At 42.8% G+C, this 56,849-nt stretch carries 59 protein-coding genes (1 of these 59 running past the window's edge); 28 read left to right on the forward strand and 31 right to left on the reverse strand.

The features are described 5' to 3' along the window. Positions 1-245: 245 nt before the first annotated feature. Complete coding sequence (locus V7K45_RS18275; RefSeq protein WP_335005798.1) at positions 246-2,393, reverse strand: tetratricopeptide repeat protein; 2,148 nt, start codon at positions 2,391-2,393, stop codon at positions 246-248. A 170-nt stretch (positions 2,394-2,563) separates the two neighbouring features. On the opposite strand from V7K45_RS18275, the gene V7K45_RS18280 reads away from it, so the two are divergent. The 3 genes from V7K45_RS18280 (at position 2,564) to V7K45_RS18290 (ending at position 6,495) form a co-directional block, all read left to right on the forward strand. After that, positions 2,564-3,262: a rhomboid family intramembrane serine protease gene (locus V7K45_RS18280; RefSeq protein WP_335005800.1), complete on the forward strand. Its 699-nt coding sequence runs from the start codon at positions 2,564-2,566 to the stop codon at positions 3,260-3,262. 284 nt (positions 3,263-3,546) lie between these two features. Next, a complete protein-coding gene (locus V7K45_RS18285; RefSeq protein WP_335005802.1) occupies positions 3,547-6,168 on the forward strand; it encodes a hybrid sensor histidine kinase/response regulator in 2,622 nt (873 codons plus the stop codon). 99 nt (positions 6,169-6,267) lie between these two features. Then, a complete protein-coding gene (locus V7K45_RS18290) occupies positions 6,268-6,495 on the forward strand; it encodes an addiction module protein (protein WP_335005996.1) in 228 nt (75 codons plus the stop codon). A gap of 136 nt (positions 6,496-6,631) precedes the next feature. Here the strand turns inward: V7K45_RS18290 and V7K45_RS18295 are convergent, their stop codons facing one another. Together V7K45_RS18295 and V7K45_RS18300 are read right to left on the reverse strand one after the other, a co-directional pair. Beyond that, positions 6,632-7,411: an SDR family oxidoreductase gene (locus V7K45_RS18295; protein ID WP_335005804.1), complete on the reverse strand. Its 780-nt coding sequence runs from the start codon at positions 7,409-7,411 to the stop codon at positions 6,632-6,634. Continuing rightward, complete coding sequence (locus V7K45_RS18300; RefSeq protein WP_335005806.1) at positions 7,411-7,737, reverse strand: nuclear transport factor 2 family protein; 327 nt, start codon at positions 7,735-7,737, stop codon at positions 7,411-7,413. The genes V7K45_RS18295 and V7K45_RS18300 overlap by 1 nt, the downstream gene beginning before the upstream one ends. A gap of 93 nt (positions 7,738-7,830) precedes the next feature. Between V7K45_RS18300 and V7K45_RS18305 the strand changes: the two genes are divergently transcribed. Continuing rightward, positions 7,831-8,172 carry a winged helix-turn-helix transcriptional regulator gene (locus V7K45_RS18305; RefSeq protein ID WP_335005808.1) on the forward strand — a complete coding sequence of 114 codons (342 nt, stop codon included), beginning with the start codon at positions 7,831-7,833 and terminating at the stop codon, positions 8,170-8,172. A gap of 359 nt (positions 8,173-8,531) precedes the next feature. Further along, positions 8,532-9,866, forward strand: a complete 1,335-nt coding sequence (locus V7K45_RS18310) for a GTPase family protein (protein ID WP_335005810.1) — start codon at positions 8,532-8,534, stop codon at positions 9,864-9,866. On the opposite strand, the gene V7K45_RS18315 is transcribed toward V7K45_RS18310, so the two are convergent. Both V7K45_RS18315 and V7K45_RS18320 read right to left on the reverse strand, forming a co-directional pair. Continuing rightward, positions 9,856-9,993: a hypothetical protein gene (locus V7K45_RS18315; protein WP_335005812.1), complete on the reverse strand. Its 138-nt coding sequence runs from the start codon at positions 9,991-9,993 to the stop codon at positions 9,856-9,858. The genes V7K45_RS18310 and V7K45_RS18315 overlap by 11 nt on opposite strands. Positions 9,994-9,997: 4 nt before the next feature. Then, positions 9,998-11,227 carry a DUF4336 domain-containing protein gene (locus V7K45_RS18320; protein ID WP_335005813.1) on the reverse strand — a complete coding sequence of 410 codons (1,230 nt, stop codon included), beginning with the start codon at positions 11,225-11,227 and terminating at the stop codon, positions 9,998-10,000. Positions 11,228-11,515: 288 nt separating this feature from the next. Here V7K45_RS18320 and V7K45_RS18325 point away from each other — a divergent pair, with 288 nt between their 5' ends. Further along, the gene (locus V7K45_RS18325; protein ID WP_335005815.1) at positions 11,516-11,905 is read left to right on the forward strand and encodes a hypothetical protein; all 390 of its coding nucleotides are present in this window, start codon (positions 11,516-11,518) and stop codon (positions 11,903-11,905) included. A 76-nt stretch (positions 11,906-11,981) separates the two neighbouring features. On the opposite strand, the gene ptsP is transcribed toward V7K45_RS18325, so the two are convergent. The 3 genes from ptsP to V7K45_RS18340 form a co-directional block, all read right to left on the reverse strand. Then, positions 11,982-14,492 carry a phosphoenolpyruvate--protein phosphotransferase gene (ptsP, locus tag V7K45_RS18330; RefSeq protein ID WP_335005998.1) on the reverse strand — a complete coding sequence of 837 codons (2,511 nt, stop codon included), beginning with the start codon at positions 14,490-14,492 and terminating at the stop codon, positions 11,982-11,984. A gap of 67 nt (positions 14,493-14,559) precedes the next feature. Next, positions 14,560-14,889, reverse strand: a complete 330-nt coding sequence (locus V7K45_RS18335) for a hypothetical protein (RefSeq protein WP_335005817.1) — start codon at positions 14,887-14,889, stop codon at positions 14,560-14,562. 200 nt (positions 14,890-15,089) lie between these two features. Next, a complete protein-coding gene (locus V7K45_RS18340; RefSeq protein ID WP_335005819.1) occupies positions 15,090-19,181 on the reverse strand; it encodes a beta strand repeat-containing protein in 4,092 nt (1,363 codons plus the stop codon). Between the two features lie 661 nt (positions 19,182-19,842). On the opposite strand from V7K45_RS18340, the gene V7K45_RS18345 reads away from it, so the two are divergent. Then, a complete protein-coding gene (locus V7K45_RS18345; protein WP_335005821.1) occupies positions 19,843-20,019 on the forward strand; it encodes a hypothetical protein in 177 nt (58 codons plus the stop codon). A 152-nt stretch (positions 20,020-20,171) separates the two neighbouring features. On the opposite strand, the gene V7K45_RS18350 is transcribed toward V7K45_RS18345, so the two are convergent. Continuing rightward, entirely contained in the window at positions 20,172-23,519 is a 3,348-nt protein-coding gene (locus tag V7K45_RS18350; RefSeq protein ID WP_335005823.1) for a beta strand repeat-containing protein, read from the reverse strand. Positions 23,520-24,250: 731 nt separating this feature from the next. On the opposite strand from V7K45_RS18350, the gene V7K45_RS18355 reads away from it, so the two are divergent. The 3 genes from V7K45_RS18355 to V7K45_RS18365 all read left to right on the forward strand — a co-directional run bounded on the left by V7K45_RS18355 (position 24,251) and on the right by V7K45_RS18365 (position 27,365). Further along, positions 24,251-24,709 carry a M67 family metallopeptidase gene (locus V7K45_RS18355; RefSeq protein WP_335006000.1) on the forward strand — a complete coding sequence of 153 codons (459 nt, stop codon included), beginning with the start codon at positions 24,251-24,253 and terminating at the stop codon, positions 24,707-24,709. Positions 24,710-24,841: 132 nt separating this feature from the next. After that, positions 24,842-26,014, forward strand: a complete 1,173-nt coding sequence (gene moeB, locus V7K45_RS18360) for a molybdopterin-synthase adenylyltransferase MoeB (RefSeq protein WP_335005824.1) — start codon at positions 24,842-24,844, stop codon at positions 26,012-26,014. 151 nt (positions 26,015-26,165) lie between these two features. Continuing rightward, a complete protein-coding gene (locus V7K45_RS18365) occupies positions 26,166-27,365 on the forward strand; it encodes an MFS transporter (protein WP_335005826.1) in 1,200 nt (399 codons plus the stop codon). A 74-nt stretch (positions 27,366-27,439) separates the two neighbouring features. Here V7K45_RS18365 and ftsH4 read toward each other — a convergent pair whose 3' ends face one another. Then, positions 27,440-29,305 (reverse strand): ATP-dependent zinc metalloprotease FtsH4, encoded by a 1,866-nt coding sequence (gene ftsH4, locus V7K45_RS18370; protein ID WP_335005828.1) that lies wholly within the window; start codon positions 29,303-29,305, stop codon positions 27,440-27,442. 621 nt (positions 29,306-29,926) lie between these two features. After that, a complete protein-coding gene (locus V7K45_RS18375) occupies positions 29,927-31,009 on the reverse strand; it encodes a peptidoglycan-binding domain-containing protein (RefSeq protein WP_335005830.1) in 1,083 nt (360 codons plus the stop codon). Between the two features lie 774 nt (positions 31,010-31,783). Here V7K45_RS18375 and V7K45_RS18380 point away from each other — a divergent pair. Next, positions 31,784-32,440: a class I SAM-dependent methyltransferase gene (locus V7K45_RS18380; RefSeq protein ID WP_335005832.1), complete on the forward strand. Its 657-nt coding sequence runs from the start codon at positions 31,784-31,786 to the stop codon at positions 32,438-32,440. A gap of 59 nt (positions 32,441-32,499) precedes the next feature. Here the strand turns inward: V7K45_RS18380 and V7K45_RS18385 are convergent, their stop codons facing one another. Further along, positions 32,500-33,456, reverse strand: coding sequence for an aldo/keto reductase (locus V7K45_RS18385; protein ID WP_335005834.1), 957 nt, complete (start codon positions 33,454-33,456; stop codon positions 32,500-32,502). Positions 33,457-33,715: 259 nt separating this feature from the next. Here V7K45_RS18385 and V7K45_RS18390 point away from each other — a divergent pair, with 259 nt between their 5' ends. Beyond that, positions 33,716-33,940: a hypothetical protein gene (locus V7K45_RS18390; protein ID WP_335005836.1), complete on the forward strand. Its 225-nt coding sequence runs from the start codon at positions 33,716-33,718 to the stop codon at positions 33,938-33,940. Between the two features lie 319 nt (positions 33,941-34,259). Beyond that, positions 34,260-34,988, forward strand: coding sequence for a hypothetical protein (locus V7K45_RS18395; RefSeq protein ID WP_335005838.1), 729 nt, complete (start codon positions 34,260-34,262; stop codon positions 34,986-34,988). A gap of 96 nt (positions 34,989-35,084) precedes the next feature. Here the strand turns inward: V7K45_RS18395 and V7K45_RS18400 are convergent, their stop codons facing one another. From V7K45_RS18400 to V7K45_RS18410, 3 genes are all read right to left on the reverse strand, one after another. Further along, the gene (locus V7K45_RS18400; RefSeq protein WP_335005840.1) at positions 35,085-36,836 is read right to left on the reverse strand and encodes a protein kinase domain-containing protein; all 1,752 of its coding nucleotides are present in this window, start codon (positions 36,834-36,836) and stop codon (positions 35,085-35,087) included. 551 nt (positions 36,837-37,387) lie between these two features. Further along, positions 37,388-39,064 (reverse strand): alpha/beta hydrolase, encoded by a 1,677-nt coding sequence (locus V7K45_RS18405; protein ID WP_335005842.1) that lies wholly within the window; start codon positions 39,062-39,064, stop codon positions 37,388-37,390. Positions 39,065-39,423: 359 nt separating this feature from the next. Continuing rightward, positions 39,424-39,918 (reverse strand): quercetin 2,3-dioxygenase, encoded by a 495-nt coding sequence (locus V7K45_RS18410; RefSeq protein ID WP_335005844.1) that lies wholly within the window; start codon positions 39,916-39,918, stop codon positions 39,424-39,426. Between the two features lie 378 nt (positions 39,919-40,296). Between V7K45_RS18410 and V7K45_RS18415 the strand changes: the two genes are divergently transcribed. After that, positions 40,297-40,791, forward strand: coding sequence for a GFA family protein (locus V7K45_RS18415; RefSeq protein ID WP_442942010.1), 495 nt, complete (start codon positions 40,297-40,299; stop codon positions 40,789-40,791). Between the two features lie 392 nt (positions 40,792-41,183). On the opposite strand, the gene V7K45_RS18420 is transcribed toward V7K45_RS18415, so the two are convergent. The 13 genes from V7K45_RS18420 to V7K45_RS18480 all read right to left on the reverse strand — a co-directional run bounded on the left by V7K45_RS18420 (position 41,184) and on the right by V7K45_RS18480 (position 47,105). Next, positions 41,184-41,501 carry a hypothetical protein gene (locus tag V7K45_RS18420; RefSeq protein ID WP_335005846.1) on the reverse strand — a complete coding sequence of 106 codons (318 nt, stop codon included), beginning with the start codon at positions 41,499-41,501 and terminating at the stop codon, positions 41,184-41,186. Between the two features lie 26 nt (positions 41,502-41,527). Continuing rightward, complete coding sequence (locus V7K45_RS18425) at positions 41,528-41,761, reverse strand: hypothetical protein (protein WP_335005848.1); 234 nt, start codon at positions 41,759-41,761, stop codon at positions 41,528-41,530. Positions 41,762-41,779: 18 nt separating this feature from the next. Then, entirely contained in the window at positions 41,780-42,964 is a 1,185-nt protein-coding gene (locus tag V7K45_RS18430) for an IS110 family transposase (RefSeq protein ID WP_335005850.1), read from the reverse strand. Between the two features lie 153 nt (positions 42,965-43,117). After that, entirely contained in the window at positions 43,118-43,261 is a 144-nt protein-coding gene (locus V7K45_RS18435) for a hypothetical protein (protein WP_335005852.1), read from the reverse strand. A 241-nt stretch (positions 43,262-43,502) separates the two neighbouring features. Further along, on the reverse strand, positions 43,503-43,730 hold the full coding sequence (locus V7K45_RS18440) for a hypothetical protein (protein WP_335005854.1): 228 nt from the start codon (positions 43,728-43,730) through the stop codon (positions 43,503-43,505). Beyond that, positions 43,723-44,217, reverse strand: coding sequence for a hypothetical protein (locus V7K45_RS18445; RefSeq protein ID WP_335005856.1), 495 nt, complete (start codon positions 44,215-44,217; stop codon positions 43,723-43,725). Before V7K45_RS18445 ends, V7K45_RS18440 begins: the two co-directional genes overlap by 8 nt. A gap of 2 nt (positions 44,218-44,219) precedes the next feature. Next, positions 44,220-44,672 (reverse strand): hypothetical protein, encoded by a 453-nt coding sequence (locus V7K45_RS18450; RefSeq protein WP_335005858.1) that lies wholly within the window; start codon positions 44,670-44,672, stop codon positions 44,220-44,222. Positions 44,673-44,795: 123 nt separating this feature from the next. Then, a complete protein-coding gene (locus V7K45_RS18455) occupies positions 44,796-45,338 on the reverse strand; it encodes a hypothetical protein (protein ID WP_335005860.1) in 543 nt (180 codons plus the stop codon). After that, positions 45,320-45,592 carry a hypothetical protein gene (locus V7K45_RS18460; protein WP_335005862.1) on the reverse strand — a complete coding sequence of 91 codons (273 nt, stop codon included), beginning with the start codon at positions 45,590-45,592 and terminating at the stop codon, positions 45,320-45,322. Before V7K45_RS18460 ends, V7K45_RS18455 begins: the two co-directional genes overlap by 19 nt. Beyond that, complete coding sequence (locus V7K45_RS18465) at positions 45,592-46,104, reverse strand: hypothetical protein (protein ID WP_335005864.1); 513 nt, start codon at positions 46,102-46,104, stop codon at positions 45,592-45,594. Before V7K45_RS18465 ends, V7K45_RS18460 begins: the two co-directional genes overlap by 1 nt. 9 nt (positions 46,105-46,113) lie before the next feature. Beyond that, positions 46,114-46,371: a hypothetical protein gene (locus V7K45_RS18470; protein WP_335005866.1), complete on the reverse strand. Its 258-nt coding sequence runs from the start codon at positions 46,369-46,371 to the stop codon at positions 46,114-46,116. Next, on the reverse strand, positions 46,358-46,828 hold the full coding sequence (locus V7K45_RS18475) for a hypothetical protein (protein WP_335005868.1): 471 nt from the start codon (positions 46,826-46,828) through the stop codon (positions 46,358-46,360). Before V7K45_RS18475 ends, V7K45_RS18470 begins: the two co-directional genes overlap by 14 nt. Then, positions 46,803-47,105, reverse strand: coding sequence for a hypothetical protein (locus V7K45_RS18480; RefSeq protein ID WP_335005870.1), 303 nt, complete (start codon positions 47,103-47,105; stop codon positions 46,803-46,805). Before V7K45_RS18480 ends, V7K45_RS18475 begins: the two co-directional genes overlap by 26 nt. A gap of 340 nt (positions 47,106-47,445) precedes the next feature. Between V7K45_RS18480 and V7K45_RS18485 the strand changes: the two genes are divergently transcribed. The 3 genes from V7K45_RS18485 (at position 47,446) to V7K45_RS18495 (ending at position 49,028) form a co-directional block, all read left to right on the forward strand. Beyond that, a complete protein-coding gene (locus V7K45_RS18485) occupies positions 47,446-47,718 on the forward strand; it encodes a helix-turn-helix transcriptional regulator (protein WP_335005872.1) in 273 nt (90 codons plus the stop codon). Between the two features lie 80 nt (positions 47,719-47,798). Beyond that, complete coding sequence (locus V7K45_RS18490) at positions 47,799-48,494, forward strand: hypothetical protein (protein ID WP_335005874.1); 696 nt, start codon at positions 47,799-47,801, stop codon at positions 48,492-48,494. Positions 48,495-48,554: 60 nt separating this feature from the next. Next, positions 48,555-49,028, forward strand: a complete 474-nt coding sequence (locus tag V7K45_RS18495) for a DUF4102 domain-containing protein (RefSeq protein WP_335005876.1) — start codon at positions 48,555-48,557, stop codon at positions 49,026-49,028. A gap of 71 nt (positions 49,029-49,099) precedes the next feature. Here the strand turns inward: V7K45_RS18495 and V7K45_RS18500 are convergent, their stop codons facing one another. The 3 genes from V7K45_RS18500 to V7K45_RS18510 all read right to left on the reverse strand — a co-directional run bounded on the left by V7K45_RS18500 (position 49,100) and on the right by V7K45_RS18510 (position 50,363). Continuing rightward, positions 49,100-49,426: a hypothetical protein gene (locus tag V7K45_RS18500; protein ID WP_335005879.1), complete on the reverse strand. Its 327-nt coding sequence runs from the start codon at positions 49,424-49,426 to the stop codon at positions 49,100-49,102. Between the two features lie 206 nt (positions 49,427-49,632). After that, a complete protein-coding gene (locus V7K45_RS18505) occupies positions 49,633-49,785 on the reverse strand; it encodes a hypothetical protein (RefSeq protein ID WP_335005881.1) in 153 nt (50 codons plus the stop codon). Next, positions 49,782-50,363: a tyrosine-type recombinase/integrase gene (locus tag V7K45_RS18510; RefSeq protein WP_335005883.1), complete on the reverse strand. Its 582-nt coding sequence runs from the start codon at positions 50,361-50,363 to the stop codon at positions 49,782-49,784. Before V7K45_RS18510 ends, V7K45_RS18505 begins: the two co-directional genes overlap by 4 nt. Before the next feature lie 219 nt (positions 50,364-50,582). Here V7K45_RS18510 and V7K45_RS18515 point away from each other — a divergent pair, with 219 nt between their 5' ends. The 11 genes from V7K45_RS18515 to V7K45_RS18565 all read left to right on the forward strand — a co-directional run. Next, entirely contained in the window at positions 50,583-50,888 is a 306-nt protein-coding gene (locus tag V7K45_RS18515) for a glucose-6-phosphate dehydrogenase (protein ID WP_335005886.1), read from the forward strand. A gap of 166 nt (positions 50,889-51,054) precedes the next feature. Further along, positions 51,055-51,342, forward strand: a complete 288-nt coding sequence (locus V7K45_RS18520) for a hypothetical protein (RefSeq protein WP_335005888.1) — start codon at positions 51,055-51,057, stop codon at positions 51,340-51,342. Further along, positions 51,309-53,645 carry a hypothetical protein gene (locus V7K45_RS18525; RefSeq protein ID WP_335005890.1) on the forward strand — a complete coding sequence of 779 codons (2,337 nt, stop codon included), beginning with the start codon at positions 51,309-51,311 and terminating at the stop codon, positions 53,643-53,645. The genes V7K45_RS18520 and V7K45_RS18525 overlap by 34 nt, the downstream gene beginning before the upstream one ends. Then, positions 53,645-54,466: a hypothetical protein gene (locus V7K45_RS18530; RefSeq protein ID WP_335005892.1), complete on the forward strand. Its 822-nt coding sequence runs from the start codon at positions 53,645-53,647 to the stop codon at positions 54,464-54,466. The genes V7K45_RS18525 and V7K45_RS18530 overlap by 1 nt, the downstream gene beginning before the upstream one ends. A gap of 115 nt (positions 54,467-54,581) precedes the next feature. Further along, a complete protein-coding gene (locus V7K45_RS18535) occupies positions 54,582-55,124 on the forward strand; it encodes a hypothetical protein (RefSeq protein ID WP_335005894.1) in 543 nt (180 codons plus the stop codon). Continuing rightward, a complete protein-coding gene (locus tag V7K45_RS18540; RefSeq protein ID WP_335005896.1) occupies positions 55,117-55,326 on the forward strand; it encodes a hypothetical protein in 210 nt (69 codons plus the stop codon). Before V7K45_RS18535 ends, V7K45_RS18540 begins: the two co-directional genes overlap by 8 nt. Next, the gene (locus tag V7K45_RS18545) at positions 55,323-55,826 is read left to right on the forward strand and encodes a hypothetical protein (RefSeq protein ID WP_335005898.1); all 504 of its coding nucleotides are present in this window, start codon (positions 55,323-55,325) and stop codon (positions 55,824-55,826) included. Before V7K45_RS18540 ends, V7K45_RS18545 begins: the two co-directional genes overlap by 4 nt. Continuing rightward, positions 55,823-56,161, forward strand: coding sequence for a hypothetical protein (locus V7K45_RS18550; RefSeq protein ID WP_335005900.1), 339 nt, complete (start codon positions 55,823-55,825; stop codon positions 56,159-56,161). The genes V7K45_RS18545 and V7K45_RS18550 overlap by 4 nt, the downstream gene beginning before the upstream one ends. Positions 56,162-56,163: 2 nt before the next feature. Next, positions 56,164-56,481 (forward strand): hypothetical protein, encoded by a 318-nt coding sequence (locus tag V7K45_RS18555; protein WP_335005902.1) that lies wholly within the window; start codon positions 56,164-56,166, stop codon positions 56,479-56,481. Further along, positions 56,481-56,792 (forward strand): hypothetical protein, encoded by a 312-nt coding sequence (locus V7K45_RS18560; RefSeq protein ID WP_335005904.1) that lies wholly within the window; start codon positions 56,481-56,483, stop codon positions 56,790-56,792. Before V7K45_RS18555 ends, V7K45_RS18560 begins: the two co-directional genes overlap by 1 nt. 1 nt (position 56,793) lies before the next feature. Then, positions 56,794-56,849 carry the beginning of a hypothetical protein gene (locus tag V7K45_RS18565; protein WP_335005906.1) on the forward strand. Its footprint extends 397 nt past the window's final position, so the window shows 56 of its 453 coding nt (coding positions 1-56); it begins with the start codon at positions 56,794-56,796; the stop codon falls past the right edge of the window.

Raw genomic sequence — 56,849 nt, forward strand, 5'->3', positions numbered from 1 at the left:
TCAGAGGTAAGTGAAGCCATGATTTATGGTTCTTTGCTTCGTCTCATGGTTAGGCGATTGGCTATTTAATATTTACTTTACGAATCAGCTCTAAGCCGTCAATTTGATAGGTTGCTTAGGGCAGCCCTCTAAATATTGACAAAGAATACATTTTATGGATTTAGGTCATGGGATACAATCTTGAGCAGCTTGGTATTGCTTGAGCTTTCGAGCAGTGGAACAGTGGGGATGTTTGCCATCAACCATCAATCGTTTTCGCTTGGTGTCGTCTGCGGTGGATTGGTGGAATTAGGAAATGGAAGAGTTGGTACGATTACAGGTACAGGTTTTGCTTTTTCGCCTTGCAGTTGAATTTGGGCTTGATTGCGGCCCTCTATTGCTTGTTGGTAGTTAGGCTTGTATTTTATTGCTCGATCGTAAGAAACGATCGCATCTTGATATCGTTTTATATTTAATAGAGCATTGCCTCTACTATACCAGCTTTCGGAATGGTCTACTTTATAACGAACTGCCTTATTATAAGACGCGATCGCATCTTCGTATTTCTGCAATATATATTGTGAATTCCCTAGATTATACCAGAGTTGATAGTCATTTTGCTTAATCGTTGCCGCTTTATTATAAGATTTTATTGCTTCTTCATAGCGTTGGTTTTGATGCAGCGACCAACCCAAATTATACCAAGCTTCATAGTTTCTGGGACTGTATTTAATTACTTGATTAAAAGATTCAATCGCTTCTGGATAACGCTGTAAATTCAGCAGTATATTACCTCTAGATAACCAAGCTTGGTAATAATCTGGCTGATATTGCACCGATTTATCATAAGCTGCAAATGCATCTTGATAGCGTTTTAAATTGACTAGTGCATTCCCTAAATTATACCAGGCTTGTTCGTAGTCTGGTTTTAAATCAACGACTTTTTGATAGGCTGCGATCGCTTCTTCATATTGCCTAGAATTCTGCAAAGCTAATCCTTTTTTATACCAAGCTTCGTAATTATCTGGTTTGAGTTCAATTGCCTTTTCATAAGACTTAATTGCCTGGTCGTATTGGTTTAGATTACTGAAAGCTTCACCCCTAGCATTCCAGACTTCTGAGTTGTCATTCTTTAATTCTAAGGCTTTATCAAAAGAGGCGATCGCTTCTTGATATCGCTGTAAATTTCCCAATACAGTACCACGTCCAATCCAAGCATCTAAATAATCTGGCTTAATTTGAATTGCTTTGTCATACGCCACTAATGCGTCTTTGTATTTTCTTAATTTATTTAGTGTTTTACCTTGACCATTCCAAGCTTGAGGATAATCTGGTCTAAGATTAACGGCTTTTTCATATACTTCTAGCGCGTCTTGATAGCGTTGTAAATCAAAAAACGTATTTCCTTGTTTAGATAATTCTATAGCATTATTTGAATTAATGTAATTCCAAATAAATATTGATGCTATTCCACCAACAGCAAAGAAAAATATTGTTAGTAAAATTTTACCTAAAACACCTTTTTTTGGTTCAGGTTTGTTGATATTTTTTGGTAGAGAAGGAGGAGTTAATGCTATTGTTTGAGTAGGTGGTTGTCTGAACTCTTTCAGCGCTTGTAATGCCACCGTTGCTGAAGGATAGCGTTGCCGAAAGTCGTAGCACACCATTCTATCTAAGAATTGAGCAAATTCTGGTGTTACCGTGGCTTTATCGTGCCAGATAATTTCGTTAGTATCAGCATCTTTTACTATTTCCTCTGGTGATAATCCAGTGAGAGCTTGAATAGCAATTATTCCCACAGCATAGATATCACTGCTTAATTTTGGCGTACCATGAGCTTGTTCGCCAGGAATATATCCAGGCGTACCGATAGCTACTGTTGCTAAAGTTTGACCTTGAGGAGTAATAACTTGAGTTGCAATTTGTTTAACTGCACCAAAATCAATTAAAATTAATTTGCCATCTGGTTGGCGTCTAAGAATATTGTGGGGATTGACATCACGATGAATTACATTCTGTTGATGGACAAATTCTAAGATTGTCAAAAGTTCTTGTAAAAGTGAAATGACTTCTTCTTGACTGAGGATTTTACCTGATGTTAATTCTTGACTCAGGTTATGGCCTTCGATCAATTCCTGTACAAGATAGAATTCGGCATTTTCCTCAAAGTAAGCTAAAAGTTGGGGAATGCGATCGTGAGTTCCTAATTTATACAGAACTTGTGCTTCCGTATCAAATAAACGTCTAGCTGTTTCCAAAGTTACCGGATCGCTTGCCTGGGGTTTGAGTTTCTTAACAACACATAGAGGTGAACCAGGTAATTGGGTATCGCAAGCCACAAAAGTTTCACCAAAACCCCCACCTCCCAAGTTACTAATAATTTGGTATCTTCCTACAAGTGTGTTTCCTAGCATCTTGTTTGCCTAGTGAAGTGCAATGCGATCTGATTTCAATATTGCCACAGGTTAAGGAGGACTGACGGAGTGAGGGAGCAGAGGACCAGAGGGGCAGAGGAGTAGATAAAAAATTACGAATTACGAACTTGTACTGAGCGTAGCCGAAGTATTACGAATTACGAATTAATATGATTCCTGTTAGTGATAACATTCGTTGTCGAAACAAACCAATTATTAATTACTGGTTGATTGCCATTAACCTGGCTGTATTTTTATGGGAACTTCAACTAGAGTTTAGCGGTCAATTAGGTTATTTTGTCAATACTTGGGGTATGATTCCAGCGCAGATTAGTGGAGCAGTTACCAATGCTCTCTTTTTCAACTCTGCTGCTTGGATAGTTGTGATTTGGCGGGTATTTACCCTATTTTTTGGCATATTTCTACACGGCAGTTTTAGTCAAATATTAGGAAATCTGCTATTTTTGTGGGTTTTTGGGAAAACTGTAGAAAATCTTCTAGGACACAGACGCTATCTAGGATTTTATCTGGGTGCTGGGGTAGTGACAGGTGTAATACAAATTCTGCTTGAACCGAGTTTGACAGTTCCATTGATTGGGTCAAATGGTGCGATCGCAGCTATTTTAGGAGTATACTTTATGAAGTTTCCTAAAGCTAAAATTGACACTGTTTTGCCGCTAATAATCTTGTATATCCCTATCCAACTACCAGCCTTTTTCTATATATTTTGGTGGTTTATACAACAATTTTTTTATGGTATTGGCAGTTTAAATATTCCTCCTGTTGGCGTAAATCAATCGGGTGTTGTCTTCTTAGGGCAGGTTGTGGCATTATTAATTGGTGCAGCTTTCATCCGATTTAAAAAATAAATTTTAATTTAGCTAGATGGCTATTATTTCTAGGGTGGGTACTGTTAACTGACTGATGTCGCAAAGCCCAATTTTGATATTTTTGGCAGTGCTTACCCTACAGTTATCGAAACTCATATATACCTTTTGGCTGAAATATAGAAATTGTTTTTGCTTAATAAAACATAATTAATCAAACGCTTACGCTGTATTAAATTTTAATTTTTACTTTTTAATTCCGCCTTGCGGTACTAGGAAATACCTACTCTTCAAGTCAATATTGTTAAATATTAGCGGTGTACAATATGCAAAATGTTGAGAAAATTAACTTTCAACTTACTGATGAATTAGTAGTTTTGCGGCAGCGGGTAGCTGAGTTAGAGCAATCAGAGATATTTTATCAACAAAGGCAAGCAGCACTTGAAGAAGAATTAACAGAACTCAAAAAAAAGCTGGCAGTAGAAGCAGAAAATCCTTATATTAAAGTTAAAGAAACATCTGTGCATCTCATGCCGACAGAGGTAGCAGTAATTCTAGAGCAACTCCAACAAGAAATTGCGACGCGACAGCAGCTAGAAGTATTTCTTAGAGAGAGTGAAGAACGGCTGAGGCTAACTCTAGAGGTATCGCAAATGGGCTTGTGGGATTGGAATATTGTTACCAATCAAGTCATTTGGTCGGAAAATTATGAACTGCTTTTTGGTTTAGTTCCAAGTAGTTTTGATAGCCCTTATGAGACGTTTAAAAAATGCGTTCATCCTGAAGATAGCCAATCTGTGATGCAAGCGATCGCTCACGCTTTCACACAGAATACTGACTATAATGATGAATTTCGTATAGTTCGCTCAGACCAAAGTACACATTGGATTTCTGCCAACGGAAAATTTATCTATAACACTCAAGGGCAAGCGGTGCGAATGATCGGCGTTTGTATGGAAACTACTGTGTGTAAGCAGGCAAAAGAAAGTACTCGCGAACTTACGACACAAGTCCACGAACAGGCAAATATTTTAAATGCCATCCTCACCGCTTCAGTCGATCATATTTATATTTTTAATCGCCAAGGTTGTTATCAGTATGTCAGTCGTGATGGAGCAACTTTATTAGGTTTCAAGCCCCAAGATATTGTCGGGAAAAGTCTGTCTGAAATGGATTTACCCGCAGACCTAATAACCCAGGTAGAGAATCAACGACTTGCTGTGATGAAAACTGGGCAACCGATTAAAGATGAGTGTAAATATGTTACTCGTGATAGCGTACATTATTACGAATATATTCTCACACCATTACGGAATGTTGACCAAACTATTGAAGGCGTAATTACTGTTTCTCGCGATATTACCGAACACAAACGGGCAGAAAAAATTTTACGTGAAAGTGAAGCGCGATTTCGGCGTTTGTTTGAATCTAACTTGATTGGGGTCGCTTTTTGGAATGTGCATGGCTTTGTGATTGATGCCAATGATGCCTTTCTGCAACTAGCTGGCTACACTCGTGATGAGTTTGCTACTTTAGGCAGAATTAATTGGAGAGAACTTACTCCTGTTGAGTATCAAGATTCAGACGATCGCGCCCTTTTTGAAGTGCAAACCACTGGAGTTTCCAAAATTTATGAAAAAGAGTACATCCACCGCAACGGCAAGCGAGTACCGATTGTTTTGGGGATAGCTTTGCTGAATGACTCCCAAGAACATGGTGTTGCTTTTGTACTGGACATCACCAAGCGCAAATTGGCTGAACAAGAATGCCATCGCCTACTCGACTGCGAAAAGGCAGCACGGCAACAAGCAGAAATCGCCAACAAAATTAAAGATGAATTTCTGGCGGTTCTCTCCCATGAATTGCGAACCCCACTCAACTCTATTCTGGGATGGTCGAAAATGCTGCGGACTCGCAAGTTTGATGAAAAAACTACTGATCGCGCCTTAGAAACCGTTGAACGCAACGCGAAATTACAAACCCAGCTAATTGAAGATTTGTTGGATGTGTCGCGCATTCTCCAAGGAAAATTAAACTTGAATATCTGTCCAGTCAGCTTGGTAATGGTAGTTGAAGCAGCATTAGAAACGGTAAAACTAGCAGCACAAGCCAAGTCAATTCAAATTCAGACCTTATTTGATACCAATTTGGGACAAGTAATGGGCGACCCAAATCGGCTGCAACAAGTTGTGTGGAACTTGCTTTCTAATGCGGTAAAATTTACACCAACAGGCGGACGGGTAGAAATTCGACTCATGGAAGCTGGTAATCAGGCTCAAATTCAGGTGATCGATACAGGTAAGGGAATTAGCTTAGACTTTTTGCCTTATGTATTTGATTACTTTCGCCAAGCTGATGGCACAACTACCCGGACATTTGGTGGACTAGGTTTAGGACTAGCGATCGTGCGTAAGGTTGTAGAAATGCATGGGGGAAATGTTCAAGCCGAAAGTCTTGGAGAAGGATTGGGTGCAAGCTTCACTGTCGAGTTACCGCTTTTGCTTAGAAGCGAACAAGTTCGGGGTGAAGAGAATCAGTCTTCATATTCGGAGTCTGAATCCTCGCTGCTTGCGGACACTCAAGTTTTGGTAGTGGACGATGAACCAGATATCCGCGATTTAGTTACCTTTATATTGCAAGACTACGGCGTGCAAGTAACCGCCGTATCATCAGCACAAGAAGCATTACAAGCACTATCTGAGTCGATACCAGATGTTTTAATTAGCGATATTGGAATGCCAAAAACAGACGGTTATATGCTGATGCGTGAAGTGCGATCGCGATCCCCCGAACAAGGAGGAAACGTCCCAGCGATCGCTCTGACAGCTTATGCAGGGGAAATGAATCAGCAGCAAGCATTAGCCGCAGGATTTCAAATGCATATCTCTAAACCAGTAGATCCAGATGTATTAGTGAAAGCGATCGCTGATTTGATTGAGCCAAGTTAATACTAGATTGGCGTCCGTCGGCTGTCTATCACTTTAGTGTTGTACGATGTCTACTGCTTTCCTGCTAGACTCTGAATAGCTCTTATGCTTTTAGAAATTATGGCATCTGTTGAGCCGATTATGAAAGAAGCCTTAACTTTGCCCAGTGTAGCGAGAGCATTGTTGGCAGAAAAGCTGGTTGAAAGTCTTGAATTTGATCTAGACGAAACACTTCAAACACTGTGGACAGACGAAGCCAAAAAGCGTAGAGATGAAGTTCGTAGCGGTGTAGTTTCACCCATTCCTGGAGAGGAAGGGACTTTGAAAGGGAGCAACGCGATTTTCTGAAGTCGGGCAAAAACGAGTGATGATGCTCCACTCCACCTGAGGCGTAGCCTGCGGCGGGCTACGCCTACGCTAAACCGAAAGTTCAGTAAATTAGTCAAATCGATACTAGTTTATCTGCCGCCGCACAACTTCACCGTTAAGCTGTTGGGACAGTTCCTCCGTCAATCACATATTCTGTACCGGTAATAGACGCTGCGCGCGGTGATGCCAAAAACGCGATCAGATTTGCCACTTCAGCAGGTGTTGATGGTCGTCCGAGTGGAATGCCACCCAGCGATTCCATAACGATCCGCTTGCCTCCTTCGTAATCGGTGCCTGCTTGTTGGGCAAGGCGTTCGGCAAAGGCCACCGATGCCTCGGTTTCTACCCATCCCGGAGATACACGCAAGACTCGTACACCTTTTGGCGTGACTTCTTTAGACAAGCTTTTGCTGTAGGTTGAAAGCGCGGCTTTAGCCGCAGCATAAGCAGTGGTTGAGTCCGGCAGGGGAAGCTGGTGTTGAATTGATGTGACATGGATAATTACCCCCTCCCCTTGCGTCACCATTCCGGGCAGTAAGGCGCGGTCTAGGCGTACTGCGGGAAAAAGGTTGAGATTCAATTCCTGTTGCCATTCTTTATCGTCGAGTGCCGCAAAACCGCCAGCCGGTGCTGATGAACCACCCAACACATGAACGATGATATCTACGCCACCAAGACGTTCGTTAACGGCGTCCACCACCGCGTTACATCCCTCTAGTGTCGTCAGGTCAGCGGAGATAAACAGTTTTTCTGGAAAGGAGCTAGGGCGGGTTCGTGCCGCAGTAAGCACACTGGCTCCACAATCTTGAAAGAGCGTGACAACGGCTCCACCAATTCCTTTGGTGCCAGCAGTAACCAATACTCGTTTCCCGTTCAGTTCCAAGTTCATAGACATCAGTTAATCTCCAGAGATTGGATTTTGCCACTTCTAAGTTGAAAAGAGTGACGGAGTTGTATCGGGCTGCTGGGAAAATTCCCGGTGACTTTTGCAACGACTGTCAGATACTCTCCCTCTTGAAAGGTGCTGATTGGCTCTATATAATATTCAAACTTTTTCCGCGCCTCCTGAAGCCACGACTGGATAACTCCATGCCCCCAATGAGTATTGCCTTCGTCAAATACTAGGGCATCTTGCGTGAAACAATCCGTTATACGGGTAGTGTCCGTGCCGTTACAGGCGACGAAATAGGTGCCGATCGATTCAGCCAGTTGAAGATTCATTTTTGTTTCTCCTGCTGGAAAGTTGCTGCATAAGAATTCTCTGCTTAGACTGACAAATAATCAAGAACGCACGAAAAAGTAAGTTGCACACCTATGAGAAAGGTTTATACCCCCTCGACCGCAGCGGCAGATGTAGCAAAAGTGATAGGATTGCTGGAAGGGCGCTGGAAGCTGGTCATCCTTTTTCATTTGTTCGACGGCAAAGTGCAGCGCTATTCTGATTTTGAGAAACTTATTCCGGGCATCTCCCAAAAGATGCTGTCCCAGCAATTAAGGACGCTGGAAGCTGATGGGATTGTGATCCGAAAGATATATCCGCAGGTACCGCCTAAGGTTGAATATAGGCTGACCGCGTGGGGACAGGCTTTGTGCCCTGCTCTGGATGCACTTCTGAATTGGGCGGAGCAGAAAGGCAGTTTCGATGACTCAGCTTAACAAAACGTTGCTACCGGACAAACAGGTGAACGTGGCGTTAGCAGGCTCCGCAAACAGGTCTTACACTCCTTTGAAATTCGCTCCCCCCAATATTGGGAGAAGGGGTTGGGGGATGAGGGCGAATTTTGCGAGAATACAGTTGAGAATGAGCAACAAAACCCAGATTGTAGAGACGCGATTCATCGCGTCTTGAAAGCTCAATCGCATTGTTAGTCAATGCAATCGCATTGTTAGTCGATGCAATCGCATTGTCAGTCGAAACGCGATCGCTCATACTCAGGAACACTACTAAAGGTACTAGTTATCCTTTTGAGAATCGCTATAAGATGACAAAAAGGGTCTTCTATGTTTGGATGAAAATGACTGAGCAACGTGATGCTGACTTACCATCAACTGATTCTCAGCAATTGAATGAACCAACCGATGGAGCGACTATCAAATCGGTTGATAATTCCTGGAAAAATCGGATTGCTGGTGTCTGGAACAAAGCAACAACACGTCTAACGCAACTTTTGCCCGGAGAACAAGTGGCACAGACAGTTGTGGACTGGTTTAGTGTGAGCGATACTCAGGTTGCAGAGATTTTAGAGAAAATCCGAGCCGAACTGCCAACCACAGAAGCCCTCTTAATTGGTAAACCCCAAGCCGGAAAAAGTTCTATTGTGCGCGGATTGACGGGAGTTTCTGCTGAAATTGTCGGTCAGGGATTTCGCCCACACACACAACACACCCAGCGCTATGCCTATCCTTCCAATGACCTGCCGTTACTGATTTTTACGGATACGGTGGGACTGGGTGATGTCAAACAAGATACTCAAACAATTATTCAAGAGTTAGTTGGCGATTTACAACAGGAAACTCGTTCCGCCAGAATCCTACTTTTGACAGTCAAAATTAATGATTTTGCAACTGATACCCTACGACAAATAGCCCAACAACTGCGCCAGAAGTATCCAGATATTCCCTGTCTGCTGGTAGTCACCTGCTTGCACGAAGTTTATCCTGGCGATATCGTCGATCATCCCACTTATCCGCCAGATTATGAGGAAATCAACCGCGCATTTGCGGCAATGCAACAAGCCTTCGCAGGAATAACAGATCGCTCTGTCCTGATTGACTTTACCTTAGAAGAAGATGGCTATACTCCGGTATTTTATGGGTTAGAAGCACTGCGAGATTCCTTAGCAGAACTACTCCCACAAGCAGAAGCCCAGGCAATTTATCAGTTATTAGATCGAGAAGAAGTTGGCAAGCAAATTGGCAACCTTTACCGAGATGCTGCACGCCGTTATATTTTGCCATTTGCGATTATGTCTGCAACTCTGGCTGCTGTACCTTTGCCATTTACCACAATGCCCGTACTCACTGCCTTGCAAGTATCAATGGTGGGTCTGTTGGGTAAATTATATGGGCAGATACTTACCCCATCTCAAGCAGGAGGCGTTGTGAGTGCGATCGCAGGTGGTTTTTTAGCACAGGCAATTGCACGAGAGTTAATTAAATTTATACCAGGTATTGGGAGTGCGATCGCCGCTTCTTGGGCAGCCGCCTATACCTGGGCACTAGGAGAAGCAGCCTGTGTTTACTTTGGCGATCTAATGGGAGGTAAGAAACCCGATCCCCAAAAAATTCAATTGGTGATGCAAGAAGCATTTCAAGCCGCGCAAGAACGGTTTAAGGGAATCAAACATTAGGGGTAGTTGTTGCTGCGATCGCATTAGTAGCAATGATACTTCCACTGACAGCGACAATTTCAACACTAGTCATAGCAGCAATCAGGACATGATTTTTTAGTCGTGCGTCAAATAAACTGCATACCATTCTCCTACACCTTCTCTTTGGCTGCTGGCACAATGCCAAACTTATTTAAACCTGCATCGATTTCCCTCAGTGTTTTAAAATCCTCTTCTGGTAAAGGATAGCTGCTACTACCGAACAAACCCACGCTAACAGCAGGCTGCTTTTCCAAAAAAGAGAAAGCTTGGCGAAACTGATGCGGTTTAGCTTTAATTGGCGAATCAAAGTGGCAAGAAATAATTCGCTCGAAGTCCCAACTTGCAACTTTATCAGCCCAGTCAATGGTTTCCTTGGGTGCGCGGTTGAGAATCAGCGTCTGTAAAATTGGTGCGACAAATAAACGCCCATCACCTCGTAGGGCATCAAACGATCGCTGCCAATCTGACTGCCATTTAAAGGGATACAATCCAAAATAAGCTTTCCTTGAGCGTTCTGGAGCTTTCAAGGCATCTTGCAATACCTGACTCCATTGGCGTATATCTAATGCCTGTGGTTGAAAATACAAAGCAAACAGACAGATGCGCTGCCAACCCTTACGGCGATTTACCTGATTATCTGTAACAATATCAGAAGCACGATCCTTGGCATGGAATAGTAAAGGATATGAATCTAAGAGAACGATCGCAGGTGGATCTTCTGGGATTGAAAGCACAGAATCCGTGACTAAAAGAGTATGCGATCGCTTGTGGAAAAAAGCAACTTCCGCAAACCTACCAGGCCCAAGACCTATAGGGCCTAGCATTGCATAATCAAACTCGTCAGCAAAGGGGGTTTTGCTACTATCTTCTGGAAGTACTTGAGTTCGTTTTGGGGGTAAGCCAAGCCAGCTAAGGGGAAGATTTAGCGGGAAACTCCACTGATGCGGAGCCACAAACACCTGTGCAGTCGGAAAGTATCTGGCGAAGGGGCCAACGAAAACTTTGTGTTCTATACCAGAGATAGTTGGCAGAATAATGTACTTAATGCCGCCATATTTCGCCACCAACTCATTCACAAGTCTGAGACACTCTGGGGTTGGTGCAACAGGCGCATAGACGAGAAGACCCCCGGTTTCCAACTTCACAACAGTCATGCGAATCGGGACGACAACGTAGAAAATGCCCTGAATCTGGTCAAAATTCCAGATTGTGTCCTTAAGCACTTCTTGACGAATTGTCTGCCGCCTACCGTAGGGGTAGAGTGGCACAACAGGCCATAATCCCCAGGAAAAATCCTTTGGATAAATCTGTTGTGTATTGACTATGCGTTCATCAGCCACTCTGCAACCCCCTCCAAATTCCCAATACTCAAATTGTTTTTAGCAAATTGTTGAGATAATAATACCAATTTGTAATTCGCAATACTTGCCAAAGGCAAGAAGTAAGCTACGTAAGTAGTAATTCGTAATTAAAAGGAGTTAGATTTAATCTGAATTTCCAGCTTTAAGTCTATAGGTTTTTTTTGCAAATTGTATTACCAAAAGGAGATATTACGGCACTGGGGTTCTTTTTATGCGTCTTCATCAAGAATTGGTATCAGTCCTAAAAACAATTAATCGGAGAACACTGTGAAAATAGCGATTATTGCTAAAACATTAATTACATCTATAGGTTTGTTAACTTTGTTTGCCCCAAGTCAAGCATCGGCTCAACTAATCCCGCAACCTTGGGTTTCAATCGGTGGAAAAGATGGTGATATAACTTATGCTGTCGGAGCTAGGGCTTTGAATTTCGGGGTTGAAGTGGGAACTGGCGCTGATGGTGCTACGGGAGTAGATGTTTTAAAATTTATCAATTTGCCTGTAATTTCACCTTATGTAGGAATTGGACTTTATTCAGAGGATAAAGGCGTTGCAGTTTCAGGTGGCGTTCAGGTAGGTGCTACTAATAACGTTTTTGTAGGTGCTGGTTACAATACTATTCGTGGCTTTAACGGGCAATTGGGAATAAGATTTTAATTAATTCGTAATTCGTAATTCGTAATTCGTAATTCGTAATGACGTTCTTACAGTTTCATTATCAATTACGAATTCATTATGCAGGGGGAGTAATTGAAGTTGAGATTAGTTCTCTGACATGCTCTGCGGAATCTTGTTGTAATGCTGATGCCACGATCGCTTCACTTTCAACTATACTGAACCGAGCGATCGCCTGCTTCACTCCAGGTATACTTTGGGGATTCACGCTCAACTCATCCAGCCCTAAACCTAATAAAATTGGTGTTGCTAAAGTATCTGCTGCCAATTCTCCACATAATCCTACCGAAATCCCCGCCGCATGGGCAGCTTGCACAGTTTGCTGCACCATTCGCAATATGGCTGGATGTAGTGCATCAACCAAATTTGCCACGCTGGGATTAGTGCGATCGCTAGCCATGACGTACTGACTCAGATCGTTAGTCCCTATACTAAAGAAGTCTACTTCCGCAGCTAACCGATCGGCGATCGCTACTGCTGACGGAACCTCCACCATAATTCCTACTTTCATCGCTGCATCAAATGCGATACCAGCTTGATTTAGTTCAGCTTGCACTTCACCCAAAATTACCTTAGCTGCACGGACTTCAGTTACAGTTGCAATCATCGGCAACATGATTTTAATTTGGTGTCCTACACTAGCTCTCAAAATTGCCCGTAACTGAGTTTTGAAGAGTTCTGGACGAGCTAAACAGAAACGAATTCCCCGCGAACCTAAGAAAGGGTTAGCTTCTGGCAACCCTACTCTAAGATAGGGAAGCGGCTTATCACCACCGACATCTAAGGTACGAATAATTAGCGGACGATTATCTAAAACTTGGGCGATCGCCTGATAAACTAATAATTGTTCTTCTTCAGTCGGGGCGCTGGTTCGGTCTAAATACAGAAACTCAGTGCGGAGTAGTCCCACACCTTCTGCACCGCTAGCCACAGCAACTTGCACATCATTTATACTACCAATATTGGCGAAGACGCTAACTTGCCGACCATCACGAGTAATCGCTGGCTGATGTGCCGTAGCTCGTGCTTCCTGTTGGGCAGTTTGCCAAGCTTCTTGCTTTGCTGCCAGTAAATCCAAGATATCTGATTCTGGCTCTACCCAAGCTCTGCCACTTTCACCATCAAGTGCCATCAGTGTACCATCAGCCAAGTGCAACACCTGGGCATCCACTCCCAAAACTGCCGGAATACCCAACGTCCGGGCGATAATTGCACTGTGGGAAGTGGCACTACCTAAAGTTGTACAAATTCCCAACACCTTTGTCGGATCTAGTCCAGCCGTATCTGAGGGGGTTAAATCAGTCGCCACCAAAATCGCTGGTGACTCAAGATGTAAGTTCACAGGGGCATTCCCAGCCAGTAATCGCAGCACTCTTTGCCCAACATCTACAACATCGTCAACTCGCTCTTGCAGATAAGAATCCTCAAGTGCGCGGTAGGAAGTCGCTATTTCATCGACTACAGCTTGCCAAGCGGCTTCAGCATTTATATGATTGTCTAAAATACGCTGATGAGCCGCTGACAACAGTACTGGATCTTCTAAAAATAGTAATTGGGCATCAAAGATGGCGGCTTCAGCATCACCAATTTGCAGAGATGCTTGTGAGAAAACAGCTTGAATTTCTTGTCGGGCAGTATTAATAGCTGTTTGTAATCGTTGCCACTCTACATTAGGATCGTCTACGTGGTATTCCGTAATTGTGATGTGAGTGGATTGATAATGAACAACAGGTGCGATCGCTACTCCTGGAGAAGCTGCAATCCCCGAAAGTTCGCCGTAAGTTGTTGGTGTAGCTTCATGGTGAAATACTGGTGGAGAATTCAAGGCAACGTTATCTTCACCAAAGTTATTGGTGAATAATCCCTGTAATGCTTCCAGCGCCTCATCTGCATCAGAACCAGTGGCAGTAATCAGCAGTTCGTGTCCTTGACGCACTCCTAAAGTTGTGACTTGGTTAATACTGTCACCTCTGACTAGCTCAGTATTTCTCGTTAAATTCCGTACCAGAATTTGAGATTCAAATCGGGCTGCCGTTGCCACAAACTGGGCGGCGGGGCGGGCGTGTAATCCTAAGCGATTGCTCACAATCAGCCGGATTTCTCGCGTTGGCGATTCTACATTAGTTGTTATTGGGCTGACAACAGACAACGGCCTACTAACTACACCCAATTGAGTTGCTTTTGCTAAGAGTGCGCCGCGTGCTTCCGCCATAACTTGGTGAATATCTCTACCAGCCGCCGCCGCCACTACAGCAGCGATCGCGCCTTCTACTAGAGGTGCTTCACACAAATACACTTTCTCCTGCTGTGCTTCTGGCAGAAACTCGATTGCCATTTCTGCACTCAGCAAAGCACTACCCAAATCCATCAACACCAAGACACCATCATCAGAAAAAACAGAAGCGATCGCCTCATAAACCTGAATCGGATCTGTACCCAATGGATTTTCAGGATCTTCAATACCTGCTGCAACAGCAATGGGAACTTGGTTCTGAACCATCTGCGCGGCGAGTTCCCGCACACCCAAAGCTAGTTGTTTACTGTGAGAAACGATAACAATTGCGATCAATGCCACACCGTCAACCTTGTTGAGAGGTTTGCGTTTAGCTAGTTATCCATTTCATTTTCCCATTCTGCTACAATTGCAACTGCCCGAAAATATTCCGGTCTTTCCAGCTAGAAATACGAATAAAATAGCCTTCTTTTACGGAAATACGTGGTTTCCACTCATAAACTCCATCGCTAGCAGTACGGGAAGAAATGTTTTGGATAAGTTTGTTCCCATCGTACAACTTAATCGAGACATCGCCATCAAAATTATCCCGCCACAATATTAAATAAGGTTGATCTTTCTTTGGAAGTACTTTACCAGTTTGTTGAGCGATCGAGATTTTTGGCGCAGAATCGGCAGCAAAAAAAGCAGTAAATTGATTAGAGCATTCATCGTCTCGCGATCGCAATTCCACAAAAAGTTGTTGTTACTACTTTAAGCCAATGAGTTGCGATACCTGCGCTTTTTGCTAGCCCACGCATGACGGTATTCACTATAGGCTATTAAAATTACGAACGCAGACATAATCAAGGCATTGAGCACTATCGTTTACGAGGTGCTTTTGTAAGCACCTCGCAACCCGTGTCGCTTAACGATTAGAGAATCTAATTACGATTAAACAAGTACAAAATTCTTTTCAGTTAATGACAGTCCAGCAGATAGTTGTGCAAATTTTACCTGAGTAAACCCAGATGCACTGCCGTCCTGGTCAAAGAACAATGCACCTGTATCAAAATCGTAGATAAATCGTTGATTGGTTGTTGTTGCAGATGTTCCAATGGTAAACTTACTTGTCTCAAGTGTACCTTTTGATAACCCGCCACCAAAACCAGTACCATATACCTGAATTAATTCATTAGTGGCGTTAAAGTCATCGATAGTGTCAACACCCCCATTGTAATTATAGAAACCAAAGGTATCAGTCCCATCCCCTCCAATTAGGCTGTCATTACCGTCTACACCAAAAAGGGTATCATTGCCATTGCTGCCAACAATATTGTCATCATAGGTCGTACCTGAGATATTTAATTGTTCGATATTGTTGTAGTTAACTCTATACAAGCCCACCGTAATTGAGCCAGTGTTAGTAGTAGCATTGAATGTCGAAGTAATTCCCCCAGCAGCATAGTTGTAAATGGTGAACAACGAATCGTCACCATTACCCCCATCTACTGTTTGAGTCACTAAATCAGATAGGTCAGTATCTATAGAATTAGTGATTAGATTGAAAGAATCATTGCCATCGCCCCCAGACAGAAGATTATCACCTGTTGAATTGCCAAAGCTCAAGCGATCGTCACCAGCGCCTCCTTCTAGGGTATTATTACCAGACGGGCGAGAGTCGGAGTAGTCGTTAGAGTTGGAGCTGTAGTAGTCACCAGAGATATCAAGCTCATCATTGCCATCGCCTCCAGAGAGCAGGTTATCGCCTTTTGAACCACCAGCGCTCAAGCGATCGTCACCCGCACCTCCTTCTAGGGTGTTATTCCCAAACGAGCGAGAGTCGTTGAACTCGCCGTAACTGTAGTTGTACAAGCCAAACACGTCAAGAGAATCATTGCCATCACCTCCAGACAGAAGGTTATCACCTTTTGAAGCACCAGCACTCAAGCGATCGTCACCCGCACCTCCGTTGAGAGTGTTATTGCCTAATGAGCGAGAGTCGGAGATGTAGCCGTAATTATTCCTGTAGCTGCCAGAAATGTCAAGAGAATCATTGCCATCTCCCCCAGAGAGCAGGTTATCACCTTTTGAACCGCTAGCACTCAAGGTATCGTTACCTGCACCTCCGTTGAGAGTGTTATTGCCTAATGAGCGAGAGTCGAAATTGTTGAATGTGCCACTGAATGTGTCGTTGATTATGCTGCCAGAGATATCAAGAGAATCATTGCCATCGTCCCCAAAAAACAGGTTATCGCCTGTTGAACCGCTAGCACTCAAGGTATCGTCACCAGTACCTCCCTTGAGCGTGTTATTTCCCGCACCACCTCTAAGCAGGTCATTACCGCTCAAGCCGTCAATGATGTCGTCACCCCCCTGACCATTGATGACATCATTAGAGTTGTCAAAACCCGTAATGTTGTTATCGAGGTCATTGAGGAAGGTAACAGTGTTCCTGTTGAACAGGGTAGTTTGAGTAGAATCAGCATCAAACACATCAAAACTGTCAACGATGCTGGTTTCTTCATTAAACAGAATATTGCCAATAGCCGGTCGTGAAGAAGTTGCTGGCAGATTATCTAAGTCTTCTAATTTGAAGTTTTGTAGAATAACTTTTCTGTCATTACCGAAACCTTCAAAGGTAATTTCTAAGTTGTTACCATTTTGAGTTAGTTGCAGATTTTCAGCAGTGAAACCTATCAATTGCAAAGTGTCTAAGGAGGCGATCGCGGTTGCTGAGGGATTTGAGCCTTTACCTACGCCACCGAAATCGGTGATAATATCAATGTTAGTGCCGTAAAAATCGCTATCTCTCAAGCTATAAACAAATTTGTCATTGCCCGCGCCACCAGTTAGGGTGTCGTCCCCACTCCCACCTGTCAAGATATCATTACCTGCACCGCCACTAATTGTATCTTTGCCATAGCCCCCAGAGAGCGTATCGTTCCCACTATTCCCCAGAATGTTGTCGTCGGAAGTTGTGCCTGAGATATTAAATCGTTCGATGTTCTTGTAGTTAACCCGATTTTTTGTCCCCGCCGTAATTTCTCCATTGTTTGTAATGGCATTAAATGTGGTTCTAATTCCCCCAATATTATTGCTGTAGCTGTAATCGGCGAACAATATATCATCACCCTCAGCCCCGTCAATTGTATCATTGCCACCAGTGCCTCCAGAAAGCGTATCGTCCTCACTCCTCCCCACAATTAAGTCATCGGCATCTGTACCTGAGATATTTAATCTTTCGATATTCTTGTAACTAACCCGCTTTGTGCCTACCGTAATTTCTCCATTGTTTGTAGTGGCATCAAATGTAGTTCTAATTCCCCCAGCCATATTATTGACAGACAATATATCGTCACCCTCACCCCCGTCGATCGTGTCATTGCCACTAGTGCCTGTAGAAAGCGTATCATTGCCATCGCTCCCCACAATTAAGTCATCGTAGGCTGTACCTAAGATATTTAATTGTTCGATATCCTTATAGCTAACCCGATACGTGCCCCCTGTAATTTCTCCCTTGTTTGTAGTGGCATTGAATGCGGTTGTTATACCCCTTGTAGTATTGCTATAATCGGCAGATAACAAATCGTCACCCTGACCCCCATCTAGCGTTTGAGTCACTAAATCAGAGGGGGTAGTATCTGAGGATAAGGGGGTTAGATAGAAGGAATCATTGCCATCGCCCCCAGAAAATAAGTTATTGCCTGTTGCATACTGAGCACGGAATATATCATCACCAGCACCACCGTTGAGGGTGTTATTGCCTGAGGAGGGTTTAAAATCTCCCGCACTGCCAAACAAGACGAAATCGCCAGAGATATCAAGAGAATCATTGCCATCGCCTCCAGAGAGCAAGTTATTGCCTGTTGAAAACTTAGCACTCAAGGTATCATCACCAGCGCCACCATTGAGAGTGTTATTACCTGAAGAGTTAAAATTAGGCTCCCCTCTATAAGTATAAATACCAGAAGTGGACAGAGAATCATTGCCAGCGCCCCCAGCAAGTAAGTTATTGCCTGATGGAGACTGAGCATTCAAGGTATCGTCACCAGCGCCACCATTGAGGGTATTATTGCTTGAGGAGGGGTAATAGATGTATGGGCTGACGCTGCTATAAACATTAGAGGCGTAAAGAGAATCATTGCCATCGCCCCCAGAGAGTAAGTTATTGCCAGATGTTGCCCCAGCATCCAAAACATCGTCACCAACCCCACCGTTGAGGGTGTTATCGCCTGTTGAAAATTCGACATTCAAGATATCATTGCCCGCACCACCAACGAGAGTATCATTGCCTGTGAGGGAGTCATTACCCGTACCGCCAACGAGAATATCATCCCCCACACCACCAATGAGGGAGTCATTGCCTGCGCCACCTCTGAGTATGTCGTTGCCACTTAAGCCGTCAATTAGGTCATCCCCGCCCTGACCATTGATGACATCATTTGAATTGTTAAAGCCGCTAACGTTATTGTCGAGATCGTTAAGAAAAGTGACTGTATTCTTATTGAAGATAGTGCTTTGGGTTGAGTTGGCATTGAAGACATCAAAGCTATTTGTGGTGCTAGTTTGTCCATCAAATAGGATATTGCCCAAGTCTATAGTGGCACCTGTAGATTTGCTCAAGTTTTTCAGGTTTTCCAGGGCAAAGTTTTGCAGGATAATTGGGACATCAAAAAACCTCGTTATATAAGCATCCCCGGCAAAGCTGATTTCCAAATTGTTACCTTTTTGGGTCAATAACAAATTTTGGGCACTGGTGCCATCGCCCTGGAATTCTAGGGTGTCCACTTCGGCAATGACTGCTGCTGTCGGGTTTGTCCCTTTACCTACACCACCAAAATCGGTGATTATCGCAGTATTGTTGTTGTTGGGGTAGTTGTAGTAGTAGTAGACGAATTTATCATTGCCGCCTCCACCAGTTAAGGTATCTTTGCCACCGTTAGGATATATGGTATCGTTGCCTGCAAGACCGTTAATCGTATCCGCGTCACTATAAGTACCCTGTAGGGTATCATCACCGTTAGTTCCAATAATATCTGCCATAACTTTTACCTTTCTAAATCGATTTTTTCAGTAACTTCAGTTGTCAATTTGCAGATTGTGCTGTTAAGGGCGCAAAAATTCACCGAAATCTACACACTTTATACGTCACCCTTGAGGAACAGTAAATTTCTCGAAAATTTCCCCGATTCCAAGGTTTTTACGTATACTTTTTTGATAGTCTCAAACTATTTAAGTCTTAAGCACTGTACAAATTAATTAGCGTGTGAATTTGCGAAAACTAGTCATTTCAGGTTTTTTTCATCCTTTTTGAGTAAAAATTACTCTTTTAAGTACCAAAAAATTCAGCTTCAATGCCTAAAATTCATCCTTCATATTTATTTTTTTGCCAGCGCCTAAGCCCTACTAGAAGATAAAAATAATCAACAATTGACTCTAAATCGGGAAAAAGATTTTGATCCCTTCCTTGGAGGCTATTATCCGTGGGTGTCTAGCTTAAAAATAGAGAACATCTCAAGAGCCTCAAAAGAACTACACAGTCAATATCATACTTAGATGTTTATACTTAAATACTCATCTTTGCATACTCTTCACATTACTTGCTGAAAAATCTATACCTAAGTATTGAGCTTTGTATATTCTTCATATTCTTCTGTGTCTAGGCAATAAGAAAGTAGAACCTAGTAGGTAAATATTTTGAAAAGTGATAAAAAATACATATATTTATGAAGGCTGCGATCGCCAGCGGTTTTTGCTAGCTACGCCTTGGTTAACTTATACTACAATGAGAGCGATCGCCTGCCAATATATATCCGTGCAAGAATCGCTACAGGTTATCAAAATTATCAATGCAGACATAAACCAACTTAACCAAGAATAGTGCAAATCATCTGCACCTATGCCGAAAGTTAAGGAACCAAACCCAACCTCTACTCTCTGTTTGTACTAATTGCATTGAAAAAATGAATGGGAGATGTTGTTTTAAGTACCTCCCATTTAATGCCGAGAGCGATCGTAGAGTGCTCATTAAGATTAAACAACCACAAAGTTCTTTTCAGTTAGTGTCACACCACCCAAAAATTGTGCAAATTTTTCCTGAGTAAATCTATCTGCACTACCATCTGGGTCAAAATACAGTGCATCTGTAATATTGTCATAGATAAATCGTTGATCGCTTGTGGTTGCAGATGTTCCAAGAGTAAACTGACTTGGCTTAAGTGAACCTATTGATAAGCCGACACCAGAACCAAAACCAAAATCACCAGCCGGTACCTGAATAAGTTCATTGGTCGCGTTAAAGTCATAAATAGTATCAAAAACACCGTCAAGATGTTTGAAAGCAAAGGTATCATTACCATTACCTCCATAAAGGCTATCATTGCCAGACTCCCCATAGAGCGTATCATTGCCATTGCTCCCCACAATAAAGTCATCGTAATGGGTACCTAAGATATTTAATCGTTCGATATTCTTGTAGCTAACGCCATACGTGTGCCCCGAAATCGATCCCGTAATTGATCCAATATTAGTGGTGGCATCAAAAGTTGAAGTGATCCCGTTTGAAGGATAATATCCGTAACCATAATTGACGAACAACACATCATCACCCTTACCCCCATCTATCGTATCATTGCCACTATATCCCGTAGAGAGCGTATCGTTGCCATCATTCCCCACAATAAAGTCATCGTAATCTGTACCTGAGATATTTAGTCGTTCGATATTCTTGTAACTAACTCCACTCGTGCCTTCCGTAATTTCTCCCTTGTTTGTAGTGGCATTAAAAGTCGTTGTGATTCCCTTGCTACCATATCTGTAATCGACGGACAACACATCGTCACCTGTCCCCCCATCTATCGTATCTTTACCATTAGTGCCTGTGGAGAGCGTATCGTTCCCACTGCTCCCCACAATGTTATCGTCATGATATGTACCAAAGATATTTAATCGTTCGATATTCTTGTAGCTAACTCGACTCGTGCCCGCTGTAATTTCTCCCTTGTTTGTAGTGGTATCGAATGTTGAAGCGATCCCCCTTTCAGCATTCCTGTAATTAACGAACAAGAAATCGTCATCCTTACCCCCATCTACCGTTTGAGTCACAAAGCCAGAGACAGCAGGAGGATATGAGGATGGGAGTTGGCTGCTGCTTACATAGAAGGAATCATTGCCATCGCCCCCAGAGAGTAGGTTATTGCCTAAGGTGAGAGAGTCACTACTTGTATCAGTAACTGCGTCAAAAAACCCAGAGACGTCAAGAGAATCATTGCCATCGCCCCCAGAAAGCAGATTATCGCCTGATGAACCACTAGCACTCAAGTAATCATCACCAGCGCCACCGTTGAGGGTGTTATTGCCCTCTGAGCGAGAATCAGAGAAATAGGAGTAGAAGGGGCCCCCTGCTGATTCAGAACCAGAGATGTTTAGAGAATCATTACCATCGTCCCCAGAGAGCAGGTTATCACCTTTTGAACCGCTAGCATTTAAAGTATCATTACCTGCACCACCATTCAGGGTATTATTACCAGATGAGCGAAGGTCGTCGTCTTGTTTGCTGTAGCTGTTGTAGTACTGGTAGCCAGAGGCGCTAACAGAATCATTGCCATCGCCCCCAGAAAGCAGATTATTGCCTGGTGAAGAGTTAGCATCCAAGGTATCGTTACCAGTATCACCGTTAAGGGTATTATTACCCACACCACCACGCAACAAGTCATTGCCACTTAAGCCGTTGATTTTGTCATCACCTCCCTGACCATTGATAACATCATCTGAGTTATCAAAGCCGCTAACATTGTTGTCGAGGTCATTAAGAAAGGTGACTGTGTTCTTATTGAAGATAGTGCTTTGGGTGGAGTCGGCATTGAAGACATCAAAGCTGTCGGTGATGCTAGTTTGCCCATCAAATAGAATATTGCCCAAGTCTACAGTGGCTCCTGTAGATAAGCTTAGATTATCCAGGTTTTCCAGGGCAAAGTTTTGCAGAATGACTGGGCGGAAATTAAACACCCCTACAAAGCTGATTTCCAGATTGTTGCTATTCTGGGTCAACAGCAGATTTTTGGCAGTTAAGCCTGTACCTTGGAATATTAGGGTGTCCACTTCGGCAATGACTGCTGATGTAGGATTTGTTCCTTTAGCTACTCCTCCAAAATCAGTGATAGTACTAGGGCTGTAGCTTAAGTTGTAAACAAATTTATCCTTGCCACCGCCACCTGTGAGATAGTCATTGCTATTACCAATGCCATTACCACCATTAAGGGTATCATCGCCATTACCACCGTTGAGGGTATTATTACCCTCGGCGGCTCTGGAATTCTCGCCGCCAAAGGTGCTGAGGGAATCATTGCCATCGCCCCCAAAGAACAGGTTATCGCCTGATAAACCACTAGTACCCAAGGTATCATCACCTGCACCACCGCTGAGGGTGTTTTTGTCATACGAGCGATCCCCTGGGGAATAGATCCCGTTAGCAGAGATGAGGAGAGAATCATTACCATCGCCCCCAGAGAACAGGTTATCGCCTAATGAGCTATAATCACGGTAGTCAGCACGCAATGTATCATCACCAGCACCACCGTCTAGGGTGTTATTGCTTGAGAAGGATGAAAAGATTTCGGAGCTATTATAAAGAGAGAGATAATCATTATCATCCTCACCAGAGAGTAAGTTATTGCCTGTAAAACCCCTAAAACTCAAGGTATCGTTACCTGCGCCACCGTTGAGGGTATTATTGCCCGCACCATCACGCAACAAGTCGTTGCCACTTAAGCCGTTGATTTTGTCATCACCCCCCTGACCATTGATCGTGTCATCTGAGTTGTTAAAACCGTTAACATTGTTGTCAAGGTCGTTAAGGAAAGTGACTGTGTTCTTGTTGAAGATAGTGCTTTGGGTAGAGTTGGCATTGAAGACATCAAAGCTGTCTGTGATGCTAGTTTGCTTATCAAATAGGATATTGCCCAAGTCTACAGTGGCTCCTGTAGATTTGCTTAGGTTATCTAGGTTTTCTAGGGCAAAGTTTTCCAGGATGACTGCGCCATAATCAAGCACCCCTTCAAAGCTGATTTCCAGATTTTTGCCATTCTGAGTCAGCAACAGATTTTGGGCTGTTAAACTATCGCCTTGGAATTTGATGGTATCGACTTTGGTAATGACTGCTGCTGTTGGGTTTGTTCCTTTACCTATGCCATCGAAATCAGTGATGATATCATTGTCGTCACCAAAGTTGTAAACAAATTTATCCTTGCCGTCTCCACCAGTCAGGGTGTCGTTGTACTTGTTGCCTATGATGGTATCGTTGCCTGCAAGACCCTTAATTGTGTCCGCATCATTACTACCCACTAACGTATCATTACCATTGGTTCCAATGATATTTGCCATAACTTTTACCTACTTCAATCGATTTTTTTAGTAACTTTAAGTTCTCAACTCTGAGTTAATGCTGTTTTAGAGGACAAAACTCACTGAAATTTGACGTTTTCGACATACTTTATATGTCATCTTTGAAAAAAAGTAATATTTGTCGAATATTCACTTTATTCCAAGGATTTTAAGTCGCACTTAGCTAACTATCTCAAACTATCTAAGTCTTAAGGACTGTACAAATTCATCAGCGTGTGCGTTCAGGGAAATCCGTCATTTTAGGCTTTTTTAATCATCTTTATTCTGTATAAATCACTGAACAAGTATCAAAAAATCTGACAAGTGAATGCTTAAAATTCACTATTTATATTTGTTTTTTTTGCCAGCGCTTAAGTCCTACTAGCTTAAAAATATAGAACATTTGAATAACCTCACAATAACTACATAGTTAATATCGTACTTAGATGTATATATTTAGATAGGCATCTTTACATACTCTTCACATTATTTGTCGATAAATGTATATACGATTACTGAGCTTTGTATATTCTTTATATTCTTCTCGTTTCTAGGCAATAAGAAAGCAGTAAGCAAATGTTTAAAGGAGTGATATAAAATACATATTTTTCTTTTTGAAGGCTGCGATACCTTCTCTACGAGTCGCTGCGCGAACGCAAACGCCTGCGGTTTTTGCTAGCATACGCATTAAGCAAGAATTGTTAGAAGTTGCTAAAATTACAAACGCAGACATGATTCAACTTACCCAAGAACACTTGCAAACCATCCGCACCCATGCCGAAAGCACCTATCCAGATGAGTGCTGTGGTATAATTTTGGGCTATCTGGCTAATGAGGGCAAAACTGTGGTAGAAGTCATGCCAACAGAGAATGCTTGGAATACAGAAGCGGCTGCTGAGTTTCCGGGGGAAGGCACAACAGAAAGTAAAAGACGGCAATATACGATCGCACCCGAAGTTATGCTAAAAATGCAAAAAGAAGCACGCGATCGCTCATTGAACATTATTGGTATTTTTCACTCTCACCCAGATCATCCTGCTATACCCTCAGAATGCGATCGCCTATACGCTTGGCAGGGATACTCGTATATAATAGTTTCCGTCCAAAACGGCAAAGCTGGAGAACTCAAAAGTTGGAGCCTTGATGATACTCATCAGTTTCAAATAGAGGAAATTGAAAATATAATTTAACGCTTTAGTTTAAAGACACTCACTCATAGCGGTTTTTACCGCTATCACAGATGAAAATTCGTCTTTCCTACTCTTAATAAGATCCAGTTTTTCGATAGGATTAATATTCCGCTTTCCCACATCATAACTGTTATGCTCAATCCCAATCTGGACGAAATCCAGTTGACTAAAGACGATTACGAACGCTACTCCCGACACTTGATTTTACCGGAAGTAGGGCTAGAAGGACAGAAGCGCCTGAAAGCCGCTAGTGTAATGTGTATCGGTACAGGTGGACTCGGTTCGCCACTACTTTTATATTTGGCGGCGGCGGGTGTTGGACGCATCGGAATTGTGGATTTTGATGTTGTCGATACTTCTAATCTGCAACGTCAAGTAATTCACGGGACATCCTGGGTGGGTAAACCCAAGATTGAATCGGCAAAAAACCGCATTCACGAGATTAACCCCTATTGTCAGGTTGATTTATACGAAACTCGTCTGACTTCCGAAAACGCCCTAGAGCTGATTCAACCTTACGATATCGTCGTGGATGGTACTGATAACTTTCCCACCAGATATCTAGTTAACGACGCCTGTGTATTGCTGAATAAGCCAAACGTCTACGGTTCAATTTTACGCTTTGAAGGGCAAGCTACTGTATTTAATTACGAAGGTGGCCCGAATTATCGTGACCTTTTCCCAGAACCACCACCACCAGGAATGGTTCCTTCTTGTGCAGAAGGTGGCGTATTGGGAATTTTGCCAGGAATTATTGGTTTAATCCAAGCAACCGAAGCTGTTAAAATCATTCTGGGACAAGGCAACACTCTTAGCGGGCGATTGCTGCTATACAACGCCTTGGATATGAAATTTCGGGAGTTAAAACTGCGTCCGAACCCGATTCGCCCAGTGATTGAAAAGCTGATAGACTACGAAGAATTCTGCGGGATTCCACAAGCTAAGGCAGAGGAGGCAAAACAGCAGATGGAAAGTCAAGAAATGACCGTTAAGGATTTGAAGGAATTATTGGATAGCGGTGCAAAGGATTTTGTACTGCTGGATGTCCGTAACCCCCATGAGTACGACATAGCCCAGATTCCGGGTTCAGTGTTGGTGCCTTTACCAGACATTGAAAATGGGAATGGCGTTGCTAAGGTGAAGGAAATATTGAACGGCCACCGTTTAATTGCTCATTGTAAGATGGGCGGGCGATCGGCAAAAGCCCTAGCTATTCTCAAGGAAGCCGGAATTGTCGGGACGAATGTTAAAGGCGGAATTACCGCTTGGAGTCGAGAAATCGATCCTTCAGTCCCAGAGTATTAACAAGAAAGGCAGGAGGAAGGGTGAAAGGGGAAGGGGGAAAGGGGAAAGGAGAATATCTGTCCTTTTCCCTTTAACCTTTTCCCTTTTCCCCTCTTTTTCTGCCGTGAGCAGAGCGAGTTTGCGGTTTAATTCCCCATTCCCCCATCTCCTTATGACTACCTCGAAATCTCATCTGAATATTTTATGGGTACAAGTTTGGGTGTTGGCAGCGGTGCAGGGAGCAATTACCCTCTCTTGGTTAATTTATAATATATATTTGCCGCAACTCTTGACTCAGTTTGGTTTTCCTGCTTCATTGGCAGTTGGCTTGGTGCTAGTCGAAAATGCCTTGGGTGCAGTGCTGGAACCAGTGATGGGCGGACTTTCAGACCAAGCTAGGCGCTGGGTAGGAACTCGGTTTCCTTTCATCTCAGTAGGTATGATTCTTGCATCGGCTTTGTTTATTGCCATACCATGCGTTGTAAGTTTGATCCCACTTACTACCGTGATGCGATCGCTCTTACCTATATTATTGGTAGCCTGGGCATTGGCAATGACAATATTTCGCTCTCCAGTTATGTGCCTATTGGGGATGTATTCGACACCAGCACAGCTACCTTTAGCAGTAAGTTTTGTCACTTTAACAGGTGGTTTAATTGGGGCTTTTAGACCAATAAGCTACAAGTTTATTCTGAGTTTAGGCCCAGTTTATACCTTTGCGATTGGTTCTTTTGTGATCTTGGGGGCGGCAGCTGTGTTGCGGTTAGTCAATCCTCCAGAAGCACCAATAGATAGACACCAAGCAGAAACAGTAAAGTTGCCCTTAGAGAAATTGGCTTTGATTTTAGGAACTGGTTTTGGTGTCGCCTGGGGTATCCGTTTTCTCATGGATGTCTTGGGTAAAGTACTCAAGACCCAACTGAATACTGATAATATTGATATGCAAATGGTTTGGATTGGAATAGCGATCGCAATTGCCAGCATACCAGCGGGAATCTTCGCCGTCAAAATTGGTAATAGTCAAGCAATGCTTTGTGGGATCTGTGCAATCATCCCCTCGTTATTAATAATGATATCTCTAGGCGCACAAATTCCGATCGTTGTGGTAATTGTTGCGAGCTTTAGTTTAATTGTCAACGGGGCAATTCCTTTTGCTTTAGGGTTAGTACCCCAGCGGTGGGCGGGATTAGGAATTGGGATGTATTTTGGTGGGTTCGCTTTAGCTATGAGTTTGTTTGGCGTTATATTTCCCCAACTGCAACAGATAACACCTTTTATTGGTGCTGTTGGAGGTGCATTGGCATTTTTCCTGGCTGGTGTTTGCATTGCGGTGAGTGGCATTTCTGAAACGCAGAGGAACGCAGAGGTTTAACGCAAAGGTACGCAAAGTTATTCTCTGCGTACCTCTGGGTTTAAAACCTGACTGTCTTAATTACGAATTACGAATTACGAATGAGTTACAGGTTTAACTTGACTCAATAAATCGTGCAGTTTTTCGCCTTCAATGACCTCTGTTTCTAAGAGTTGAGTAGCGATCGTTTCTAGTAAGTCTCGATTCTGCCTAAGAATCTCTAGGGCTTGTTCGTGGGCTGTTTCCACGATTTCCTTGACTTCGCTATCAATGGCTTTGGATGTGTCTTCACTTACCGCCCGCCGGGGATTAGCACCACCATTACCCAGGAATGCTGCTTGTTGTCCTTGTTGGTAAGCTAATGGCCCTAAAACTTTGCTCATTCCATAAGCTGTTACCATCCGTTCTGCCAAGTCAGTTGCTCGTTGCAAATCGTTGGAAGCACCTGTAGTGATACTGTTAAACACAATCTCTTCAGCGGAACGTCCACCTAACAAGGTTGCAATCTGACCCCGCAATTCTCCTTCATTCATCAAAAAGCGGTCTTCAGTTGGTAATTGCAGAGTGTAGCCCAAAGCTGCCATCCCACGAGGAATAATCGAAATCTTTTCTACACGACCGTTTCCGGTTGTGAGCGCTCCGACCATTGCGTGACCAACCTCATGGTATGCAACAATCTTTTTCTCAGTCTCGTTCATCACGCGACTCTTCTTCTCTAAACCAGCAACTACCCGCTCAATTGCTTCGGCAAAGTCTTCTTGAGCAACCTTTTCGCGCAGATTACGCGCTGCCAATAATGCGGCTTCGTTCACCAAGTTTGCCAAATCTGCGCCAGCAAAACCTGGGGTACGAGTAGCGATCGCTCTTAAATCTACATCATCTCCTAATTTTACCTTTTGAGCATGAATCTTGAGAATTGCTTCACGACCAGATAAATCGGGACGGTCTACCAACACTTGGCGGTCAAAGCGACCTGGACGCAGCAATGCAGGGTCTAGGGTTTCGGGACGGTTGGTCGCTGCTAGTACAATCACTGTTGCATCCCCAGCTGCAAACCCATCCATCTCAGTTAATAATTGGTTGAGGGTTTGTTCGCGCTCATCGTTACCACCGTAGAAGCCGTTACTGCTACGAGACTTACCAATCGCATCTAATTCATCAATGAATACAATACAGGGAGCTTGTTTTTTGGCCTGTTCAAACAAATCCCGGACTCTGGAAGAACCTACACCGACAAACAATTCGACAAACTCGGAACCAGAGATGCTGAAGAATGGAACTCCTGCTTCTCCTGCTACGGCTTTCGCTAGCAGTGTCTTACCAGTACCAGGAGGGCCAACTAACAACACACCTTTGGGAATCCTAGCGCCAATTTGCGTAAAGCGTGCCGGAGTTTTGAGGAAATCTACAATTTCTACTAACTCAGTTTTTGCTTCTTCTACCCCAGCCACATCTGCAAAGGTGATTTTCGCAGATTCGCCTTCAACATAAACCTTAGCTTTGCTCTTACCAATGGAAAGCGCACCTTGGGGACCACCGCCACCACCACGAGCGAGAAAGAACTGCCAAATACCAATGAAAATCAGTGGTGGAATCACCCAACTTAAGAGGGTTGTAAACCAAGTATTTTTGGGTGGTGGTGTAGCAGCAAACTCAACTCCCTTTTCTTCTAGCAGTTTGGGTAACTCTAAATCAAAGATTGGTGTCGTTGCAAACACTTGAGCCGGCTCGGCATTTTCTGCTTTTAATTGGTAAATAATCTGATTTTGACCAACAGAAACGCGGCTGACTTCCCCTTCCTGTACTTGATGAATAAATAGGCTATAGGGAACACCAGCAGGGCCAGAAGCAAATAAACCAGGCAAAAATAAATTTAAGAGCAGGAATAGTCCTGATACTGCCAGTAATATATTAGCGACGATCCGAAACCGAGGTGACTTAGGCTGTTCTTTAATTGCCATAGATTTTACCAATCCTTAGAATGAAAACTAACTTGAAAATTGGGCATAGGGACAAGAGGCAGCGGTGCGGAGGGGATTTCGGCACAGGGGAAAGACTTAGTACAACTTCCCCTCTGCTCCCCTGCTCCTCTGCTTCCTCCTGTTCCTTATTTCCCTTAACGCTTTGAGAAACTTGATTAAAGACTGGTCAAAAATGCTGGTATATTCGCATCTGAGCAATGTCTACGATGGGCTTTAAGGCTCATGATGCTCGTTAGCCCTTACATCTCTCTTTGGGAGAAGACTTGCTAAGGGTAAGGTAAAGTTGTTGAGCTTGTCTCGATCTTCAAGTATACTACTGTTTCTCATAATTTCTCCCATTTAGGAATGTTTGCAGCATTTTTTTACTTATTTATGTAACTAAACTTAACAATTTAATTAATCTTTGTGAACTAACGAGCCAATACGGTTTACCGTACTCAAAAAATATGCAGAGATTGGGAGAGGCGAATAGAAATCCCCCACAAAGAGTTATTCTGGAGCCTTGGCGGAGTTTTCCTTGCTCTAATCTGGAATTTTTCTCAAGTCATTCTACTTTGAAGTCTAGAACTGCGTTCTCCATATATGCGGTTCCGCTAGCCATTAATGTCCATCATTAGACCAGTGGGGGCGATCGCTAGATAATTTAATCACACCGTAAGAACGCCCAACCTGCCATAAAGTAGGATTTTCATAACTCGTTCGTGGCTGATCGATACTAACTGTCGTTCCGTTAGCGTTTTTGATATTTAAGGTTCCTGACCAAGTAATTTCCCAATCAATTGCTAATCTTTGGGTATGACGAGAGGTAAGAACAGGTCGAAAAGCAATATTATAAGCAGACACCATTTCTTTAGCAGCTTGAACAGAACCAGCATTGGTGTAATGTAGCCAATTAATATCTACATTAGGCATAGGTGGAACATCTTTGGCAGCAATTTCATTATTACTAATACGGAAAGCATAGTGCATTAAATAAGCCCGTTCTGATGGGCGGAATACTGAAGAGATATCAATATTAGCTCCGGCATTTTTTAAGGCTTGCTCAAAAGCTTGTACTTTTTGACGGAAGGGAGAAGCTAAATCATCAATTAAGTCGCTGTCTGGGAAAAAATTAACCCAGGCTTTTCCACTCAGTCTTTCTCTTAATTTTTTGGCGTATTCAGTTATGTTGTCTAAAGCCAACTCCAAATCAATGCCAAGCTTAGTTTTTGTTGTATTAGAAAGCTGTTGAGCTAATTCGGCTCGGAAATTGATGTCTCTTATTTTATAAGTTTCGGCTAGTCCTTTTGTACTGTTGGGGCCAAAATCCCCATCAGCTACTAATGGAGGATTCAAACGACCGATCGCTGTTAAACTTTTTTGTAAATCTTTGACCTCATTTTCTCCAAAGTTAAGATAGGTTAATAATTTTTTCCCGGAATTGGCATAGATAGCGAAATAAATTGCAAAACCTTGCTCTAGCGCTTTTTTATAAGTAGCAGTATCGACAATTCCCGTTACTGTTAAAGCATTACTGGTCTGATAATCAAGAGTTGCTTGAACTGTAATATTCCCAAAATCACCATCAACGGCAGCAATAGGGAAGTCATAATCTAAAAGAAATTTCTGCCAGGCAATTACAATTGGCCCTTCGGATTTTTTTTGGAGAGTTGGAAGTTGCAAAGCTTGAAGTTTAAAGCTCATAGTTTTTCTTGGATGAAACAATTGTTTTTAGTGAGTTTTTCCGTCGCTATAGGAATCCGGTTTGATTTCTAAAATTATTTATGTAGGGAGGGAATAGGGAGCAGTAAAGAAGCCTCTTGAAGTTGTGCTAAGTTTTTTCAAAAATCAAATACTAGTCCTATATTCGTCGTATAATTTGAGTTATTACGGCTGTCATTTGGTATCTCGTACTTCATGAAAGCGATTAGAGTTAAATAAAAGCTGTTTTGCAAAACTCACTTTAGATTATAACATCCACAGTTATATTAGCTTTCTCACGGATACTTAAAATAGGAAGCAGCTATCTCTTTAACTTGTTGGCAAATGGGGCCAGAAACTTTCTGGAGGTGAGCCACAGCAAATTGCGTAGGCGAGCATTTACCGCAAGCATCCCCCATGCTATTATCAAAGACCTGCCATTTTGATTTGAAATGAGGATACTCTGCGCTAGGTAGTAAAATCAAAGCGGCTATTCAAAAATCTCTAGCTATAATTAGCCAAAATTGTATAACCATAGCGTAGGCAAAGCCAGCCGTAAGCATCGCTCATCGTCATATATATAATAAACGCCTCTATCCTTTTGTCCTTTCTGTGATATCTTACGGTCAGTCTGCTACGCGTAATACGTTAATTAAATTCATCCTATCAGGTGAGTCTAATGGGTGAGGTACAACAAACACAAAGTATTGTACCTTGAGGCTATCAAATGGTTGTTTAGCACCCCAATTTCTAGGCTCAAAAATTAGGAAGTAGATAATGACTGTAAACCAAATTATTGGAGATTCAAAAAATAATATTTTTGCAAACGTTGGTAAACATTTTTTTGCCTGGATGATGGCTTCAAGTAGTAGTAAATATGATAAGATTGTCAGCGATCGCAAACGTTCTCTTTTTGCTAATCTCCAAGGTAAAGTTTTAGAAATTGGCCCCAGAACAGGCGCTAACTTACCCTACTATCCTAAAGATATCCATTGGATCGGAATCGAGCCAAATTCACAGACGCATTCTTATCTTCAAAAACAAGCAGAAAAACTGGGTTTAAATATCGACCTCCGCATTGGGAATGCTGAATGGTTAGATGCCGAAGATAACAGCATTGATACTGTTGTTAGTACATTAGTTTTATGCTCCGTGCCGAATATAGATTATACATTGCAGGCAATTTTAAGAGTACTTAAACCAGGCGGACGCTTCTTATTTATTGAACATGTTGCCGCACCTCAAGGAAGTTTATTGCGACAAATACAAAACACAATTAGTCCAATTTGGAAAGCAATCGGTGATGGTTGTCATCCAGATAGAGAAACTTGGATAGCATTAGGAAATGCTGGTTTTAGTAGCATTCATTACGAGCGATTCGATGCACAATTGCCAATTGTTAGTCCTCATATTATCGGTGTAGCGACAAAATAAAAGTATGAATAAACCCCCGGCTAAAGTCGTGGGGTTTATAAGGTTTTTCACCAGAGATTTTATGGATTCTCGCGCAGGAAAGTATCAATATCATTTAGTTCCTGCTGATTGAGGCGAAAGTCTCCAGCACCAATGATTCCTTCCACCTGCTGGGGATTGCGTCCGCCAACGATCGCCGCAGTCACCGCCGGATTATTTAAAGTCCAAGCGATCGCAACTTCACCTGGGGAGCGATCGTGTTGTTGACCAATGTGTTGCAACACCTCGACTAGCTTCAGGTTACGAGATAGACGTGGCTCCTGAAATTCACTACTGTTTTTGCGCCAATCATTATCTGGGAAATTAGCAACTCGCTCAGGTGTCATCTTTCCTGTGAGCAAACCAGATTGCATCGGTGAATACACAATCACACCTATATTATTTTCCTTACAAAAAGGCAGAATCTCCTTTTCGACATCAGGCTTCACCAGTGAATAAGGCGGTTGCAATGACGTAACTGGTGCAATCTCCTGAATACGTTTCAACTGTTCGACATTGAAATTGGAAACTCCGATATAACGAACCTTACCTTCATCCTTGAGCTTGGCTAAAGTTGTCCAGCCTTCTTCGATTTCTGAATCAGGGTTGGGCCAGTGGATTTGGTAGAGGTCGATAGTTTCAACGTCTAGTCGGCGCAGACTAGCTTCAACCTCCCGCCGCACGGAATCCGCTTTCAGACTGCGACCAATTTCGCCCTTTTCATCCCAGATCATTGAGCATTTAGTGAAAATGTAGGGGCGACTAGACCGACCTTTGAGTGCCTTAGCAACAACCTCCTCAGAATGCCCTAAACCATAAATAGCTGCGGTGTCAATCCAATTAACGCCGAGGTCAAGAGCGCGATTAATCGCTGCGATCGATTCTTGGTCATCTTGCTCTCCCCAACCAAAAGCCCATCCACCTCCACCAATTGCCCAGGCTCCAAAGCCGATTGGAGTGATGTTAAGCTCCGAATTTCCAAGCTGTTTGGTTTGCATATCTACTTTCTTCAAGAATTTTTGAGTCAATTGCTACTTTATGCTGCAAATATTCTCTCAACAGCTATCTAAAGTGTGAATTACTACTGGTGCAAACATGAGAGCCAATCAATCACTACTTGCTTGTGTAGTATTACTAAATCCTAAATGTAGTATTGATATGGCTGCAATTGGGAAGAATTGACCACATATTTGCTGCATTCATTTGCCGTATTTATAGTATATTAAAAATAGATTTACTAAAATCAGCAATCATACTATGAACATTCAAAATCTCGACTCCTTTTTTACTGAGCTTAGTGAAGAAGAACTGAAAAGCTGCAATGGTGGTAGCCTTGGAAATCCCTTAGATGGGGCAGGTGATGCTACTGGTCAGACTGTAAACAACACTTTAGATACCACCAAGTTCACCGTGGATGGTGCTAAGGACGCTGTTATTCTTATTACAGGCCCACTAATAAAATTTGTTAGGGGCATAATTTAATTTGTAACTAAGCCTCTACTTTGCTGCGAAAATTTTTTGCAACTGATTAAAAGACATCAGAAAAGTATGAGGAGGTTAGTCGCTAGCTTCTACAATTTAGATGTGGAAACAAAACTAACCTCCTTATACAAGTAAATACAGCGTCAGAATTCAGGTTTAAGATTGAGGAACAACAGAGTCAGCAGATTGAAAACTTCCTCAATTTGAACATAAAAACTTGTGTAAAAAAATAAATAATAAACCGTCTCTAAATAACTGAAAAAAAAGCTTTTCACTACATTTTATGACACCTCGAATAATTAGACATTCTCTACAAAGTTTGTCTTTTGCTGCTTTTGCAGTACTATTTATAACTGCTTGCCCTTTATCAGTAAAAGCTTTGACATTAGTGACTAATCGAGACGATTTGAAAGCTAATGACAAAGTAGATTGGTCGAGCTTAGGATTTGGGACACCTATCAGTTTAGGACAGCGGGCAACAGCCAATCTTTTACCCAGTTCTTTTGAAGCTACTTCGGAAAAAGGACTGGGGTTAGGTGTAGATATTCCATCAGTTGAAAATTCTAGACCTTTTGTATTCCAAAATACACCAAGCCTTTCAACTAACTTTTCTAATGGAGATTACATTCTTTTTGCTGGGTTTAAACCTGGAAACTTATCTAATGGAAATCCAAGTCCACTAACTATTACATTCAATCAACAGATACAAAGTGCAGGAACGCAAATAGCAGTGGATAATACACCACAATTTACAGCGTTTATCTCAGCTTTTGATGACCAAAATAATCTTTTGGGAAGTTTTTCTATTCTGGGAAATTCTTCAAGTGTAATAGATAATTCAGCGGTTTTTCTCGGTGTAAGTAGTGATAGTGCAAATATTTCAAAACTAGTTTATAGTAGCTCTGTGAACGATCAAGCTATTGGTATTAATTTGTTGAGTATTCGCAGTACTGATATTCCTGAACCAGACAATGTTTTGGCTCTAGTTTTTATAGCTACGGGTTTATTGCTGCTAAAAAGAGAATCTTTTAGGAATAAAAAATTATAGTCAGGATTTCGTGCAATGGGTTATTCCCCTTATCACCCATCATACCCCTACAGGGAAGCAAGCAAGAGCGTCATTAGGAATTACGAATTACTCAACCTACCGAATATTAACTTCTTGAAGGTAATTTACTCCTTGAAGATATTCAACCTTATTAACTGAGTTTTTAGGGACGAATAAATTTGTTCTTTTTGTATAAGCTATCTTTTGATTGTCAGTCAGTACGCGTTGTTTTTGAGTATACTCATTCAATTTGACTTGAGCTTGAGCATAAACTAAAGTATCTTGGGGAATATTTCTGAGAAATTTTACAGCTCGATCGAAATCACCAATAGATGCTTTTTTATAGGCTTTTTGTAAAAAGTAGGCTGCCCTGATCTGCCGCTTTCGATTATATTCAGCTAACTTATCTTGAACTAAAGCACCCGCATGACTTTCTTGAGGAATTTGACGCAGATATTGTAAGGCGGCAGAAAAATCTTTGTCAGCTGCTTTTTCGTAAGCTTTTGCTAATAAATCTTGCGTTTGTGCTTCAATGTTAATAGATGCTTTCTGAGCTATTTTATCTGTTTTAGATTGCCAATATGCAATCTTGGGAACTTTCGCAGCAACCTGAAGAACATCTGACCATCTGCTCTCTTGAAAAGCTAGTTGTGCTATTTCGTATTGCTGTGCAGCTACTTGCCATTGCTCTTGCCATTCTTCAATTGTGGCTTGTGCTTCTGGATAAACATTGCTGTGGGAGGGAATTGATTTAGCGAGTGCGATCGCTTCTTCCAAATCTCCGGCTTGATATTCTTTTGTTGCTTTATATAATGTATCTGTTTCTGAGTATGCAGGTGGAGTATTAACTAAAGAATATACACCAAATCCCATCAATAAAGAATTAGCTGCCAGCCCTACTTTCATTCCTGTGAATAATGGGGATAATTTCCCAGACGCAGGATTTTTCGCTACTTCTAGAGAAAATTGAGAATCTCCCTCTAATGTTTCTGATGGCTGAGGTTCCCAGATTATTTGTTTGAGTACCCGCAGTACTTCAGCGGCAGACTGAAAGCGGTCTTGGTGATTATAACGGATCATTTGGCTGAGAACAGCAGCTAAATAATCGTTAACTGGCGTGTTTTGAGAACGCCAAAAAATTTCATTAGTAGAAGGATCGGTTTTTAATTGTAGTGGTTCTAGCCCTGTTAAAGCCTGAATAGCAATCATACCCAAAGCATAAATATCACTGTTGGGCTGTGTTTGACCAATAAATTGTTCTGGCGGTATGTATCCCAATGAAGTGACGGGAATTCTATAAATGGGCAATTCTGCACCTATGCCAAAATCGATCGACTGGATTGAGCCAAAGTCAATCATAACTAACTTGTTATCAACAGTACGTCTGATCAAGTTTTCCGGCTTGATATCGCAATGGATAACGCCTTGAGAGTGAATAAATTCTAGAATACCTAAAACATCTATCAAAAATTCTACAACTTCGCTCTCAGTCCACAAACAGCCGAAATGTTGCTCAATGGGCAATTCCGCAGTCAGCGCATGTCCTTCAATACACTCTTGCACTATATAAAATCGCTCGTTTTCTTCAAAACAGGCGATGAATTCAGGAATTTGGTCATGGCTTCCCAGAAGCTTGAGGGTTTCAGTTTCAGTCAGAAACAGTAACCTCAACATATCCAAGTAGCCAGATTCGGAACTGCTAACTTTAATCTGCTTAATAACGCATTTAGGATTCTCTGGATAATCTACGTCTACAGCAATGTATGTTTGCCCAAACACCCCTGCACCGAGGCTTTGGACAACTTGGTAACGCCCTTGTAGTAATTTACCGATTATGTGGTGGGTCATGACCTGGTTACTCAGTAAGTCCTTTTATCTAGTTTTTCTGACATTCCCTCCTGTTTCCGGAACACTTTAGAAATAAATAACCAGAATTTTGATACTTTAAATACAAGCTAATTTTTTTAAGTATTTTTGCGTATAAAAAATATGTTTTTTAGTACAAAAAATACTTCGCAAACAAAATGCGAAGTATTGGCGGTGCTACATTCTTAACTGGGAGATTAGACCTTTTGCAAAAGTGCTTTTTGCATTCTTGGGGAAAAGGGTAAAGGTTAAAGGGGAAAGGGACTTTTGCAGAACCTTTTCCCCTTCCCCTTTCCCCTTTTCCCGACTTATGCAAGAAGTCTATTGATGTTTATCATCGATGCCTTGTAAAAAAATACCTTACAATCTGCAATTGCCCATCAAAATGTCGAGTTTGCCCAGCAAGTGCTAAAGGCAACGAACGGCAAAAAGAAAGAGCAAGAGAGAAATGCGGCTACTTGTCGATTAAAGGGAAAGAAAAAACCTTTCCCCTTTCCCCTTTCCCCTTTACCCTTGACTTAAGAATCTCTTGTCTAATCTTGAGTCTTTTCTTGATATATTTGCGGCGCAAGAATCACTTGAATTTGCTTTTCGTGGCATTTTTGAGAAAAAATGCTAATTTGCTCGGACTCGCCTCCTTCAATTGACAAAGATCGCAAAAATCCTTGAAATCCTAAAAAAGCTAATTCATAAATAGCTTTCTGACTAAAAACACCTTCAAAATAGCCCGTGTGGGTATCAACACCTTGAGGATCTCTATTGTTAAAAGACTTCCGAATAAATGCCAAAGTGAGTAAAATATAATTCCCAAAATTTATTGCTGGTTTTTGGATGGCAGAACTAACTAGTCCGATCTGATTCATCCGGTCATCTTTATAATCTGTACAGTCAAAATATGTAAATAAATCTGCGGGTTGTACCAACTCTTCGGACATCTCAGTTATCTCTTCAAGTTTTCTATGTTCGCTACTAGAAGAACGAATTTCTAAATATTTATAAGGATTATCAAGTCTGTAACCTTTGCCATAGTCTTGTTTGTGTAAATTAACAACTCCATATCTGGGTGTGTGACCCACTGAATCATTTTTATTGTTAAAATGTTTAACTGTTATATTACCAAGCCTGTACCCACTAATACGAGTTCGCGATGGGAAACTAAAATAATTTGCAGCAGTAGAGGTAAATCGTAACGCTAGGTCTCCTTCATTACAAAATATATAAGCTTCTTCACAACGACGTAAAGAAGAACGAAGAAAATTAGCACGTCCTGGCAAGATACTTTCCACAGGAATATCAGGTGCAACTAGCACAAGTCTACCTAATCGAAATACATTGCCAATATCCGAATTCGGTTTTTTATTAATAGATTTAACATCAAAAACATCCGAGAGAATCCGAATTACATCTGTAACTACAAAACAACCCATACTATGACTAACAAAAGATAATTTAATGCGCTTGTTTGGGGGAAATTTTACAGTGTAATCTAACTGTCTGATCAATTCAACTAAATCTGTAGTCCCATAATTACTTGCTCTGTAAATATCACGAAAATAAGTAGATATTCTGAGAATAATTAGTGTAAAGATAATTGAAGATATAATCCCAGATAAAATTAACATCACTGTGAAAAAGTGGACAGCACTATTACTCAAAATATTTAGGAATAATAAAGCTATAGTAGACCATATACTAATTGTGAGTCCTAAAACTAAATTAATAGCTAGTAAAGTTGGTAGAGAAGAAAGTGCGTTGATTAGCTTTTGCCCAAAAGAACCAGACTCATCCGTTTTTATAGGATTTTCTGACGGCCATCTATATCCGATAAAAATATACTTATTTGGTTGTTCAATATGCGTATTAACATATTCATAAATCTTTTTGCACCCCGTCTCTGTATCCGATGGTGTAGAACTATATCCATGAATATTGATAATTATTTCTGGGTCGGGGCTTGATTGCAAACTTTTGGAAATTTTCTCAATCATCTCTTGGGCTGAAGGTTCAGCTTCTCCATCATTGAGATTAAAAAACTTTTTATTAGCAACTGATGATAAATACCTATTAGAATTGTCTTCTTCTGTCTCAACGTTCAGTTTCGCAGTACTAACTACTAAATAACCAGGTATTTTTTCTTGATTATTTTTTTTAAATTCGTAAATTTTATACGGTTGATTGTCTGGCAGACTCTGATTATCAGGATAGGTCATTAGGTCTATTTCCTTTTACAATTTATATTCAGTATATCGTAATCCCTTTTTGGTGATATCGGGTCAGCCTGCTTAGATACTGAGTGAACTCAGTACTTGTATAATTTATCTATAAACCAACGCTGACTCATACCATTACTGCTTGATGCTCATTAAAAGCTATAGCCTTATTCACCATAGCTTAGAGTTTTTCAAGCGTGCCATTCAAGTATGAGCCAGCGTTGGATAGTGGGGAGTTTGTGGTAGTGTAATGAAACAGGTAGGGTTAATGCTTCCCCTTGATATAAACCATACCGAATATCAAATTAACTAAATAATCATTAAACCCAAGAAAATTTTTCAGGATTAAAGTTCCAATTTTATGGAGAACTATCAGTTTCAGGAAGAACAATTGTAATTCCATATTGTGGAGCAGTTGCTAATATCCTGTCAATCACTTCTTGAGTTATAGGTAACGGTGGAACCGATGAATTATCTACTTTAGTTCCAACTTGTGCAAAAAACTTTTCTAGTCCACCTGGAGTAGCCCAAATCAGCATTTTAGCTGGTGCAGAACCAATATTTTTAAAACTATGGAGTTGACCTTTAGGAGAATGCAAGAATGTTCCGGGAGCTGCTACAACTGTTTGTTCATCAAGATAAAACTCAATCGAACCTTCAAGAATGTAGAATGCTTCATCTTCTCGACTATGAATGTGTGGCGGCGGGCCTAGTTGGGGTGCAAGTACTACTTCAAACAGTGCATACTTGCCATCTGTTTGTTCGCTCGTAGCTTTAAAAGTGGCTACATCGCCTGCTACTGAATAACTATCACCATCACCTAGTTGCGATAAGATCCCATGATTAATTGTCATTTTTATCATCTCCTAAGTTTTATGACAAACAGATTGCTCGGCTTGCACAAATCAATAAAATACAGCCTAGCTATGATTCAAAAGCCCAGTAATTAAGCTCCAATGCGCTACCCACTATTGTTTTCTGAAAAGTAATTAGGATAATTATTTCATGCTAAAACTGATATTTACCGAAGGCTTCTATCTAAAGAATTAGTTGTTTTCTGCCTATGGGTTTGCCTAACAAGCACCAAAAAATCGCCCGTCGATTTGCTGCAAAATATTCCCCAATTTTGAGCATGATTTGCGATCGCACTATTCGATTGCATATTGCTTTCTCTTCCCTTTTTTGTATTTGCAGATAATCCATAAAATATTATTGTTAGTTATGAATGGAACATGAATAGAAAATGGAGGCGGCAGATCGTGAACGACTGGAATTTGCCCTGGGAAGGTGGATGCCGTTGCGGACAGATACGGTTTCAGGTGAGTGCCCCACCTCTGGTAACGATGGCTTGCCACTGCACGGGTTGTCAGCGAATGACCGCCAGCGCTTTTTCTTTAAGCGCTGCGATTCCAAGCGTTGGGTTCTCAATACTGAAAGGTCAGCCGACCATTGGCGGTTTGCACGGCGCGACCCGCCATTACTTCTGTCCGCACTGCATGAGTTGGATGTTTACTCGCCCGGAAGGAATAGACGAGTTCGTCAACCTTCGTGCAACAATGCTGGACGATGCGTCATGGTTCACGCCTTTCATCGAAACTTGGACGAGGGAAAAGCTGCTATGGGCGATGACCTCTGCGGTTCATAGTTTCGAGACTCTGCCCAATTACGAAGACTATGCTCTCTTGATAGAAGAATACGCCAAGCAAGCGTCGAAACCTGCACGATGACGAACTGTTTTGGAACGGATTTATGACTGGCTCTCGGTGCGATTGCTTACAAAACCGCTCCCCCCAAAGACTAGTGGCGAATACTTCAGTCATCAACTCAAACGGTTGCAGTCAGGCTTGGAGGATTTTAGCCACAAAAGTCAATAAACTTTAGCGTTGAACTGAAGTTTGCTTTAGCGGGGTTCCGTTCCAAGAGAAAGTAGGTTCGCCCTCGCAATAGCTCCATCTTGCTTCCCAGGGCATAGGAAAATTAGGAACCAGAAAGCGGATTGAAAATCGTCCCCAGGTGTTGCTCAACTTGCCCGACCCATCCTCTCGTGATGTGTCACATTTGACATTGGAGTTACCAACCCAATAGCCATGATAAATTCCACGATTGCTCGTTATTCACTCTAGACATTTGAAAGCTTAAAAACTTGAGTGCATATTTTCAGATGCCCCTCTATTGCTTCTTCCCAGGTGGGGTAAAAGTTCCTTTTTCCATCCATTGCCCCACCCATGACCAATGTTTCAAATATCATCGGCTGAGAAAGCGAGTTGCTGCCAGGGTTTAAGTCTATGCCCACAAATCTAGTTGAAATTATAGAGTCTTTGAGTTCATTGAGCATAACCGTGGTGCTGGCTGACATCATCCACAAAGACCACTCCATGAAGGACTCAACAGGAATCGGGGTTTGTCCTTCTAATTTGTAATAGTACCGATTAGGCATAATCTCCATTTTGTCACGTCAAGGGTTTACAAGCTTTCCAGGATTGTATCTACACGATGCTGAAAATCATCAATTGCTTCTTCATGGGTTGGTGGCAACGGGGCATTCTCATCTAAAGAAAAGAAGAGCTTTCCATTACGGCGAACTGTATACTTGTATCCCAAAACACGAGATTGCCAATCGCCTCTAGCTAATCTAGACTCAGTTGATTCGTAAACTGTGGTAACACTTACCCAAAATCCTTTGTACTTTTCACTCATTACAAAATTCCGTTTTTGTCACGTCAAGTCTTTAACTAGTTCCCGAAATAGTAACCGCGCTCCTTTGGCTGCAATCCGATTTCTGACCAGCTTCACCGGACGACCAGCTGCTTTTTCAGTATCTAACTGTTCCCCCAAAGTTTTACCAATATCATTTTTGAGGCGCGATCGCTTCGGTTCGATCCTTGTAAATACCCACTGCCACAAAGACTTACGACATAAATCGGAACCGCCTACTACTTTAGATTTACGGCTATCGCCAGATGCTTCCATTGAGGGAGCAGCGCCTAAAGCTTTCTGAAATCTTCTCAGTGAAAGGTGGCGTTTAGTAGGCTTTTTAGAATTTCGCCCCTGGCGTATCCTCACCTCTGGTTTACCGTCTAATAAGAATCCCTCAATGGGGTAAATCTGGGAAATAATCACCGACGAAAGGCGATCGCCAAATCCAAACTTTTTGAAAACTGTGCGGTAATGGTCAAAGCGAGGATCGGTAAGCAATTGGCGTAACTCTCCCTCGATGACGTGTTCTTCACGCTGGAGGTCACAGATCCGTTTTGCGTGTTCTCGAACAGTGTCAGTGATTCCCAAGCCTACTGTTTGGGAGTAAAGACGGTCATAGCGTGTACTTTTGCGAATTCCAGCAAGCCAGCCCCAAAGCAAAGGCGCTTCACCTAATTCACCCCGCCGGGACTTCGTATGTGCAACTTCTGGGAACTGCCACGCTAAATCTTGTCGAATGCGATTCACGATCGGAGATTGAACGCGGTTAAGGTGAGCAAGTCTGAGTACTAATTCCCGAATTCTGACTATTTCGCGATCGCGAATTTGCACAAATCGCCGCGGGTCTTTTTGGTAGTCGAAGTAGTAGCAAGCCAGTGCTAGGGCATCGGCATCATCATCTTTATCAGGGAGTGCTAGGTGGTTGGCTCGATAATTTCGCAATTCCTTGTGACCAACCAACCGGACTTCTACCCCGCTTCGTGCCAAGTGAGTACCCCAAAGCTTGCTGTAGTTGTTGCCAGTTGGTTCTAACAATGCAATATCCGCGTTGAGGGCGAGTAAATCTTGAATTCCCTTTGCATCAGCGCTCAACTTAAAAAACGGACATTCATAATAAAATTGACGTGGATCTTCGGGCTTATCCACGAGCAGACAAGCCGAAACTGAGGACTTGCTAACATCAAGTCCCAAAATTCTAATCATTCAGTTCTCCTCTGGGTGGTTTCGTCTTGTTCCCTGATGCCATGCCTGCGAATCACCCGAAGGCCACTTTGAGCCTAGTTCACTCTCAAGGCAATGCCGCAACGCGAACTGCGGCGACATAGGGAGAAAACAGCACACTCACAGCAGCCGAGCTTATGAATAACGGAAAGCCATAAAAGCTTGTTTCCAGCTAAAAGCCCTAAGCTGCTGTGTGTATGGGCTGTACGTCTGGGTTGGACTCCAGTCCGCGACGCGATCCGGTGCGATCGCGTTTCGCCGGGGAGTTAGCCGGCTCATCAGGCGGTGTACACAGCAAATTCTAATGTGAAGTTTTTCGCCGCAGCTTTTTTCTTTAAATTATTAGTGAAAGCTTTATTCAAGAGAATCACCTCGTATTCATAGTGATAAACAAGTGTCGTACTTGAATTGGGCTTGGCATCAAGAATTATGGCTTTTATGAACTCCCGCCTTTGTCGAATGGAATATTTATTCAGGTTCATGTTCATTTGATGTGTTGAACGATCGCAATTGCGATTCATCAGGCGGTTATTTCGTCATCCAGAGACTCAACTATTTCTTGAATTCTTTCAGGTGATAATTCACGGTATTGTTCGCTAGCTTTTGCCCCTACATATTGTTTCCAATCTTCTATAGTTTCCCCAGTCATTTTGGCGAGAAGTTGTATAGCTATTCCGATTGCTAAACTGTTCAGTACATACAAATCCTTGGGTAAAATAACGGACTCATTCATTGATGGTTTACTCATCGTCATCTGAATAATTTGTTAAGTGATTTTCGATAACTTCTTCTAGCTGTTCTAAAGCTGGCTCTAGTATTTGTTTAAGCTTTTCATCAGTTGTGTTGTCTGCCAGTTCTTCACCAGATATAAACTTCATTCCGGCATCAATTTTATTTTTGATAGTGTGTAATAATTGCCATATTTCGTAGTAGTCCCAAGCTGGATCGGGTTGTGGTGTAGTGTCTATATCAAATTCTGGATGAAAACCTCTTTCTAAAATTTCCCTAACATCACCAGTAAAGTAATCAACTATTGGCTGAATTGATTCTCTTACTACATCCCTACTTGCACCAATATTATTTGGATGCCGAAATGCTAATTGAAGTTGAGCAATTAGCATAAAAGCAGATAGTTCAGAAATTAGTAGAGGAATGGTATTTGTATTACTAAGCTGTTTAAAAGCAGCTTTATATTTATCAGATTCCTCTTGATTGAATGATGAATTATCTGTCATATTTATTCCCGTTCCCTCAAATATCTGTCCAATTCACCGCTTACTACTTGGTCAATGCTAGCGATAACTATTTGCTCTTGAGATTCCTGCCGGAGTGATGCAGTGATACCGCGTCGGTTGAGCGCTCGTTGCACTTCTGGACTAGCTAGGGCTATTTCTGCATCAGCGTAATCTTGGGCGATAACAGGAAACACAATCTCTTGAATTTCAGCCGATGCACTCCTGATAACTTGCAACATAGATTTTTTAGCTTGCTCTACTGGCGCTTCTGGAAAATAAAATTCAACCCTAACCCCTTTCTGTACAATCATTCGCTGAACATCTGCCGCTCTCAATGCTCGTTCAAATACAACTAAGTTGGCTTCATCTGCAACGGGAATTCGAGCCACTAAACCCGCTTGAGTCGCTCGAATCGCCTCCTTGATAATTTCCTTTCCTTTGTCAATAGCTCCCATAACAGTTGTGTGATATTTTTGACATTGGTAGATAAATTCATTAGCGATGCCTGCGGCGAGCTACGCGATCGCACTCCTCTGACCGCGTTCGCCCTTGGCGTTGGCGCAGCCATCGCTTTTGAATTAGTCCCACTCCTCCTCCCTGCCTTGCTGCAATATCTGTTGCAGTCGCCGCTTGCCCTCCTCCCATCGGCGGCCACCCATCTTTAAAACTTGCTCAATCACATAAGTCTCCCCTCTGACTTCCAGTAGTGACTTCACAGCCAAATAGAAGGCTTTATCGTCGGAAGTGGAAGCGGAAGTTTCACCGCTACGATCCGCGCTCGGCTCCTTATATAAGTGTTCCAGGCTAGTGGTTAATTCCTCCCTAACTTCCGGCGGGTAAGTTGGCGCTGCGCCATAGATTTCATAGAGCGCTTGCTCTTGCTGCTGGGTATGCAAGCCAATTTCTACTTGTTCTAGTTCTTGGTTCATAGCCGTTAACGCTGCACGTCGGGCATCTTGCGCTATCAGTCGCCGAGATTCTCCGACTAGTTGCACTGATGCAACAAGTGCCAAGCTGTAGCTGATTCCCTTGCCAATTTGGGGCAGGGGAGAAAGTGCAGCTAGCCAAAAAGCACCTGCGCTAGCTAGCAAACAGTTGGTTTTCAACCACCTATCAGCCATGAAAGCATTCCTCCCAGAACAATCGAAACTGCGATCGCAATCAGCAAGGCATAATAATCTGGTTCAGACAGCTTGAGAAACGCTCTCACCGCGTCATCTGTCAGCAAAGCAAGTGCTAGAGCGACCCCAGACATAATGTAGATAACCCACATCACCCGAAATAAAGCTGGATGTAACGCCCCTAGCCAAGCCACAAAGCTAGAGGCGATACACCCTAGAAGGAACCAAGCCCCCAGGTGTACCGCCTTTGCCATTAGTATTTTTCCTTGATTTTGGCTTTGAGTTCGTCAATTCGCTGCTGTGCCCTGTTTTCGGCGCGGTCTAAGCCGAAGCCTAACTTTGCATATTCCGGTCTGAGGGTGTGTAAATGCCTTGCGGTTGAAGCATCAGACCGTTTTTTGGTCAGTTCGCTGTCTGCAACTTCCTTGATGTAGCTACGATGAGCAGTATGCACCTGTGCATCCGATTGTTCGAGCTTTTTGAGAGATTTGTAAGCGCGTTTCGCCTGACGCGCTTCAAGTCTTTTTTGAGTTGCAAGGTGTTTAAGTGCATCAGCCTCAGCTTTGTTAAAATACCTGGGTGTCTCACTAATCGGTGCAGTTCTCACTGTCTGCCAAGTTCCCGCGTTCATCGGGTTGATGACAGTTGGATCTGTGGGGGCTAACACCTGATTTTTATCAATCCCGTGTCCCCCCGCCGAAAGTGAGGATTCATTACTCTTGTTGCTGGACTTTGCAGCGCTGGTAATTCGTGCAAGGATTCCCATTGTTTACTCCTATCTGTTACAAACCTGACTTTTGACTTTTTCTAACTGCTGGCTTTGCGCTTTCATCTCACGTAGCTGCACTTGCGAAGCGCTCTGGTAAGTGGACATTGCACCCATGCTTAAACCAGCAACCAGTGCAGCCGCGACGATTACCAAATAACTAGCGATGTTATTCCCGCCGGGTTTTGGTTCAGGATCGGGAACTGGGTAAAATTCGCCGGTGAACGGGACAACCTTGCTGGTAAGCTGTTTCTTAGTCTGTTTCATCTCCTCCCTCTAGCAACATCGGCTGATATGTGGGTAAGAGTAGATGGTCAGTTCCGGCGTTGATTGCGGCGCGGAATGACAACTCGACTATTTTGCGTTGTTCGGGTGTGGGATTGAACCGCATCTGTCTAATCCGTTGCAAGGTGCGACCGGGTAGCTGTCGGTAATATTCGTTAGCGAGGCGCTGTGAATCTTCCTCTAACAGTGACTCAAGTAAATCCGGTGCATCGGATTCTGCATCAATTTCTGCATCGTCATCCGTTGCAGTTTTTGATGCACGTCGGCTGTGCAACAGTTCAATTCCGGCATCAGTCCACAGTTTCACGCCATTCTCATCAGCGACAACGTGAACGTTGAACTGAAACACTTCAGGATATCGGCGTAACCAACTGCGGATCGTACTTTCTGGGATGTTGGTTAACTTGGCTGCTTCAGGAGTGGTGTATAGGTTCTGCATTCTGCCCCCATCTCACTTGGGAAATAATCGCTTCCATTACTCCTGCCTGGTCGGAGAGTGAAAGCTCATCTCTCATCTGTTTTGCGATCGCAAAAATTTCACCCCGAACATCTCCGTCAAGCTGGCAACCAATATGCGATGCCAAAACGGTGAGAATAACCAGCTTTTCTCGTTTGGTCATTTTCTCAAATGTGCTGCCGTACTCCTCTTGAACTGTTTCTAAAAGTGAATTATCGCCGGGTGTATACCCCGTGTAGTAGCCTAGTGGCTTGGACATTGGTAAAATCTCCTCAAGATAATAAATCCATACAAATTCAACGAAGGCGATCGCTGGCGAGTAGCGGTTGCCTTTTTACTTGGCATCAGATTCAGGGTGTGTCCGCGCAAGGTCAAGGCGCGGGTGCTTTCTCCATGTTTGCCACGCAAAGGTTTAGGCGTGGGGGAGAGAGATCACAGCAGCTTTACGCCTGGGTGAGACACTAGCAAAAGATCAGCCAAATACTGCTCTTAGCCAAGTCAGGTTTTTGGCTGGTCTTTTATTGTCCTCTAACCAGACATTATGTCTAGACGCATTGTTTTTGTCAAGCGTTCTAGACAACGTGTCTAGAACGTGTATCATGATAAAGAAAAGACCGACTAGAAACGAACAGCAAGGAGAATCCCCATTGCGGAGTCTGAGGCTTGAGCTAGACATGTCTCAAGAGGATTTTGGACGCGCCATTGGAACAACAGCTAGAACTATTAGCCGTTGGGAAGCAGGAGATAGCGTCCCTACCTTTACGGTGACTCAAATGAAAGCTTTAGACCGCTTATTGCGATCGAAGGGTAAAACTATCCAAGATTTACCTGATGACTTTGGCCCACCGAAGGGACTGAGCGAAAAGACCTAACGCAAAGTCTAAAAAAAACCAAAAAGCCACCCAGATTCGTAAGGTCGGTGGTGGCTTTCTGATATCAAACTAATAGTATTATGCCAGAAAATTCATCAAAAAATGCACTTCCTTGGACGGAAGAACACGAAGCATTCTGCTACAAACATCATATTTGCCCTGCTGCAAAATCACTTTGGCAATGGCTAATGAGGCAGGGTGCAATAGCTGAAGAAGTCGAGCCATATTTATCAGAATTCAACGCCACAGTAGCCAAAGCAAGAGGTAAAGGATACTCACATAATTACCTCAAGCAGATATTTGAGCAGCTAGTAGAACACAGAGTAATCCAAGTCGTTAAACAGTATTCTTGGAAGATATTTAAGTTACTTGTAAGACCTCTCGAATGGTTGAAGCCACTGAGAAAGAAGCGAGAAAAAAACTTACAAAACCATAATTTAAGTTACACTTCACCCACTTCAAATGGTAAATCTACCGTTCCGGGTGATATACAGCAGCAGCATTCTAATTCTGATATCAACTTAGAGACTCTCGCTGAGAACGGTATACATTTTAACTCCACCGAGAAAGAAGTGCTTGAGCGTCCAACTAACGAGATAAAACTCGCACTTTTAATGTTTAATCTCCGTGGTGCGTTAGATAAAATTCTTAACCCTGAGGGATTTATACGTCAGTGTTTGAGACAAAGATGGTGGGAGTTTCCGCGTAATTATAATCTCTTACTTTCCATGTTTGGGAACTCTACAGAATGGGAAGAATTATTCCCCTCTGGTTAATTCCTATTCATAAAAAAAGGCCGCTGCAACGGCCATAAATTCTATTAATCCACAAACATTATGAAACACAAACCTTATGCAGGTGAACAATTAGCATTATTTGCGATTGCACCAACTCAAGCCAGGAATATTGTTCACGATCCTTACTGGGATGAACTCACCCCCCAAGAGTCACATAGTGTTGGGGCGCAAATCTCAGAGTCGGACTTTCCGTATACAAGTGTTGGGGCGCACGTTGCAACTGATACCTTAAAAACTGCGCCCCAACACGATACCCACTGGTTAGAAAAGTATTGGGTAGAGCGTTCAGGTAATAAATATTGGTATTACCGCTACTGCTGGATGGTAGGCAGGAAGAAAAACCGCCTTTACCTGGGCAGTGTGAACAGTATCATCGCCAAGCGTAAAAAAGCAGATGTGGAAGTTTGGATCGCAGATGGTAAGCTTCCATCTGATATTGAGAAATTAATCCGAGGCTGGAAGAATGAATCGCCCACCATGCCCAAGATGCAACCAAACAACACTAATTTTTAAAAACGGTAGCTATAAATTGTCTGACCAGACAGTAGTGCAAAGGTGGTTTTGTCAGAGATGCCGCAAAGGTTTCACTCCTGCAACAGTTCTGGAGATTGCCGCAGCAAGTCTTGAAGCTTCCGCAACTCATCCCAGGTACGAGCGGTAATATCTGGTTCTCTAAATTGTTTGGTAGAGCGGTAATTCTTGGTTCTCCAAGCGATGTAAAGGTCAATTATTTGTAAGAAATCCCCTATCAGCATGGGGATTTTTGCAGACTCATTGTTTAACAGTTTGGAGTCAACAGCCCTAGCGTAAACCGAAATGTTGTCTTTGAGCGCAATCGGTACGCGAATAGAGGTAGTCTTCCCACTGCGCCAAGTACTACCCGATTTCCAGGTTGTGCGAGTCCGTCCCATGATTAGCAACAATAGCCGTGTAACACGGCAATATTACCACTTCCCTATTCCCTATTCCCCCTTCTCCCAATGCCGAATGCCCAATGAAAAGCGATCGCACTAAATAGGATGAACTGCGCGATGCCTACGGCGGCAAGCTACGCTCTTGTTGCATTTGCGAGCTTTTCATAGCTTGGTTTGAGTTTATTCGCCCTAAGCCTGATTTGTCATAAATTTGGGTAGAGTCGGTCAACTTCATCCCATGCCTGATTCGCCAAACACTCTAGAGTCATAGCTAGAAACAGTGGATGGTCATACTTCCCAGCCTGAAATGCCTCAAGGAAGATTTCGATTTGCAGGAATAGGAGTTTGTTGATCATAAAGTTGCGATCGCGCTCCGAACATCCTCGTCACTCACCTCGATGTAACGTGAAAGCACCTTTAAGTCAGTGTGACCAGTGGCTTTTTTAATCGTTGCCAAGCTCACCCCTTTTTTTGCCAGTCGGGTGATGAAGCTGCGGCGGGTGGAATGGGTAGAGATCCCCTTGGCTGCTAGTCCGGCTCTTTCTACAGCTGTGCGTAAAATTTGGTCAGCCGCCCTTAACCCCATTGGCTTATCCGCTTCTCTAGATGGAAATAACCAAACTGAACCGGGGGAAGGCTTGTATGCTGCTAGCAACTCAGCTAAAGTGTCATGGACTGGCACTTGGCGAGTTTGTCTTTTTCCGTTCGGCGTTGCCTTGCGAGTCCTGGCGCGGAAGTTGATATACTCGCTGGGTGTACCATCAAGGTTGTACACGTCGAGAAGTTGCAACTTCACCAGCGCACCCCACCTTTCCCCGGTGTACCAAGCCAGATCCAAAAGTAGTTTATATTTTTGAGAGCGGATCTGCTTGCGAATTTTGGAATAATCCGCTTCGCTTAAAATTGCGGCTTGTCCATTTCGATTATTTTTCATTTTATTTTTTACTTCTGCTTATTCCGGTTTAACCTTGCACACTGGTTAAACCGGAACATTCCTAACTTTATAGTTTAGAAATATTCGGTTCAATCCTATTAGCAGCAAGCGTTACGCGTCCTCGGTGAATGTGCTTGTTTTACATAAAAGTGGAACATTTACACAATTTTGATTGACCCATAAAACTGAAGAGTAGCTAATTAAAAATCTCTTCAAAAAATGACAGCATTTAATCCAGCAACAGATATTCCATCTCAGATCGACACATTAGAAAAACTTGCGGCATGGTTAGGATCGGCACTTTTTACCATCAACCCCACATTGGTCGTCATTGAAGGAGCTGGCTATACCGAGCGCGCTTGTCAAGCTAACAATTTTTGGGTGGCAGCCGATGCCAAGACACGGATGATCGTTCGCTTTTCGCTTGAAGTCTCCCCCGATCAAGCTAGTGGTAGTAACAAGAACTGGACGTACATTCAACCATTAAGCAACACTGCGTTACCCGCCTCGTTTAAGGCAAACTAAGCATAATTGGCGAACCATTATGGAAAATCCACGCCAATTTGCTTCGCTTGATGCCAGCGATGCGGCGTTACACGGCTCCCTTACAAATCGCCCGGCCAGTGCTATCGCGGCTGGCGATCCAATTGATTTTGAAGCTATCAGCGCTCGCGTGCGGTACGAGCGTACTTTGCCAACATACCAATACAAAGAAAGTCCTGCCGAAATTGCATTACGTTTAGAGCGCCAAGCGGCGGCAGAGCAAAGGATCAGGGCTGAAACGGCTGCTACGAACGAGAAAAATAGGCTATTACTCGAACGCGCCCAAGTCCAACGAAACGACCTGCGAAACCGCATTAGCGGAAGTGAAGTTATAGAGGCGGAGTTCGTTCAAACACGGCGCGAATCACCACTTGCTAGCGATCGACACCCGAACGCCAACCGTTGCCGTCCACCGGTTCGCCACCGCCAACCCTAAACGGTACAGCAGCGCGAGCCGACTCGTTAGTAGAGCCGACCGCGACACCACGCCCAGCGATATTACGGGAAGCGATCGCAACGGGAGCCGGAAATGCAATTAGTGCCTTGCCGAGAGCATTACCACAGGCGGCTGGGAGACTTGTCGTACCCGGTGTAGGTGCTGCCCTATCCATTGGTACGCGATTAGTTGTCGGTCAAAGTGTCACGCAAGCCGTAACTAGTACCGTTGCTGGATCAATTGGTTATGGCGCTGGGTTTGTTATCGGTACTGCGATCGGTGGGCCAATTGGTGGTGTAGTTGGGGCAATGGTTGGAAGTACAGCAGCAACGCTGTTCTCTGATTGGTTGTTTGCTCAAAATTTGCCCAAAGGAACTGCACACCTTGAGACATTCACTCCAAATTATCCACCATTCAAAGGCGGACAGAGCGAGGGAGGAAGGTATCAGGTAACAGCGCAGTATTCGACGACATTTAACGGGAATCCTGGCGACGAACAAGTTCTCAATATTCAAGTCTTCGGGCCCATAGAATCAATTCATCTCGCTAATTACCCCGGTGTCGGCTCCCCAGGTGTCGATGTGATAGCGAGGGATAATGACGGAAGCTCCAAGGTGTATCACCAAGGAAGCGGCTTTTATGGTGGCACTGTTCCATACAACCTACGAAATATACAGATTACACACATCGGAGGAACACCCGATACACCCGTTGATATCCAAGTGCCAACGCCTCCTGTTAGCAATGTCCCGCCACAACTAGTTCAAAATCCGATAAACATTACAAATATCATTCCATCTGGTGTACCCGGAGGTGGTACTAGAAGGGGCGAGATCCGAGAGATAGCACCATCAAAGCCATCGAACAATACGCCCAACGGTGCGCCCTATTTTCCCGGTCACGGTGGACTTGCCCCAAGTTACCTACCCAACCCGGAGCATCAGCCTTCAAATCTGGGTGGGATGTTGCCGCAAATGCAGCCAAAAGAGCAACGTCAGCCATTACCCTTCGCGGAACCAGAAGACATCGCTGTACCACGCATTACGCCGATGCTTTCAAGCGGTGAAGCATCAACTTCCTCTTCAAATCCGTCAACGTTCGCCTATCCCGCGTATGTACCAGAAACGGCAAAACCTGTGCCGATTAGTGATACTCTATCGCCCGTCCCAAAGGCAAGGTCAGCACCAATTACGAAAACCCCAGCAGAGCTAGCGTCAGATCAACAAAAGAAAGATTTCGACGAGCAGATTGGACGCATCACAGCCATTGCAACTGCAATCGCGGCATTAACTCCAGCGATTCAGGGCATACCAGACGCGATCGCAAAATCTCCAACTGTGCAAGCGGCGAACAAGGAAACCACCCAAGGCGCGGTATGCGAAATTGCTCAACCTGGGGGATGTTTGAGAAATGCAATAGATGATTCCGCTAATAACATAAACCAAAATAATAATCAAAATACAGCTAACCTTCTAGACAAGATTAATGCTGGTGCAAATGCTGCACAATTAGCACTTTTAGAGTTAATTAATACGAAGCTGGGCGATTTATTACCTGGTGGATTATCAGGCACTTTCACTAGATTATGGCAAACCCTACAAGTAGATAGAATCCTCAACATTTTGATTCTAGTTACTACTTTCCACAATGCTTTAATGCTTTCCAACAACTTAGCTCAAACTCTATTCGCTGCCATTGATAACATCTCTCAAGCAGTAGGTTTTAAATGGAAGAATGAGAAAGGCGAGGAATCAGGCTTTGGTAGTATCGTCTCAGAATGGACTGCCAACTTTTTCAAAGCAATATTTGGTGAAGCGAATTATACCGAGTTGGTAGCAGAATATAGAAAAGCTAATCGAATATATCAAGCGACCGCAAACATATTTAATGCACTGCAATCGATTGGATATTCAATTCTTAGTGCGTTGGAAGTTGTTGGCAGTTATGTAGCGTTGATAGGAAATGCTTTGCGTAAATGGGGTGAAGTCGGAGAGAGTGCTTACAAGTGGTTCAATCCACAGCCTAATTTTCATAACAAATTTTTTACCACAGTAGAAGGAGTTACCAACGTTGTTTCTCAAGTAGATCAAGTAGCCTCTGAGGTAGTCTCCGTTGAGCAAAATATTGCTCAGATTGGAGAATTGAAGAATGAATTAAGTAAGTCAATAGGTGAGGATGATAATTCAAAGCAGGGCGTACAACCACCGGAAGCAGTGAAAATTAAGGCATCTGCTGATTCAAGTAAATCAGTTAGTGCTACGGGGTTAAATATTGCAGATTCAGATAAGGAGGCTGACGAATAATGCCACTGCCAGAAGGTTTTAGCGAGTGGGAAAACTTGCAAGATTTGGTTAGGCTTGACCATAACAAAGCCGTACTAAGTTACTTCAAGAATCAAGAAGATAACGATATTAGTACCCCAAAAGCTAGGTTAAAACACACTTGCTTAATTAAAGATGAAGATACCGCAACAATGACATTGATGCGAATGTGGTTATTTGAAGTGACTTGTGGACACGCTCAAGCATTGCAGCGACCCGTTTATGGTGTACCTGTTTACGATGCTCAAACAGACAGAACTTTTAAGCCACAAATTAAACTATATTTCTTAGAAGCTTATGACCATGAAACTCACGGCGATGGATTGCCACAATTAGAGGGAGAAATTACCTTTAGATTAATGACAGAATCTAGTGAAACTATCAGTAGAAGTGATGCAGAACGGTTAGCTAGAAATATTAAAAATATCTTTGCTACTCCTCCGCTTGTTTGGAGCAAAGGACATTTTAAAGCGACTTATACAGATGAAAATCGGGGCTACAATTTGCGATTACTCGTAAGCAGTAAAGCTGAAGCAGAAAGCACCATCAGATCAGTTTTGGAAATACAAGAGCATCCCTTTGACCGTGATTTTTTCCAGTTCATCGAAAACGATCGCACTTATTCCTTGTCTCCAGGTACTCATCGAGTTTACGGCCGCACCGTCAAAAAACCAATCAAACGTCGCCGCGCTGATGTGAAATTCCGTTACGCTCAACTGCTGATTTGGGGGCAACCCAACCCAGTCAACTTGGTGTCAGTTGGGGGTACTAGACTCCGAAGTGTAATCGAGCGCGTTGGTTGAGAATTACTCCAAAAATTTGCTGGACTACTTTAAGTAATCCGTCTGGGAAAATTGACCCAAAACGTCTGCTAGAACTGAATTACGCGAAGTAATTTACACAAAAAAATAACTAAGTATGGGCAGACGTAAGAGCCTCAAACAGATCCAAAAAGAACTCCAATACGCTCAAGCACGGGAAAATTATAATCCCCCAGTTCGAGAAGAAGGAGCAACCAGCCGCAAGCAGCCTAAAATTGCCGTAGCTTACAAACCGATGCAAATTGCTGCAACTGGGACTCCAAAAAAATATAAAGTACAGGCATCTCAAAAAGGCATTCTGTTCTTTGGCCAAACAGAACTAAACGTTCCAGATGCAGCCGCAGAAGATCCAATGCCTCGTGGCTCACGTCCGGCTCAAGTCCACGCAACAGTAGCGGATGACTCACCTCAAATTATTCGGGCACTGGGTAGCACTCGCCCTTACAAGAGATATGCCCCTGGTAATCGTGGTGGTAATACTCAGTACAGTTACACTGCTCCCATTTCCATTCAGTCGGCTTCTGCCTTAGATGATGAGGTAAAAAGCGTTTTCACCGCAGTGAAGGGTAAGCTAGGCGGTGCATACGGTCGGGTCTGGTTTACTCCTGAATACTTTGTTTTAACTGGCAGTGGTGAATAGATTAGAAACTCCCGCAATTTGGTATCCAGGACAATCTCAACTGGAGTATGAAGAAGAAATTAGCCTCATGCTCCAGCGCGCGCAAATCACGGATGCATTTCTTCAAGGAGAAATTCACCCGGATACATTCCTTGATTTCCTGGACGAACAGGAATTTGATGTTTTTGAACTAGCTGATGACTGGGAATTAGTTGGAGTATGACAATCAACCTCGACCTGACAGCGGTCGGGGCATGGGAATTGACCTACTATCAAAAGCTGGTAGGCAATCCCCAAAACCGCAGAATTCGCGCTCCTCTCATTGACCCGGTTGAACTTCCATACCTAACCGACAAGCACGTTTTTTTGGTCGGTGCTTCTTGGTTGAATGCCAAGCCAAGTTGGGTTAGAGCCGGTTACTTCTACCAACAAATCAGCGGTATTCACATCGACGACACCGTGATTTTTGAGGGCTTGGGGCAGGTTCCCTCTACTGAAATAGACGGCAATCGCCATTTAATCAAGCTCAATGCCATTGAATTGGTGATTTTTCCCAAACTTACCAGTAACTACCGCTTGCGATTTGAAGCATTGCCGTGGATTGAGCAGATAACTTTGGGCGTTTGGGAATACCTTGGTACGGAAACGGATACTACAGAAGACCTTGTGAATGCAGTTAGGTCAAAGTTAGAAACTATTGAATTTAAGATTGATAATTTATGACGACATTGAGCTTTTCAGCCTTATCTGAAAAATTAGCCGCAGGTGCACTTGAGTTTGTTGGTAATAATCAAGTAAAACTCAATTTCAACTTAGCAACAGGCGATAATTTAACGCTTAATACTTCCTGCGTTAAAGGCATTGTGAAGTTAATGCAAGCATTGTCTGCATTGACTGAGCAAGTAAATGAATCAAGGATTAGTGCTAATCTCCCGCCTATTCAATTCACCTCTCAGCAAATAACAGGTACGCCAGAAGCGCCAGAATTTGAATTTACAGTACGCGTCAAAGTTGACACGGCATTATTTGTTGACAACCTTGACGATCCCACTGATTAATTATGATTAATAATTCCTCTAACACGATTGAAGTTACTAAATTTAGTAACTGTCTTCATGGGGTAAAGGATTTGACGGCTACTGTTGGCGATACAGTTATCAACGCCAATAGCAACAGAGAATATGCAGCTTTTATAAATAATTCTTCTTCTGATATCACTTTAATTTTGGGTGACAAATCTAAAGGTGCTATTGGTCGAGGAATTGTTTTAAGACCGAGAGGAAGTTATGAAATCAACCAATCTAATCTTTATGTTGGGAAGGTTTCGGCTATCTCTGCTAATAACTGTAAATTAACTTTCACGGAGTGTATTGAATAATGGCTTTATATAATCCTCCTTCAGCAACGCTAGTTCAACCAACCAGTGATGATTCAACACCAACCACTGTTGCTTCTAGTACAAGCAGCGTAACAGTTTTGGCTGCTAATTCCAATCGCAAAGGTGCAACGATTTGGAATGATAGCACCGCTACTCTATATCTAGAATTTGGCGCAACCGCAACAACCAGCGCTTTCACTGCTAAATTATTCGCTGGTGGATATTATGAAGTTCCATTTAATTACACTGGGGTAATTAGTGGGATTTGGTCGGCTGCCAATGGTAATGCTTTGGTTCGGGAGTTGACTTAAAATGCCTTTATTCAATCAACAAGAATTTTCCGAATTATTGCTTCCGACTAGTTTCAC

The organism is Nostoc sp. (assembly GCF_036917375.1).
Taxonomy (GTDB): domain Bacteria; phylum Cyanobacteriota; class Cyanobacteriia; order Cyanobacteriales; family Nostocaceae; genus Nostoc.

What these genes read in the sequence shown, in the direction of transcription:
- V7K45_RS18460 (WP_335005862.1), bottom strand. Translation starts at nt 45,592, where the DNA reads ATGGCAAAGGCGGTACACCTGGGGGCTTGGTTCCTTCTAGGGTGTATC.
- V7K45_RS18340 (WP_335005819.1), bottom strand. Translation starts at nt 19,181, where the DNA reads ATGGCAGATATTATTGGAACTAACGGTGATGATACCCTACAGGGTACT.
- V7K45_RS18375 (WP_335005830.1), bottom strand. Translation starts at nt 31,009, where the DNA reads ATGAGCTTTAAACTTCAAGCTTTGCAACTTCCAACTCTCCAAAAAAAA.
- V7K45_RS18560 (WP_335005904.1), top strand. Translation starts at nt 56,481, where the DNA reads ATGGCTTTATATAATCCTCCTTCAGCAACGCTAGTTCAACCAACCAGT.
- V7K45_RS18440 (WP_335005854.1), bottom strand. Translation starts at nt 43,730, where the DNA reads ATGAGTAAACCATCAATGAATGAGTCCGTTATTTTACCCAAGGATTTG.
- V7K45_RS18305 (WP_335005808.1), top strand. Translation starts at nt 7,831, where the DNA reads ATGAGAAAGGTTTATACCCCCTCGACCGCAGCGGCAGATGTAGCAAAA.
- V7K45_RS18365 (WP_335005826.1), top strand. Translation starts at nt 26,166, where the DNA reads ATGACTACCTCGAAATCTCATCTGAATATTTTATGGGTACAAGTTTGG.
- V7K45_RS18420 (WP_335005846.1), bottom strand. Translation starts at nt 41,501, where the DNA reads ATGCCTAATCGGTACTATTACAAATTAGAAGGACAAACCCCGATTCCT.
- V7K45_RS18530 (WP_335005892.1), top strand. Translation starts at nt 53,645, where the DNA reads ATGCCACTGCCAGAAGGTTTTAGCGAGTGGGAAAACTTGCAAGATTTG.
- V7K45_RS18285 (WP_335005802.1), top strand. Translation starts at nt 3,547, where the DNA reads ATGCAAAATGTTGAGAAAATTAACTTTCAACTTACTGATGAATTAGTA.
- V7K45_RS18310 (WP_335005810.1), top strand. Translation starts at nt 8,532, where the DNA reads ATGACTGAGCAACGTGATGCTGACTTACCATCAACTGATTCTCAGCAA.
- V7K45_RS18465 (WP_335005864.1), bottom strand. Translation starts at nt 46,104, where the DNA reads ATGGGAATCCTTGCACGAATTACCAGCGCTGCAAAGTCCAGCAACAAG.
- V7K45_RS18535 (WP_335005894.1), top strand. Translation starts at nt 54,582, where the DNA reads ATGGGCAGACGTAAGAGCCTCAAACAGATCCAAAAAGAACTCCAATAC.
- V7K45_RS18485 (WP_335005872.1), top strand. Translation starts at nt 47,446, where the DNA reads ATGATAAAGAAAAGACCGACTAGAAACGAACAGCAAGGAGAATCCCCA.
- V7K45_RS18515 (WP_335005886.1), top strand. Translation starts at nt 50,583, where the DNA reads ATGACAGCATTTAATCCAGCAACAGATATTCCATCTCAGATCGACACA.
- V7K45_RS18290 (WP_335005996.1), top strand. Translation starts at nt 6,268, where the DNA reads ATGGCATCTGTTGAGCCGATTATGAAAGAAGCCTTAACTTTGCCCAGT.
- V7K45_RS18550 (WP_335005900.1), top strand. Translation starts at nt 55,823, where the DNA reads ATGACGACATTGAGCTTTTCAGCCTTATCTGAAAAATTAGCCGCAGGT.
- V7K45_RS18500 (WP_335005879.1), bottom strand. Translation starts at nt 49,426, where the DNA reads ATGGGACGGACTCGCACAACCTGGAAATCGGGTAGTACTTGGCGCAGT.
- V7K45_RS18410 (WP_335005844.1), bottom strand. Translation starts at nt 39,918, where the DNA reads ATGACAATTAATCATGGGATCTTATCGCAACTAGGTGATGGTGATAGT.
- V7K45_RS18435 (WP_335005852.1), bottom strand. Translation starts at nt 43,261, where the DNA reads ATGAGCCGGCTAACTCCCCGGCGAAACGCGATCGCACCGGATCGCGTC.
- V7K45_RS18385 (WP_335005834.1), bottom strand. Translation starts at nt 33,456, where the DNA reads ATGCAAACCAAACAGCTTGGAAATTCGGAGCTTAACATCACTCCAATC.
- V7K45_RS18545 (WP_335005898.1), top strand. Translation starts at nt 55,323, where the DNA reads ATGACAATCAACCTCGACCTGACAGCGGTCGGGGCATGGGAATTGACC.
- V7K45_RS18425 (WP_335005848.1), bottom strand. Translation starts at nt 41,761, where the DNA reads ATGAGTGAAAAGTACAAAGGATTTTGGGTAAGTGTTACCACAGTTTAC.
- V7K45_RS18455 (WP_335005860.1), bottom strand. Translation starts at nt 45,338, where the DNA reads ATGGCTGATAGGTGGTTGAAAACCAACTGTTTGCTAGCTAGCGCAGGT.
- V7K45_RS18355 (WP_335006000.1), top strand. Translation starts at nt 24,251, where the DNA reads ATGATTCAACTTACCCAAGAACACTTGCAAACCATCCGCACCCATGCC.
- moeB (WP_335005824.1), top strand. Translation starts at nt 24,842, where the DNA reads ATGCTCAATCCCAATCTGGACGAAATCCAGTTGACTAAAGACGATTAC.
- V7K45_RS18400 (WP_335005840.1), bottom strand. Translation starts at nt 36,836, where the DNA reads ATGACCCACCACATAATCGGTAAATTACTACAAGGGCGTTACCAAGTT.
- V7K45_RS18555 (WP_335005902.1), top strand. Translation starts at nt 56,164, where the DNA reads ATGATTAATAATTCCTCTAACACGATTGAAGTTACTAAATTTAGTAAC.
- V7K45_RS18280 (WP_335005800.1), top strand. Translation starts at nt 2,564, where the DNA reads ATGATTCCTGTTAGTGATAACATTCGTTGTCGAAACAAACCAATTATT.
- V7K45_RS18510 (WP_335005883.1), bottom strand. Translation starts at nt 50,363, where the DNA reads ATGAAAAATAATCGAAATGGACAAGCCGCAATTTTAAGCGAAGCGGAT.
- V7K45_RS18300 (WP_335005806.1), bottom strand. Translation starts at nt 7,737, where the DNA reads ATGAATCTTCAACTGGCTGAATCGATCGGCACCTATTTCGTCGCCTGT.
- V7K45_RS18275 (WP_335005798.1), bottom strand. Translation starts at nt 2,393, where the DNA reads ATGCTAGGAAACACACTTGTAGGAAGATACCAAATTATTAGTAACTTG.
- V7K45_RS18490 (WP_335005874.1), top strand. Translation starts at nt 47,799, where the DNA reads ATGCCAGAAAATTCATCAAAAAATGCACTTCCTTGGACGGAAGAACAC.
- V7K45_RS18475 (WP_335005868.1), bottom strand. Translation starts at nt 46,828, where the DNA reads ATGCAGAACCTATACACCACTCCTGAAGCAGCCAAGTTAACCAACATC.
- V7K45_RS18350 (WP_335005823.1), bottom strand. Translation starts at nt 23,519, where the DNA reads ATGGCAAATATCATTGGAACCAATGGTAATGATACGTTAGTGGGTAGT.
- V7K45_RS18445 (WP_335005856.1), bottom strand. Translation starts at nt 44,217, where the DNA reads ATGACAGATAATTCATCATTCAATCAAGAGGAATCTGATAAATATAAA.
- V7K45_RS18480 (WP_335005870.1), bottom strand. Translation starts at nt 47,105, where the DNA reads ATGTCCAAGCCACTAGGCTACTACACGGGGTATACACCCGGCGATAAT.
- V7K45_RS18470 (WP_335005866.1), bottom strand. Translation starts at nt 46,371, where the DNA reads ATGAAACAGACTAAGAAACAGCTTACCAGCAAGGTTGTCCCGTTCACC.
- V7K45_RS18405 (WP_335005842.1), bottom strand. Translation starts at nt 39,064, where the DNA reads ATGACCTATCCTGATAATCAGAGTCTGCCAGACAATCAACCGTATAAA.
- V7K45_RS18380 (WP_335005832.1), top strand. Translation starts at nt 31,784, where the DNA reads ATGACTGTAAACCAAATTATTGGAGATTCAAAAAATAATATTTTTGCA.
- V7K45_RS18430 (WP_335005850.1), bottom strand. Translation starts at nt 42,964, where the DNA reads ATGATTAGAATTTTGGGACTTGATGTTAGCAAGTCCTCAGTTTCGGCT.
- V7K45_RS18495 (WP_335005876.1), top strand. Translation starts at nt 48,555, where the DNA reads ATGAAACACAAACCTTATGCAGGTGAACAATTAGCATTATTTGCGATT.
- V7K45_RS18315 (WP_335005812.1), bottom strand. Translation starts at nt 9,993, where the DNA reads ATGGTATGCAGTTTATTTGACGCACGACTAAAAAATCATGTCCTGATT.
- V7K45_RS18505 (WP_335005881.1), bottom strand. Translation starts at nt 49,785, where the DNA reads ATGATCAACAAACTCCTATTCCTGCAAATCGAAATCTTCCTTGAGGCA.
- V7K45_RS18295 (WP_335005804.1), bottom strand. Translation starts at nt 7,411, where the DNA reads ATGTCTATGAACTTGGAACTGAACGGGAAACGAGTATTGGTTACTGCT.
- V7K45_RS18390 (WP_335005836.1), top strand. Translation starts at nt 33,716, where the DNA reads ATGAACATTCAAAATCTCGACTCCTTTTTTACTGAGCTTAGTGAAGAA.
- V7K45_RS18450 (WP_335005858.1), bottom strand. Translation starts at nt 44,672, where the DNA reads ATGGGAGCTATTGACAAAGGAAAGGAAATTATCAAGGAGGCGATTCGA.
- ftsH4 (WP_335005828.1), bottom strand. Translation starts at nt 29,305, where the DNA reads ATGGCAATTAAAGAACAGCCTAAGTCACCTCGGTTTCGGATCGTCGCT.
- V7K45_RS18415 (WP_442942010.1), top strand. Translation starts at nt 40,297, where the DNA reads ATGAATAGAAAATGGAGGCGGCAGATCGTGAACGACTGGAATTTGCCC.